The sequence below is a fragment of the Fischerella muscicola PCC 7414 genome (assembly GCF_000317205.1).
Lineage (GTDB): Bacteria > Cyanobacteriota > Cyanobacteriia > Cyanobacteriales > Nostocaceae > Fischerella > Fischerella muscicola.
This window is the reverse complement of record NZ_AJLK01000118.1, coordinates 1-57671: the sequence shown is the minus strand read 5'-3', so window position 1 is coordinate 57671 and position 57671 is coordinate 1. Positions and strand designations below refer to the sequence as shown.

Sequence of the window (57671 nt, the reverse complement as noted above, 5' to 3'; positions counted from 1 at the left end):
CCTTACACCCCTATACCCCCTTGTGTTTCTTGAGAGTTAATGAAGGTGGCGATCGCTTCTAAGTTTCTAGTTCTTTTTTGTGTCAGACATTCTCAAAAAGAGAAGTTGCTATCACTATATTATAAAATTTAAAATTTATTTTTTGTTTGTCAACTACTTAAGGATAGGTTAAATACAGAAGAATTTTCAAAGTTTTTAAATATATAAATTTTCTATTGCATAAATTAATATAATGTTTTTTTAGCAAGTTGCGTAAAATAGCAATCTAGCCTAAGATGATAGATGTAAATCAAGCTTAATCTATCTGCAATTTCAGCAAAATTTGAGAAATTGCAACTGTTAAGAACTAGCTAAATAGGGTGTAAAGAATGTCAAAGTCAATCAAATGGGGTTTGGCTTTCGTGGACAATCGGACAATTTGGCAATTATTCAAGCTGCTCTTGCTTATAATACAGGTCAAACACTCAGCCCTGATTTAAAGTCAAAAGTAAAGCAAATTCTTGCCAATGAAATTAAGGCCAGAAAAATAGAGTATGCCACACTTGTTGGTAAAAATTTGCGGATTATTGTCAATGCAAATGCTGACCGTCAAGGGGAAATATTTAATCCTGATAACTTGGTGAGTGAGGTTTTTGAGAATCCTCGACAAATAAAAGCTAACAGAATTGTCAGTTGGTCAGAATTAAGTAAAGAATCTCCTCCTTTACCAAGTGGTTTTAATCAAGAAGATGCTCTGATTCGTTATACGGTAACACCTGTTAAAGACCCAAACACAAAAGTAGTTATCGGTGCATTAGTTTCTGGTGATATTGTCAATGGTAAAGATGCGATTGTTAGGGGAACATTAGAAGCTACTGAGGGAGGCTACAGTGCTGTTTATCTACGCAAACAGACGGGAGAATTTACTATAGCAACAGCCCTGGAACAAGATAAATCTCAGAATAATAATCAAGGCATACCTAATGTAGCATTACCCGCAGAAGGTAAATCTTTACTCGAAGCAGCAACCCTAGCACCAGGAAAACCAGTAACCGGGCGGCTTAAAGTCGGTAATCAAACTTATACAATGGCAGCCAAAGCTGTACCTAATAAAATCATAGAAACAGATAATGGTGCAGTACCTGTATATGGCGAACAGCCAATCGCTATTCTAGTGCGGGGAACTCCAGAAACTGCTCTCAACCAATTGGTACAACAGAGTCTTTGGATAGAAATTGTTGTTGTAATTGTTGCGTTAGCAATTTCCTTGATTTGGACACTGATTATTAGAAAAACAATTATTACACCTATCGAGAAGCTAGAGCAAACAGCTCAAAAACTAGCTACGGGCGATCGCTCTGCCCGTGCGGAGATTTTTGCTCATGATGAAATAGGTAAATTGGCTGTTAGTTTTAACACAATGGCAGACAAGTTTACAGAGCAAATTCTCGACAAAGAAGATGAAGCTAAGCTAGCAGAGACAATCAATAACATTACTTCTAGGGTTCGTGGTTCACTCAATACCGCAGAAATCTTAAATGCAGCAGTAACAAGCTTGCGAGAAGTCATCAAAGCAGACAGAGTCATAGTCTATCGCTTTGATGAAAACTGGGTGGGTAAAATAGTTGCTGAGTGCGTTGATGAAGAATGGCCTAGTGCTTTGGATGCAGAAATTGCAGATCCCTGTTTTGCTCGCGACTATGTTGATAAGTATAAAAAAGGCCGTGTCCAAGCGCTGGCAAATATTTACGAAGCAGGTTTGACACGATGCCATATTGCTCAACTAGAAGCATTTGCAGTCAAGGCGAATTTAGTAGCGCCGATTTTGCTCAACAACAACCTATATGGCTTACTGATCGCTCATCAGTGTTCTAACCCCCGCCAATGGCAAGCATCAGAGATCGATTTGTTTAAGCAAATAGCAATTCCCATTGGCTATGCCCTAGAACAAGCATTTATGCTCAGCCAGGTAGAAAAAGCTCGTTCTCAAGCAGAAATGATGGCAATGGAGCATAATCAACAAAAAGAAGCATTACAACAGCAAATCATTAGACTACTGCGAGATGTCGAAGGTGCATCAAAAGGTGATTTGACGGTACATGCGAAAGTTAAAGAGGGGGAAATTGGTACTGTCGCTAACTTTTTCAACTCTATAGTTGAAAATCTCAGAGAAATTGTGACAAAAGTGAAAATATCTGCAACAGCTGTCAATGCAGCCCTGAGTGAAAACGAACGTGAAATTAGCCAACTTAGCGACGAAGCGATCAAACAAGCTATTGAAATTAATCTCATCCTCAAAAGTATTGAGCGCATGACACTCTCAATCGCAGATGTGGCACAGAACGCTCAAAAGGCTGCCGAAATTGCTCACACGGCTTCTTGTACAGCCATTGAAGGTGAAACAGCAATGGATATAACGGTAGAAAAAATCTTTAACTTACGCTCAACTATCGATGATACAGCCAAGAAAGTCAGACGCTTGGGGGAATCTTCGCAACAAATTTCTCGGATAATTTCCTTGATCAACGAAATTGCCGTGCAAACCAACTTGTTAGCAGTCAACGCCGGACTAGAAGCCGCAAAGGTTGGTGAAAGCAGCCGAGGTTTTGTAGTTGTTGCCAACGAAGTTGGTGAACTAGCAGCACGTTGTTCTGACGCTACTCAAGAAATCAAGCTGATTGTCGAAAACATTCAACGAGAAACCAACGAAGTTGTCAAAGCAATGGAACAAGGAACTACCCAAGTAGTCGAAGGTTCTCGCATTGTGGAAAATGCTAAAACTTCTCTTAACCAAATTCTGAGTGTCACTTATCAAATAGATGAGTTAGTACAATCAATTTCTCAGGCGACAGTATCTCAAGTGGAAACATCACAAGCAGTAACTAAATTAGTTACAGAAATTTCATACGTGTCAGATACTACTAGTAACTCTTCACGCAAAATTTCTCAGTCGCTGCAAGAAACTGTAGCAATTTCCCAAGAATTGCAAGCAGCAGTGGCGAAATTTAAAGTTAGTTAGTGTCAATTGTCATTTGTCATTAGTAGACTTCTTGCAAAAATAGAAAGAACCCCAACCCTCAGCGAAACCAGGGTGGTTTCATACAAAGAAAGAAAAATTCATTGACAACGTTGCAACTGTGCTAACGACACAACTATTTCATCCATTGCTTTACGTACAATGCTGGCAGGTTGTTCGGTTTGATTGACGATAATACTAAAAACCAAAGGGGCGTATTTTGGTGGATTTATGTAGCCCGAAAGGGAGATAGCACCAGTTAGAGTTCCAGTTTTTGCCTGGACAATTCCTGCTGCTGGTGTATTTTGAAAGCGGTTTTTTAAAGTGCCACTCACACCTGCTACAGGTAAGGAAGCACGAAAAACAGCTGCTTGCGGTGACTGCGCCATCGCTTGCAAAGTTTGTACTAATGCTTCTGGACTAATTAAGTTTTTACGAGACAAGCCAGAACCATCTACCAAAGCATAACTAGAAGAATTAACTTCCATCTGAGTTAAAGTTGTTTTCAAAACTTCCAACGCTGCATCTGCTGTAGCTTGATTGGGAAGTGGGGTTTTTTTGATCGCTAATGCCCTCAACAATGCTTCAGCATAAAGATTATTGCTATTCTGATTTATTTCTACTAACAATTGAGATAAAGGTGGGGAAAGTACTGCTGCTACTTCCTGTTGATTATTAGCATAAATTCCTACTGATGTCCGTCCCAAAGTGATTTTTTCGGCTGCTAAAGCACTGCGAAAGCGCCGCAAAAAGTAATAATTGGGGTCAACTACTGGCAAAGTCACTAAATAAGGTTGAGAATTTGCGGCGAGTTGTCCTTGAATTCGCAACACATTTCCCGATAATTCCCGGGTGACGTTGATGGAAATTGGTTGATTTTGTGCAGTTGTCACTGATTGATTAATTACCCGCCACTGTTTGGCTTCATTAGCATCTGTCCACGAGATGAGTGCAGGTTTACCCAAGGTTTGTGGTAGCAGGTTGAAGCTAAAAGTGTTTTGATTGAGAATGACACTGCCAACTGGTGCGCCGTAATCTGAGTATATGTCTTCCCATTGCCAGCTGGAGGGAACAAGTTCTCCGCGAATGTAGCGATCGTCTACTACCAACTGCTGAATTTGGTTAATACCTTTTTGTTTTAATTGCTTTGCTAATACTCTTAATTGGGCGTCAGTGAGACTAGGATCTCCTCTACCCACAACATAAAAAAAATTATTGCTACCTCTATATATAGATGTGCGAAAGCGATAATTTTCACCCAGTTGTAGCAATGCTGCTGCGGTGGTCAGGAGCTTGGTGTTGGAAGCAGGAGTAAAATATTTCTGGGCATCTTGACTGTAGAGTGTTTGGTTGGAGCCAAGATTTTGAATTAAAATTCCCCAGCGTACTCGACTGAAGAGAGGACGATTGGTGACAGCATCGATAGTGGTTTTTAGCTGGGCTGGGCAAATTGGTGCTGTTGGTGTGGGTGTTTGTGCTTTTACTGGTTGTTGGTTGATACCGATGTGGATACTGATGTGGATACTAAAAAATAATAGTAGAAAAATACAGGAGGATTTTTGAGGCATTATTCTGAATTTAGGCAATTTTGATTTCTCAGAAAAACTATAGCGGTTTGCAGTTGGGTGTGGGAATAAAAGCGAACACTCATGGAACACAGATGAACACCGATAGAAGCTGTATTTCCTGTTCCCTGTTCCCTGACTTCACGAGTAAGTTCACCAAATCAAATCGGATTACTATACTTGTTGATGCAAATGTCTGTTAGCAATGCCACAACTACAACGAATCACGATCGCATCTTCTCAATTCCACAATCAAGACATTACTCTGACTGCTGAACAACAACATTATCTTTGTCGGGTGTTGCGTCTTCAGTCGGGCGATCGCTTTATCGCTATGGATGGTATGGGTAAATGGTGGTTGGCACAGCTAGCAGGTACGGAAGCACAAGTTTTACAATTGATTTCCGTAGAAACCGAGTTAACCATAGCCATAACCTTGATTGTAGCCTTGCCGAAAGGAAGTGGATTTGATGAAATTGTCCGGAATTGCACGGAGTTAGGTGTAACTTGTTTTGCTCCAGTGGTAAGCGATCGCACTTTGCTAAATCCCAGCCCCCAAAAATTAGAACGCTGGCGGCGGATTGCGAAGGAAGCTGCGGAACAATCAGAACGAACTACAGTACCGACAATTCTCGAGCCAGTACCTTTTAGTAGTAGTTTGTCAATGGTGGCTAACGAGAAATATATTTGCGAGGCGCGTGGTGATTATCCGCATTTGCTCAGTTGCTTAGAAAAGAAAGAAGATGGGGAGAGTAATTTTAATAACGAGAAAACAATTGTAATTGCGACTGGCCCGGAGGGAGGATGGACGGAAACAGAAATTGAGGATGCAATTAAGGCTGGATTCCAACCTGTTTCTTTGGGAAGGCGCATTCTCAGGGCTGTGACAGCGCCAATTGTTGCTTTATCCTTGGTTGCAGCTGCTCATGAGATATAAAGGATGTATAAAATTATAAATTTAAAATTTATATATGATTGAGCAGGTTGCTATTGCTTTTCAAGAAAAAGACTATAAAAAAGCCGCAAAGTTACTTAAAGAATTATCAAAAAAATCACCGAAAGACCCTTGGGTGCAATTTTATATCGGACGCCTATATGAAGTATCTGGAAAACGGCAAAAGGCGGAAAAAGTCTATCGACGACTGCTGCAAGATACAACTAATGCTAAAATTATTACCCAAGCTAGACAAGGATTGCAGCGACTGTCGGAAATAGAGCAGGAAGAAAGAATCCGCGCGATCGCTCATGCAACGGTTCATCCTGATGATGCTGAACTAGGTGTATTAATTTTAGAACCCATCAGTAATGAACTGAAAACCCAAGCGGCACCAAAATTTGCTCAGATAATGCAACTAGACTCCTATAGCGCCCGCTTACTCCTGCCTAGTCGCGGTTGGCGTTTATATCGTAGTGGTGCAGTCGGAGAACTCAAATATTATGGTGAACAGTTAAAGAATGCAGGTATTTCTTGTTTTTGGGCAAAATTAAATGATATAGCCAAAATTCAAGTTTTTCATGTCGAATATTTTACAGAATCAACGTCCACAGCTACTGTTATTTGTCGCAATCAAGCTCATCAACTTGGTTCTCTCAGCTTTGATTGGCAAGAAGTCAAAGGACGGGTACAGGGAATCTTACCAATTTTTGAAGAAGTCGTAGATGTTAATGCCCGTCGCCAATTAGAACGGAAAACTCAAACCCAAGATTATTTTCAATTTTGCGATTTACATCTACCAAAAAGACGTTGTATTCTGCGACTTTATGATCATGGTTACAAATTTCAGCAAGGGATAAGAATTACTTCTCAGTCTAGTCAAAATACTATTAGAATCAACTGGAATAATCTACTGAGCTTTCTTAATCAAGAATTATCTCAAGTTAAAATTTGGTCAGACTTCACACCATTTGCAGAAACAGCATTAGATCAAACAGAACTGCTGAATAAGATTCAATCTCACATACATCTATTTCGCCAAGAAAAAACTAATTGGGACTCAGCCTTTCATTTATATAGTGGATTAGCTTTTCTTTATGCAGAAGCATAAATAGAAAAAAATAGTAGGTGTTTTTCACCTACTATTCTTAAAATCTAATTTTGCTTTTGTTAATTAGGTAAGTGGAAACAAGCGTAATGCGAGTTACGAGAAGTAAATAAGCCTGTAAGGGCAAAGCATTTGTATGTGTATCTTGATATCAAAACTGAATTTACTAGTACAAATGCTTTGCCCCTACCCAATAACCAATGACAAATGACAAATGACGACCTACTTATTTTGATTTGCTCGCAGGGGTCTTCACCTGACGCGCCATCTCTAGGAAAGAATTCATATTCGCTCCGGGACGACGACGACCATTTGTACTAGTAGGCATCAAGTACTTGGGTGCGAAGGTTGTTTCTGTTGGCTGCGCCTTAGCTGCAACTGCGGGTGCTTTGTCTTCTTTGACCTCTACTGTCACACCTTCAGCTGTCTGTACTAACTCAACCTGAGTGGGATCAGGCTTAGCTTCTGCTTTAGCTTTTTTCGCTGATTTAATTGAGGTTTTACGAGAAGGTTTCTTAACATCTTTTGCTCCGTTAGATGTTTCTGGAGCAGCTGCAACTGGTGCTGGTGATTGTTTCGCACCATTAGTTTCAGCAACGGCTTTATCAGCTTCACTCTCAGTTAGCTCAGTGACTTTATCGGCTGCACTCTTTGCAACAGCAGCAACTTTTTCAGCAGCAGCTTTAGCCGCAGCAACTGGTGGTGTAGTTTCAGCTTCTTCTTTCAGTTCCAGATAATAACCATTGCCTTTTTTCTTGCCAGGGAGAAGCCCAGTGATGAATTTCATAATTCCAGTAATTAAATTTTTGATAAAACCGAACATTACAATTTCTCCTGTCTTTTATACCTGAAATTTGAGTACTTTCATTAAAAATTAGAGAAAATTATTACATTTCTTAGAGTTATTGCTAGGTTGACCTCAAACTTTTGCAATCAATTATTTTTTTAGGCTCTTCGTTATGCGTAAAAGCTAATTCCAGCACCGTTTATCATTTGTTTTTACAAATGCCCAAAAATAAGTAACGGCGGTCTGGAAAATGCTATAAGCTTTTTATCTCAAGGGTTTGAAATTGTTGATACTTAAAATTAATTATTAAATTTTTCGGGATATGAGAGCAACATTCTGAAAGCCAGCTTAACAAAATTTAACATTTACTCTCATTATACGTAACATAAGGGAACAGGCGAGAGGCAGAAGTCAGAGGCGAATCAACTAAACCCTTGTGACTTCTACCCAGTAATGAAACTGATAACTGGTAACTGTTAAATGCTACTTGGTCTTAAACCAGTGAGAGGAGTGTCATAGCTAGTATGAGGATAGTGGTAATGCTCAGTTAGATTTTTTCTAGATTCTATATGATCCTGATTTTAGAGATGGATAAATTAACTTACAGACGTAATCCCGTTGTATTGGTGCATGGCATTTTCGACACAGGTCGAGTTTTTGACAAAATGATTCCTTACTTGACACAAAGGGGTTGGAGTGTATATGACCTGGATTTGGTTCCTAATACTGGTCATGCCAGTTTAGATAGTTTGGCACAGCAAGTTGCTGATTTTGTTGATACTACCTTTGCACCACAACAACCAATAGATTTAGTTGGCTTCAGTATGGGTGGCATTGTCAGCCGTTATTATGTCCAACGACTAGGAGGGATAAATAAAGTACAGAGGTTTGTTACCATTTCTTCACCTCACAATGGTACTTGGGTTGCCTACTGTAATCCAGGTGTTGGCTGTTTGCAGATGCGTCCTGACAGTGCTTTTTTACAAGATTTGAATCAGGACGTTGAGATGCTCTCGCAGATCAATTTTACCTCTATTTGGACGCCCTATGATTTGATGATTCTCCCAGCGAATAGTTCACAAGTACCTGTGGGTCGAGAGGTGATTGTGCCAGTCATGACTCATGCGTGGATGTTGACCGATGTGCGAAGTTTGTCAGCAGTGACAGAAGCATTAACACAACCAGTTGGGGCGATCGCTACACAGCAATTTCCATCAAGTTGGTTACATACCCAGATCGCTAGCAAATCGGGAAAATAAAAAACTTTACTTATAGTGAGTCAATATTTTAATTGTTTAAGTCTAAACTTATAGATAAATCTTGCTATCTCTCAAAGAGATATAAATAGCTAAACAAAGTTTTTGCCTGATTTGAGTCCAAAAAAGTATTTACAGAACTTGATTAATAAATATATATATCCTTGTACTTGTTTGCTAAATGTATCAATTAGTATTTTTTTATATTTTAGATTTTTTTATTGAAAAAATAAGAAAATCTCTCTATGGGGAGATGAAAACGGGAACGCCATTTTTCAGTTGCACGTCTTTTTTCTCTGTTTAGATTTTAGAATAGTCTAGACTTTGGGGAAAAGTGAACAACTGACTAGACAGTGCGAATTTTGGATTGAGGTCAATTTAAAGTCCGTCTTGAAACGCTTTGAGCCTCGCCATCGCGATACGCTAACGCCGGAAGCCCTAGCACCCTAGCGGGAAGCCACTCCGTGTCTACAAACTTTTCGCAAAATCCAAAATAGTTTGACCCCTAATTATTGTCACCATTTTATTTTCTCATCAACGGAAAACTCTAAATATAGGCTTTATTTGTCATGCTAGACTTGACCATCGAAAATTCCCAACTAAATCAGCGACTAATTGAATCTGGCGATTGGAATATTATTGAAACGGAGTTTGACTCCACTCAGCTACATCATCAAGAAACAGTCTTCACACTCAGTAATGGGTATTTAGGAACCAGGGGTACGTTTGAAGAAGGGTATCCCCAGGATTGTCCGGCAACCTTGATTCATGGGGTGTATGATGACGTAGCGATCGCCACAACAGAGCTGGTAAACTGCCCCAATTGGCTACCCTTAACCATCAAAGTAGCTGGAGAAAGATTCCGCATGGACTGTGGTGAAATTCTCAGCTACGAACGTCGTCTTGATTTACGTTTGGGTATAGTAAGTCGAGATGTGCGATGGCGTAGTCCGGCTGGACATACCCTAGAATTTCATTTTGAAAGGTTTGCAAGTCTAGCAAATCAAAATTTTTTAGCAACCAGATGTCAGATTACATCGGTAGACTTCGAGGGTGAAGTTGAGGTAGAAGTTGGATTTCACCCCGAACCCCACACCCAAGGAGTCAAACATTGGCAAACTTTGAAACAAGGCGGTTTAGATAATACTATCTGGTTGCACAGTAAAACTCTACATTCTGCTATTGAACTAGGGATGGCAGCTAAACTGGTAGTAGAAGCTGAAGAAGCTGCAACCGTACATGTACATCAGCTTGACCAGCATAGCCCTACACTTGTAACAAAATTAGCAGTTATACCAGACAAAACCGTCACCCTCGAAAAAATTATCACCGTCTACACCTCACGGGAAATCTCGACTCCGGCGGAAGCTGCAATCATTCGCTTAGTTGCTGCACCTAGCTATTCAACTCTGCTAGCAGCCCACATAGCCGCTTGGGATCAAGTTTGGCAAGAAAGTGATATTGTCATTGAAGGCGATCGCTTGGCTCAGTTGAGTATCCGTTACAATCTCTTTCAGATACTAGCTGTAGCACCGCGTCATGATGACAGAGTTAGTATTCCTCCCAAAACCCTTTCTGGGTTTGCTTATAGCGGACATATATTTTGGGATACAGAAATCTTTATCCTCCCCTTACTGATTCATACTCAACCAGCATTGGCGCGGAACTTACTCAACTACCGCTACCATACCTTACCTGGGGCGCGGCGCAAAGCCCAGGAAATGGGATACAGGGGGGCTTTTTATGCTTGGGAAAGTGCCAGCACAGGGGATGAAGTCACCCCTCGCTGGGTTCCAACTCCGAATGGTGAACAAGTCCGGATTTGGTGCGGTGATATTGAAGTCCATATCAATACTGATGTTGCTTACGGTGCTTGGCAATACTGGCAAACGACAGGTGATGATCAATGGATGCGCGACTATGGCGCAGAGATGATTTTAGATACAGCGGTTTTCTGGGAAAGCCGGGTAGAGTGGAATCAAGAACGTCACAGTTACGATATTCGTGATGTTATAGGTCCTGATGAAAATCACGATCGCATTGATAATAATGCCTTCACTAACTTATTTGTACAGTGGCACTTGCAAACTGCCCTGACATTATGGGATTGGCTAGTGAAGTCTTATCCCGACACAGCAGCACAACTGGCAGAAAAACTTGACTTGCAGCCAGAACAAAGACAACTGTGGGCAAAGATAGCCAAGCACATCTACATTAACCAGGATTTAGAAACTGGTTTGATTGAACAATTTGAAGGCTTTTACAACTTAGAGTATGTCAACCTGGCTGACTACGAACCCCGTAGCAAATCCATGCAAGGATTGTTGGGAGTAGAAGCGACTAGCCAAAAGCAAATTCTCAAGCAGCCAGATGTATTAATGTTAATGTACCTGTTGCGCGATCGCTTTGATCGACAAACTTTACAAACCAACTGGGACTACTACAACCCCCGCACCGATCATACCTATGGTTCCTCTCTCGGCCCAGCAATTCATGCTATCTTAGCTTGCGACCTCAACCAAAGTGCAGAAGCTTACACTCACTTTACACGAGCAGCGATCGTAGACTTAGCAGATGTGCGGCGTAACGCCCATGAAGGTATTCACGCAGCTAGTGCAGGAGGAGTATGGCAAGCAGTCATCTTTGGGTTTGGTGGCGTGCGCATGACTCCCTTCGGTCCCATTGCTTGTCCTAATCTCCCAGCCAACTGGACACGCTTGCAGTTCAAGTTGAAGTGGCGTAACCAAACCTATGAGTTTGATCTGGTGGGATAAATTAGGCCTTTTGCATAATTCTAAAAATTCCTCTATCTCGCTATGAACGAGGGGAAAATCCAGTTCCCATAGAATCTAATTTATCGTAAGGGTACACGGCTGTGTACCCTTGCACATTAATATGAAGTGGGGATGTTTTTGCAGCTAGTACAAATATCTTTATTATTATCGAACACAGATGCACACAGATGCACGCAGATAAATTATCGGTGTAAATCAATATTTTTTGTATAAATATTAAATTGATCAAGCTGTTTAGACCTTATTCAAAAGAACTTTCACCTAAAGAAGTTTAAGAATTGGAAAAACTGAAAGCTTTAACTGAACGGGTGATCGCAGATGGTAGGCTCACCCGATATTATTCAAGAGAAAATGGAAATAAGAGAACTTTCAAGTGATTGGTGGTAATACCATTGAACAGCGAACCAGTACCCCAAAATTTTTCTGATTCTGAGCGATCGCCGTCTCAATTTTGGCTGGCTTTATTGAGTGTAGTATTGGGCTTGATAATGTTTACACTGGATAGTTCCACAGTCAATATTGCCCTACCTACGATCACAAAAACTTTTGATACTCACCTGGCTGTCGCTCAATGGGTGATTATCAGTTATCTTATTGTCTTGACTACTCTGATTTTCAGCGTCGCTTGTTTGGGTAATATGCTTGGCAGGCGGAAGTTATTCCAAGCTGGGTTGATGCTGTTTACTATCAGTTCATTACTCTGTGGATTAGCACCAGGAATTGTTTGGCTGATTGGCTTTCGAGTTTTGCAAGGATGCGGTGCTGTACTAATTGTGGGATTGGGGATGGCAATGATCACTGAGTTGTTCGCTCATAGCCCACAATATGGGTTAGCCCTTAGTCTTGCTGTAATGACGCTTTCTGTTACCTATGTTTTGGGCCCAGCAATTGGTGGTTTACTGGTTACGCTTAGTGATTGGCGGGCAATTTTCCTAATTAATCTTCCCATAGGGATAATAGCCATTTTGTTATTCGCTTGGTGTGTTCCACCTTCCCATAATACCCGTAGCGAACAAGATAAATTTGATACATTAGGAACAATTATGCTGGCGCTGGTGATGGTGAACTTTGCCTTAGCGATGAGTGAAGGGCAAAAACAAGGCTTTAATAGTGCGATCGCCCTCATTTTACTTACTACAACCATCATCGGTTTAATAGTGTTTGTTTTGGTTGAATCTCAGATCAGACAACCGATGATTGACTTGTCTTTGTTTCGTAATCGCATCCTTAGTATCAATCTGTTGACAATGGTTGTGGTTTACATAGTCATGGCATTTCGGTTACTGATCTACCCATTTTTCTTAGAACTAGTTTTACAGTATCCAACTGATCAGGTGGGAATGTTAATGATCACCTTGCCGATCACTAACGCTATCATTGCACCCATATCAAGGCGTTTAGTTGATAAATTTGGTAGTCATCGTCTGATTCCGATTGGTCTAATGTTGTTAGCATTTGGCTGTATGCTAGCTAGCACCTTTAGTACCCAATTAACACCCTTAGGTTACGTACTCACAGATATAGCAATGGGTGCAGGTCTAGCGATGTGGCGATCGCCCAACAATGTAGCAACCATGCGTATTACTCCTCACAACAAAATCGGTGTTGTTTCGGGTTTGTTAAACGAATCATCTCTGATTGGTCAAACTTTAGGAATTCCCTTAGGATCAGCTATATTTATCACATTAGCTCTCAGTAGTATTAACTTACCTCATACCACACCACTTGCATCTATGCCACTTCCAGCCTTGGAATTTGCCATGCACAGGACTTTTCTGACTTTAGCAGTTTTCCTGGGAATTTTCCTCGTTGTCAATCTCTTATTTCAAAAAACACCAATTTTACCTAGTAATAATCCTGAAGCATTGATTTCTTAGAAAAACTCTGCGTCCCTGGTGCGCTCACTCTGCGATCCTCTGCGTTTAAAAACCCTACAAATTTGTGCCAAGCAACACCTTCTCAGAAACAAATTTAGCTAACTGGCTTAACTGGTTATCTTAACTAGCCTATCTGCCATTGCAACTAGCTACAAAAACTGAAAAATTAGACTTTAGGTAGTGTAGTACTGTATCTACAAACTATATCATTTGTAGTTAACCAATCTTTCCAGAGAACATTACCGTCCGTTAACATTCAGGATATAACCTTAATTATGTGCATAGACTTGGGCTAGTTCTCTTAGTGTGTGGTGCTGCTTTTTAAAACTTTCATAGATTATAGATTTGAAAGTATATTTTTACGCCACACTCAAACAGCTTCCTGCTTGACTGGAGTCGATTGTCGTAGTTCCCAAAAGCATTCACTAATACCGTTTCACCATAATTCTGATACATTTGGCGATAAGGGAGACAAGGAGGACAAAGAAGACAAGGAGGAGGACTTGTATCAAGAATTTTGTGAAATGGTATAACCTCTAACTATTAACTAAATATTAATGATCGCTTATGACTACAATCGATCCCAGTACAGTAGCAACTTTACAAATAGAAGATGATCGCACAGGTCTAGGCATTGAAACCCTGCGGCGGGCGATGGCAGATAATCTCTTTTATATTCAGGGTAAGTATCCTGAGATTGCCACAAAAAATGATTTTTACATGGCGCTGGCTTATACAGTACGCGATCGCTTACTCAAACGCTGGATTAGCACAACCAGGTCATATGTGAAAAATGATGTCAAGGTTGTTTGCTACCTATCAGCAGAGTTTCTCATGGGGCCACAGTTGGGAAATAACCTGATCAATCTGGATATTTACGAGCAAGTACATAAAGCAGTTACAGAATCAGGATTGAATATCGAAGAATTAATTGAACAGGAAGAAGAACCTGGTTTGGGTAATGGTGGTTTAGGCCGGCTTGCTGCTTGCTATATGGATTCTCTCGCCTCTTTGGAAATTCCAGCAATTGGTTATGGCATTCGTTACGAATTTGGCATTTTTGACCAAGAAATCCGTGATGGTTGGCAAGTAGAAATTACAGACAAATGGCTACAGTGGGGCAATCCTTGGGAAATCCACCGTCCCGAGTTAGCCTATGAAGTTAAGCTGGGTGGTCACACAGAACCTTACACTGATCAATATGGTAATTACCGAGTACGCTGGATTCCTGATCAGGTAGTCAAAGGTATCGCCTACGACACACCTATATTGGGCTATAAAGTCAACACTACTAATATCCTCCGACTGTGGAAAGCAGAAGCACCTGAATCTTTTGACTTTCAATCATTCAATATCGGTGATTACTACGGTGCAGTTAATAAAAAGGTCGTCTCCGAAAACATTTCCAAAGTTCTCTATCCCAACGATGAACAAGTTCAAGGCAAACAACTGCGTTTAGAACAGCAATATTTCTTTGTTTCCTGTTCTCTCCAGAATATGATTCGCATTCATTTAGATCGTCCTGGCAAGAGTTTGGCAACCTTCCACGAAAATTTTGCTGTCCAACTCAATGATACTCATCCTGCCATTGGTGTAGCGGAACTGATGCGGTTATTGTTGGATGAACATCAATTTGCTTGGGAGCAAGCCTGGGATATTACCCAAAAAACCTTTGGTTATACCAATCACACTTTGCTACCAGAAGCTTTGGAAAAGTGGTCTATTAACCTGTTTGGTAAATTGTTACCTCGTCATTTGGAGATTATCTACGAAATCAATCGTCGTTTTCTTGATCAGGTGCGGTTACAAGACCCTTACGATCAGGGTAAAATCGCCAGATTATCGCTGATTGATGAAACAGGTGATAGATATGTGCGGATGGCTAATCTGGCATGTGTGGGTACTCATGCAATCAATGGTGTAGCAGCGTTACACACTGAATTGCTGAAGCAGACAGTGCTGCGAGACTTTTATCAATTGTGGCCAGAGAAATTTAGTAATAAAACCAACGGAGTTACACCACGGCGTTGGATAGTTTTAAGCAATCCTGGCTTGACTAGTTTAATTTCCAGTAAAATCGGTGACAACTGGATCAAGCACCTCGAAGACCTCAGACAGTTAGAAAGCTTTGTTGAAGATAGTAATTTCCGTCAACAATGGCGGCAAATTAAGTTAGAAAACAAGGGCAATTTAGCAAAATATATTCAAAAGAAAACTGGTATTGTTGTTAATCCAGAATCGCTCTTTGATATTCAAGTCAAGCGCATCCACGAGTATAAGCGTCAACATTTGAATGTACTGCATATCATTACGCTATATAACCGCATTAAGCACAATCCTGAGCTTGAGATTACACCGCGTACATTCATTTTTGGTGGCAAAGCTGCACCAGGCTACTACATGGCCAAGTTGATCATTAAATTGATCAACTCTGTAGCCGAAGTTGTGAATGCTGATCCTTGTGTGCGCGATCGCATGAAAGTTGTTTTTTTACCAGACTACAATGTGACTTTGGGTCAAAGAGTATACCCGGCGGCTGATTTATCAGAGCAAATTTCTACTGCTGGTTTAGAAGCTTCCGGTACTGGTAACATGAAGTTTTCTATGAATGGGGCCTTAACTATTGGTACTCTCGATGGCGCTAACATCGAAATTCGCCAAGAAGTAGGAGAAGAAAATTTCTTCTTATTTGGACTACGAACTGAAGAAGTTTACGCGCTCAAAACCCAAGGCTACAATCCTTGGAGTTATTATAATTCCAATCCCCAACTCAAAGAAGTAATAGACTTAATAGCCTCAGGAATTTTCTCACATGGCGATACAGGTCTATTTCGTCCCCTGCTCGACTCTTTACTCCACCACGATCCATTTATGCTACTTGCTGACTACCAATCTTACATCGATTGTCAGGAGCAGGTCAGTCAAGCTTATCGCAACCAGGACAATTGGACTCGGATGTCAATTTTAAATGTAGCACGGATCGGCAAATTTTCCTCAGATCGTTCTATTCAAGAGTATTGCCAGGACATTTGGCAAGCAAAATCATTGACCATCGAATTAGAAGAGTATGTTCAGTCTAAAGCTGGTTTAAAGGTTTGATGAAGAAAGGCAGAGGGCAGAAGGTTTAATAAAAATTTATACACAATCAAACAAAAGTGCTTTCTCACACTTTATGCCAGCAAGGACAACAAAAATACCATCTACTGTAGTACCTTGAAATGTGATGTAGTTAAAATCCATTGTCATGCTTGAACCAGCAAAAACTGTAAAAATATTTCAAAAACAACCAACAATCAAAAAATTTGCCAGTGGTCAAACTATCTTTACAGATGGTGAAGTTGGGGATTCCATGTATGGCATTTTGACTGGAGAAGTAGAGTTATATGTCGATGGCAAAGTGGTTGAAACTATTCACGCGGGAGATGTATTTGGTATGGGAGCATTGGTTGTGCCAGAACAAACTAGAGCATCGACAGCAATTGCGAAAACCGACAGTGAATTAGCTATCTTAGACCGAAAGGGTTTCCTGTTCGCCGTGCAAGAAACACCCATGTTTGCACTACTTGTAATGCGAAGTTACTCAGAGCGTTTACGTACTCTCAAGCGTTCTATTTAATACGTGTTTTCGAGCCATTCAGTTATCATCAAAAACCTGATAACTGGTAACTGAAACCTATGCAACCACTGACTCACCATACAAAAGTCGTTGCTACCATTGGCCCAGCCAGCAATTCACGGGAAGTACTGACAAAAATGATTCAAGCTGGAATGAATGTGGCTCGCTTGAATTTTTCTCACGGCAGCTACGATGACCACGCTAAAATAATAAAATTATTGCGATCGCTCGAAAAAGAACTAGATATTCCAGTAACTCTGCTGCAAGACTTGCAAGGCCCAAAAATTCGAGTTGGTCAATTACCTGATGGTGCGATCGCTTTAATAGAAGGAGAATTAATCACTCTAGTACCAGTATCTAAATTCTCTAATCAACCCGATACAATTCCTATTGACTATCCTCTGCTTGCAGAAGATGCCCAACCAGGCAATCAAGTTCTTTTGGATGATGGTCTATTAGAGCTTAAGGTAGAAGAGATCAAGGCAGATGCTGTGCTGTGTCGAACCATCCGGGGCGGTGTCCTCAAAAGTCGTAAAGGAGTGAATTTTCCCCATCTCAATTTACAGTTGCCTTCTTTATATCCTCTTTAGTCCCCCACTCCCCCCATCTCCCCACCTCCCTATCTCCCCACCTCCCCACCTCCCCACCAACAGGAATACAAAACCATGAATCAGAATCAGCACAGTTTATTGATACTTGTCGACGTTGGCTGTCGCGATGGACCAATCCCATTCGCGCAGTTCAGCGCTTCTTAGACACAATGCCTAGTTAGTAGTTGAATTTCATTAAATTCAGGAGATTACTAATGGCACATCTTACTGTATTGGAATTCCCCACAGCCGATGGTGCAGAGAGACTGGAAAGTAAACTGTCTGAACTACAGCAACAGCATTTGCTAGATATCCAGGACGCAGCTGTAGTTTCTTGGCCAAAAGGTGCAAAAAAGCCCAAAACTCGCCAACTACATAACTTGTCTGGATTAGGTGCGCTAGATGGTGCTTTCTGGGGGCTGCTGTTTGGTATCCTTTTCTTTATTCCGATTCTTGGAATGGCGATTGGTGCGGCAATTGGTGCGTTGACAGCCTCTTTTGCAGATGTGGGCATTGACGATAACTTCATTAAGAGAGTCCGTGATGAAGTTACGGAAGGAACTTCGGCGCTATTCTTACTGACTTCCAACGAGGTAGTTGAGCGAATTGCAGAAGCTCTAAAAAACGAGGATTTCAAGATTCTTGCTACTAACTTGCCCAAAGAGCAAGAAGACAGACTTAAAGAAGCCTTTGCTCATTCGTAATCACCGAAAGTCTGCGGGTCTGGACTCACCGATCGCCGACTTTGGCAATAGGTAATAATCGGTAATGGCGCTCTTAGCAATTACCACGAAATCCCCCAACTTGAAGTTGGGGGATTAGCTTACCAGTTCAGTGTCATACCATTTCACAAAATTATTGATACAAATTTTTCTCCCTTTTCTTCCTTGTCCTCCTTGTCTTCGTTTTCGCCAAAGGTATCAAATATAGTGAAACAGTATTATGCAGGGTAAATCCGCAGACGCCGATTTGGTTCTTCTCCAAAGCTATGGGACTTTAAGCGGTAGTGTTCTACCAACTCATGCTGCATTTTCCGCACTTGGGGAGAACGGGGCAATAATTCCACTGGTTGTCCTTTGGGAATGACGATATTTTCGACTGCTAATCTAGCTTCTTCTAGAGCGTCAATTTCGTCATCACTGGCGCTGTGGAGAAATAATTGCAGTTCGCGATCATCAGTCACCTCTGGATCGTCAATGTTGAGTAATCGCCGCAAGCCACGGGTAATTTGCGGTATAGTACTAGATTTAATCATGTGGATTGGGACTTGCCGGGCTTTGGCCATTTGCCGCAATTTGGCGTGGTTTTTGACGTGCGATCGCAATGCCAAAATCGCATCGGCACTATCGATGTCTTTTGTCAAGACCACTGGTAAACTCAACACCTCTACAACTTGTTCTAACTGACCACGGCTCACACCATAGGGATAAATGTGTAGTGGCAAGTCTTCACCATTAGGCCCTGCTAGTTTGCTATCAGCCTCATCAAAGTCACCAAAGTAATTAAAAGATTCATCCAGTAACCGATCAAACTCATTGTGTCTAGTCAGCTTTGGTAGTTCTGTGTTAACTGGTGGTAATGGTTGCATTTGCCCAGATGATCGCCAGCCGTTTGACTGTCGTGCTGGTACAAATGACTCTTCTTTGGCGAGAGTTTGGGAACGACCGTTCAAAGGTGTTAACTGGCGTGTAATCTTGACTTTGCCACTTTCATCTACAGTTCTCACCTGTGGACTAGGTTGATGCCCTCTGAGCAGACTATCTACTGTATCAGCCACACTTTCATGGACTACCCAACGTTGCCGTTCCAGCATTTCTACGGCAATCTCGAAAGTGGGAGGCGCTTTGCGTTCCAAAACAGTTTTTTGACTGCCTCTACGTCTGGCTTCATCATCTCCTAATGTCACAGCTTGGATACCACCAACCAAATCCGAAAGGGTGGGGTTTTTGATTAAGTTTTCAATTTGGTTTCCGTGGGCAGTACCTACTAACTGTACACCCCGCTCGGCAATGGTGCGAGCGGCTAAGGCTTCCAGTGCAGTGCCAATTTCATCAATGACAATGACTTCAGGCATATGGTTTTCCACAGCCTCAATCATCACTTGATGTTGTAATTCCGGATGAGCAACTTGCATCCGCCTGGCTTTACCAATTGCTGGATGGGGAACATCGCCATCACCAGCGATTTCATTAGAGGTATCAATAATCACCACGCGTTTGTTCAACTCATCCGCCAAAACACGAGCAATTTCCCGTAAGGCAGTGGTTTTACCCACACCCGGGCGTCCCAGCATCAGAATCGATTTACCTGTTTCCACTAAATCGCGAATCATGCCGATGGTTCCAAACACTGCTCGACCGACACGGCAAGTTAAGCCAATAATCTTACCGTTGCGATTACGGATGGCACTGATTCTGTGCAAAGTTTGCTCTATTCCTGCTCGATTATCTCCGCCAAAGTTCCCCACTCGCTGGATGCAATCATCAATGACGTTCTGAGTGACGGGTATTTCACTCAGATACTCGGCTTGATGAGGGAAGCGGGCCTCTGGGCGACGGCCCAGATCTAAAACCACTTCCACTAAACTATCTCGTTGGGGATGCTTCTCTAATATTTGCCGCAGGTCTTGGGGCAAAATATCTAACAATTTTTGGAGATCGTCTGTAATCGTCATGCTTATTATGGTGACGTTTTTAGAGATAGCGAATGTGCTTGTATGGACACGAGAGTTTACCCCGTACCCTTACTGCTGTGACTTGAGCTGGGAAACAAGAGAATGGGCAAGTCCAACAGCTTGCCAGAGCAATTCTGGTTCATCTTCTAGGCGGACAGTTGTTTTGACACTGGTGTCATTCACCTCCCTGACTTCTAACTCTTCTAGAATTGGTGACAGCAATACACGGGCGTAGCTGCCGTAGGCGACTCCGGAAATATGTGATGGGGTGATGGGGTGGTGGGGTGGTGGGGTGAAATCCTCTCCCCATTTACCCCTAATCCCCACTCCCTGGGGTCGTGGGGGCCCCGAGTTCCCCATCGCCCCATCTCCCCATCCTCGTAGGAGTCCCATCGCCTTTAACTTGGCAACGGTATAACTATTAGTGCCGCCTGCTAACTGCACGTATCCCGGTAGATTTGCTGCCAAGACTTTTTGCCCTAATTTGACTGCGGCTGTGGTGGTGCCATCACCAATATCACCACTCATCGGCCGTCCATCGGTTTGCCAAATCAAGGTAAATTTATGGGTCGCGATCGCATCATACAGGGTATGTAGGTAATCAATCATACCCTCTCCATCTGGACAACTAATCGCTACTAACTGCAATTGCTCAACCCAGGGTGAAATTGCTTGCCATAATCGCTGAAATTCTGTCAAACGTCCTATTTGTGTATGAATTTCTATAGCATCCACCCCAGTTGATAAAATCAATGGTGCGATCGCTTCCGGTTTGATCACGTAAGAACTTGTATAAATTTTTTCATATGGACATATAGGAATGCAACGGCCACAACCGTAGCACTTTTCAGATATAACTCCTGAAAAAAGCTCTGGTTTATTGCTAAACTTTATTGCCTGTGCTGGACAAATTTTTTCACATGGTCTGTGGCAATTTGGAGGACACTCTGTAGAATTAAATTTTGCTTTGCGAAAATGCGGATCTTCCCCATCATTAAGGCTAACCATCAAAAACGGCAACTTACCTTTTTTGCCAAAGCCTCGCGCTTGTGCATCCTGGGCAAGTTCAGCTGCAACTTGTAGGGCCTCTCGAACTGCGGCAATTACAGCTGGATCGGCAGCCACATCTATACAGTCAGCGCCGGCCAGTGTGTAGGCCAATGTTAAACTTCTGACCGCAGGCAGGTGTTGAAAGCTGGCTCCGCAAATGAGCTTGAACCAGTGACCTTCTTTGAGGGATTGTAAAGGGTTGAGGTGATCAGTCACATTATCTATTATGCTATGTGACAGAAAAATGTTGTAGGCATTTGCCTAATTTAATTCGGTTTGTTTGAGAGGAATTTCGATGATAAATTCCGCTCCTTTTCCTGGCGTTGAAGCACAAGTGAGTTTTCCTTGATGTTTTTGCACGATAATCTGGTAACTAATTGCCAATCCTAGTCCACTGCCTTTGCCTGGTGGCTTTGTAGTAAAAAATGGGTCAAATATTCGCGTAAGCACGGATTCACACACACCAGGGCCATTGTCAGCAATACAAATCTTTACAGTATCTGAGCTTGTTATCGCTGTACGAATGTGAATGCTAGGTAATTGGTAATTGGTAATTGGTAATTGGTAATTGGTATTTTCTGGCTCATAACTCTCTTCTAAAACATAGATCGCATTATTCAACAGATGCATAAAAACTTGGTTGAGTTCACTGACGTAACAAGTCACTAGGGGTAAATTACCATACTCTTTTACTACTTCAATTGCAGGGCGATCTGTTGTTTCTTTGAGTCGGTGTTGCAACATCACCAAAGTACTATCTATACCTTCATGAACATCGACTCGCTTCATTTGCGCTTCATCAAGTCGAGAAAAGTTTTGTAGAGCTTCAACTATAGAACGGATACGTTCTGCTCCTCTAAACATTGCACCCATGAGATTTTGTTGATCATTGATCAAAAAATTTAAATCTATTTGCTTGACTATTTCTTGAATTCTTGGTGTGGGATTTGGATATTCCTGCTGATAGACTTCAATAAGATTTACCAAATCTAATACATATTGACCTGCATATTCGAGATTACCATAGATAAAACTGATAGGGTTGTTAACTTCATGAGCAATCCCTGCTACCAACTGTCCTAATGCTGCCATTTTTTCTTGTTGAATCATTTGAACTTGAGAAGCTTTCAAATCATCAAGAGCTTTTTGCAGCAAGGTATTTTTTTCTTGCAATTTATTTTGTAATAAGCATAAGTTGAGTTGATTTTCGATTCGTAATACAACTTCTACTCCATGAAAAGGTTTAGTGATATAATCTACACCACCAACATCAAAAGCTTGAACTTTGTCTAAAACATCATCGAGAGCGCTAATAAAAATAACTGGAATTGGGCGAGTTTTCTCATTAGCTTTTAACTGCCTACAAACTTCATAGCCATCCATTTCTGGCATGTTAATATCTAACAAAATCACATCTGGTAAAACCATTTGACAAGCAGTAAGTGCCATTTTGCCACTCAAGGCTTTACGTACTTCATAGCCTTGTGAAGTCAGCATTGCTGACAAAAGACGCAAGTTATCAGGAGTATCATCAACTACCAAGATATTTGCTTTATAATCTCTTTCTGGAATCAAATGCATTGTGGGAATTTCAATAATTAAATAGGCAAAAATTAAGGCTCAGTGTAAGTTCTAAGAAGATGTTTTCTAGATTTTGGTATAGGCAGTTTCTGAGAAATACTTATAAATTTAGTTGAAAAAAATATATTTTGAAGGTAAAAATAATTATTTATATCAATTACCAATTACCAATTACCAATTACCCAATTCGGTGCAGAAAATTTTTGACTCATCAAAATTTTCTGCCAAGAAATAGCTACGATAAAAAGAAATATAAGCACAGTAATTATCACGTCCCTGTTGTTTAGCCTGATAAAGTGCTTGATCAGTAGTAGCAATTAGGTTACTAGGTGAATATTGATTATTTGGTATACAAACAGTTATACCAATACTTAATGTTAGATATTCACTCACAACAGACATAGCATGGACTATTTTCAATTCTTGTAATTGCAATTGAATATTTTCAGCTACCTGTACAGTTCCATAAAAATTTGTGTTAGGCAAAACTACGGCAAATTCTTCTCCGCCATATCTCGCCACTAAATCTGCTGGACGCCTAGCAGCAGTTTTAATTGCTTTAGCAACTCGTTTCAAGGTAGCATCACCAGCTATATGTCCGTAGGTATCATTGTATGCTTTAAAATAGTCGATATCGCATAACATAAATGCTAGAGGAGTTTTTTCTCGTGCTGAGCGCTGCCATTCTCTTTGTAAGTAATCATCCAGGTAACGACGGTTAGCAACTTCTGTTAAACTATCAAGCAAAGCTAACTCTTGTAATTTTTCATTCACTTCTTGTAAAGCGATTTCTGCCTGGCGACGTTTTTCAATTTCTAATCGCAGTAGTGAATTTTGCTTTAAAAGTTTTTGGTTTATTTCTTGAAGTTGCATTTGTAAGCGCTGGATTGTTAGTTGATTTTGTACGCGCACTACTACTTCTTCAAGCTGAAATGGCTTAGTAATGTAGTCTGCACCACCCATTTTAATACCTTTAACTTTATCGGTAACATCATCTAAGACACTGAGAAAAATTATAGGAATATTACAGGTTTGCGAGTTAGCTTTTAGACGTTGACAAACCTCGTAACCGTTGATATCCGGCATGTTAATATCCAGTAAAATTAAATCAGGTGCTAATGTTTGACAGGCAACTAAAGCCATTTGCCCATTGAGAGCTTTACGAACCTGATAACCCTCTTCCATAAGAATAGTAGATAACACGCGCAGATTATCTAGCTGATCGTCAACGATAAGAATGTTGCCTTTAGTGGCAGGTACTGACTCTTGACTCATGATTATTTACTCAAGGAAGTTTAGTATTTACCATTGAGGTGCAGCAGCAACTAAATTCAGAACTGATTCTAAATCTATAGCAGTAGAAAATAAATGCCCTTGAGCAAAATCACATTTTAAATTTTTCAGTTGCTCTAACTGATATTGGGTTTCAATGCCTTCAGCGATCACTGTCATTGCCATTGAATGAGCAATGCCAATTATGGCTGGCACTAATCCCAAATTTTGTTGATTTTTCTGCATAAGTTGAACAAAAGATTTATCAATTTTGAGAGCATTTACAGGAAAATTATGCAGATAACTCAAAGAAGAATAGCCTGTACCAAAGTCATCCATAACTAATTTGATTTGACGGTCTTTTAATTCATCAAGAGTTGTTTTAATCTCATCACTTTTATCCATAAGCAAATTTTCTGTAATTTCTAGTACGAGATTGGCAGGATTAATTTTGGTTTTATCAATAATTTGATCTACATGAGCAAGGAAATTTGTCAAGGAAAATAAACGTGGTGAAAGGTTGACACTAATATTAAGATTATTTTTGATATGAGGATGATTTTGCAAGATTCGCAAAGTCTGACAAGCTGATTCCAGTACCCAAAGATTAATAAAATTAATTAAGCCTATTTCTTCTGCTACTGGGATAAATGCTGTAGGATAAACTAATCCTTTTGTAGGATGTTGCCAGCGAATCAAAGCTTCAAATCCGGCAATTTTGCCTGTATTCAGACAAATAATTGGTTGATAATGAACGACAAATTCTTGGCGTTCTACAGCCCTTCTCAGGTCATTTTCTAATTCTAGAACTTTGATGACTTCCTGATGCATAGCAGGATAAAAAACATGGTATCTGCCTTTTCCTAGAGCTTTCGCACGATACATTGCTGTGTCGGCATCTCGTAACAAATATTCTGGTTTTTCATAGCTATTATTTCCCCAGTTAATACCAATACTTGCGTTAATAAAGACTTCGTACCTGGACAATGGAAATGCTAATGATAATTTTTCGAGTATACTTTCAGCTACTTCAATTGCTATATTGATATCGGTAATATTCTCCAGAAGAATAGCAAATTCATCGCCGCCAAATCTGGCTAATGTGTCAAATGGACTGAGAGTTTCTTGTAAACGACGAGTGATTGCAATTAGTAATTCATCTCCTACTAAATGACCAAGAGAATCATTAACAATTTTGAAGCGATCGCAATCTAAAAACAAGACAGCAAAATGGTAATTAGATTCTCGCTTGGCACGATTGAGAGCTTGTTCCAACCGCTTGAGAAATAAAACTCGGTTTGGTAGTCCAGTCAGAGAATCGTGTAGTACTATTTCCAACAATTTATTCTGTAACTGCTGGCGTTGATTCATTTCTTGTTGGAGTTTATGCAGAGTCTTTTTGAGTTCCCAAGTGCGTTCTTGTACCCTGTTTTCTAATTCGGCGTTGAGTTTTAATATTTCTAACCGCGCTGTTCTCAACGCCAGTTGGTTTTCTACACGCACTAAAACTTCTTCAAATTCAAAGGGTTTTGTGATATAGTCAACCCCACCTATCTGAAAAGCTTTTACCTTATCAAAAACATCATCTAAGGCACTGATAAAAATTACAGGAATATCAGCTGTTTGCTGACAAGCTTTCAAACGTCGACAGATTTCATAACCATCAACTTCTGGCATCATGATGTCCAGTAAAATCAAATCCGGTGATAAAGTTTGGCAAGCAGTAAGTGCCATTTGCCAGTTTAAAGCCTTACGAACACTGCATCCTTCTTTAGTGAGAAGCCAGGATAAAATCCGCAAGTTATCTGGCGTGTCATCTATGATAAGAATATCTTTTTTACCAGGTTGTAACCGTTCGTAATTCATCCTGCACTTGCTCTGCGATCGCAAACTTTATTTTGTGATTTAACTACACTGTAAATGCATAGGCATCCCTAGCATATCTTTTCATAATGAGTGAGTTAGTGCTGGAAATCACTTGAATGCACTGAATTATTGTTGATTTTTATCTTATATCCCAATAAAGCTTATTTATAACACTTCAGTTTACTTAGATTAGAAGTATTAGTTTTTGAACATACTTTACAGAAAAAAGGTAAAATCATTCACTTTTTTTAATATTCATATTTAAAAAAACATATCTTGCATTATTCTCAATTAGCCCAATGTTCCGCCTGAGAATAAATTCTCTGGCTAATAGCATAAGTCCGTTTCAACGGACTCAAATATTGTTTTAGTCAGATTTATCTGACTTTAGTTATGAGCCTTTGAAATTTATTTCTTGGCGGGCTGAAAAGTTGGTGCAAGATATAAGTAAACGAACAGCGATACACACCGATGCACACAGATAGATTTTGGTAATTGGCAATTACTGATTGCTGTTTTTTACCAATTACCAATTACCAATTACCAATTACCCTATTTTTATTTCTCCAATATTTCTACTTCATCACCAATTTTGAAATTCTTTTCTACTGAAGAAGGTGATAATCGCGTGTTTACACTTAACCTGAAAAAGTGATTAAAACGGGATGAAGCCACCCAACTGGGTAATGTTTGTTGCCGTTTTGTGACAAATACTTTCTGAAAATTTTTATAAACTTCTCCAGTCAAAGAATCGCGTGTTGGTACTACACAACGCTGACAGGGATTTATCCCTAACAGGTGTACATTTCCAACTCGAAAGGAAATATCACCTTGTTCCCCAAATAATCTATCTTCCCAAAATGCTGGTACACCATCAATCTCAATGTTGGCACGTATACGACGACGCATTTCATCTACACTAATACCAGCAAACCAGGAAGCCACTTCTGTTAAGGTTGCTGTGCTAATGATGGTTGGTCCCGGTGAGACAGTATCATCAGGAAAACCCATCACAGGATTTTGCTGTAGTTTAACGGCAAAACCAAAAAATTTACTTAACCAATCTTCCAGTGCTTGCCGTTCATAATCAAGATGAAAAACTTGTTGACAATTAGTTTCTGAGACTTTTAATAAGAAAGTTCTATCTTCTAAGTTGTATTGCGATCGCAACAAATGAACTTTGGCATGACGCTTACCATTAACAAACTTGTTAAGTTCGTCAACAATCGCAAACTCACGGTCATACTGTATAGCACCACTAGATAGAACTTTTGTCGTTTTCACTTCTACGCCATCTAGTGATTTAATCGGGTAGATTAAAATCTTGGCAACATATGGCATGATTTGTTGGTGGTTGGTTGGTGGTTGGTGGTTGGTGGTTAATGGTTGGTGGTTAGTGGTGAATCAGCGCGCCCCAAGGGGGGTCTCCCCCATGAGCGACTGACGAACCCGTAGACACGTAGTGGCTTCCCGTAAGGGTAGGGTTAGTAGTTAGTGTTTAGTTAATGATCTCCCACTCCCCACACTCCCCATTACCCCCCAACCCCACAAAGTGGGGACCCCGAGTTCCCCATCTCCTCATCTACGGATACAATGGCGACTTATCGATACCACCAATATTATTTAGGGGCCAAAAACGAATGACGGCACGACCAATAATATTTTCTCTAGGAACAACGCCCCAGCAGCGGCTATCATAACTGCTGTCACGGTTGTCACCTAATACTAAATAGGAATCGGGAGGTATAGTTACTGGTTTAGCAAGAAAAGGCGGCTGTGGGCCAGAAGTACAAACGTTGACTACTGTCTCCTGCGAAGGAGAAAGATACGTGTTTTCTGGTAGGGGTTCGTTGTTAATATATACTTTACCGTTTTTGAGTGCTACTTTTTCTCCTGGCAAACCAATAATACGCTTAATAAAAGCATCTTGGTATTGTTCTTGTTGTAGCTCTTTTGTGGGTGAAAATACTACAATATCTCCCCTTTGGGGATTAGAAAATTTATAACTTAACTTATCAACAATAATTTTATCTGCTTTCCATTGATTAGGCGAACCATGTAGGGTTGGTTCCATTGATCCCGATGGAATCCACCGGGCTTCGGCCACAAAGGTACGAATACCCAAAGCCAATACGATACTTAATACAATTGTTCTACCTAGTTCTGCTATCCAGGAACTGTCAGGTTTTTGAGTCGAGTTGTTGTTATCAGACACTTGATTTTGCATGAAATTAATTGACTAATGGCCCAAAATACAATTTCTATTTTGTCCGTTTAAAGGATGTTATATCTGTTAATCTTAACCGTGCTAAGTAAGTCTTTTGAGTTACGTAGTCCTGTTGACAAGCTTGAAATAGAAGGTGGAGATAGAAACTTAGGAGTTTACGGGTTCATAACTGAATTATTTATTTCATGAGAAAAAAATCAACTTGTTTGTGAACAGTGACAAAAATTAATGGCTAACAATCTTATTCAGTTTAACCTAAAGGATTATGGTTCCTCATTAAGGGTATAAGGGTATAAGGGTATAAGGGTATAAGCGTGTAAGGGTATCAGGGTATAGGTGAATTCCACATAATGTTGTTATTCATAAATTTGATTTTTTTCCTTACACTCTTACTCACATACACCCCTACACCCTACTCCCAAAGGGAATTTAGTTAAAAATCGCTCTTGCTTTAACAGTTGAACATCCATGTCATCTTCCACTAGTTTACTAATTCGGCGCGCTCGGATAATCTTACCCGATGGAGAATTCATGATTGGGGATGTGCTGACGCGCGATCGCTTCATTGTCGAAGTCGCACCAGAAATATCCACCGACCAAACAGCGATCAGAGAAATTGACGCAGAAGGGTTAATTTTGTTGCCAGGAGTCATTGATCCACAGGTACACTTCCGTGAACCAGGATTGGAACACAAAGAGGATTTGTTTACTGCGACTTGTGCGTGTGCCAAAGGCGGAGTCACCTCTTTTTTGGAAATGCCAAATACGCGTCCTCTCACAACTACCCAGCAAGCACTTGATGATAAATTGCAACGCGCCCAGAATAAATGCCTAGTTAACTATGGCTTTTTTATAGGTGCAACAGCAGAAATTTTGCCGGACTTGCTGTTGGCAAATCCCACTCCAGGGATCAAAATTTTTATGGGATCGATGCATGGCCAGTTGCTTGTCGATCAGCAAGAGGTTTTGGAGGCGATATTTGCCAAAGGAAAACGCTTAATTGCCGTCCACGCTGAAGATCAAGCGAGAATTAACCAAAGACGCCAAGAATTTGCTGGTATTCATGACGTCGCTGTTCATTCTCAAATCCAAGATAATCAGGCAGCACTCTTAGCAACGCAGCAGGTATTAAAACTGTCAGAAAAATATCAGCGTCGTCTGCATATTTTACATATGTCTACGGCTGAGGAAGCAGAGTTACTGCGTCAACACAAACCTAGTTGGGTGACAGCGGAAGTAACACCACAACATTTATTTTTGAATACTAGTGCCTATGAAAAGATTGGCACATTGGCCCAGATGAATCCACCTTTGCGATCGCCCCACGATAACGAAGTACTCTGGCAAGCTTTGCATGATGGCGTGATTGATTTTATTGCTACCGATCACGCACCCCACACCTTAGAAGAAAAAGCGCAACCTTACCCCAATAGTCCCTCTGGAATGCCAGGGGTAGAAACTTCTTTACCTTTAATGTTAACAGCCACAGCCCAGGGGCGATGTAGTGTTGCCCAAGTTGTCAATTGGATGTCTACTGCTGTCGCCAAAGCCTATGGTATTCCTAACAAAGGAGCGATCGCACCTGGTTATGATGCCGATTTGGTGCTTGTCGATTTACAAACTTACCGTCCAGTTTTACGTGAAGAAATCTTAAGTAAATGTGGTTGGAGTCCTTTTGAAGGTTGGAATCTCACTGGATGGCCTGCTTACACTATTGTCGGTGGTGAGATTGTTTATGAAAAAGGCAAACTGCATACACAAGTACGCGGACAAGCCTTAACATTTACATGAGTTACGCAACTGGCGTTCCATTGTCAATAATGGCCAATAGTCTATAGGTCTTTTTACTACCTTATTTATGCACACCCCCACGCTCTTACAATTTTGCAAAGATTAACATTGCTTGCCGTCAAACTACCATATACTTAGTTTGCCAATCTATGATCTAAAAATTCAAATGTTAACAATTTGGTCAGTTGGCATTATGAGTAGCGATCGCCAAATGTGGGGGTAAGACATTGGCCAATGGATCAGCCTTGCTCATCGGAGCAAAATTTAACAAGAAGCAAAGTCTAAGTCAAACAATCTCTACTGACTTCGCAAATACTACCCCAGCAATTTCCTTGGTATCTTTAGACTTACCAACTGGTAGGCAGGCTATGACTAGCCGAATTACACCTAAAACCTTTAAAGAGATTCCCCCCACAAAAGTAGATAAAACTGATATAAAAACTGAGACAACCAGCTTGGCTTTATACACTGAACCGACTGAGCGAATAACTGGTTTAACTGCCCTATCAAATGGTACATTTGTTATTGTAAGTACAGCATTAACTAGAGAGGGAAATTATAATAAACTGCTGTTTTTTGATAATCAATCTTCTAAATCAAAAAAAATATCAGAATTAAAAAAATCTAATTGTACAATTGAAAATCTGCTGGCTACGAAAGACGACAAACTAATTGGTATAGTCAGTCTAAATGGAGGTATTCCTCCTTTTGAGATGATAATAATTAATCCAAAAAATGGCAAAGTCTCTTCTGGTTCTGATTTATCTCTGCCGGAATTATTACCAGATAGACGATTTAGTAATCTTGCCCTAAGTCCGGATGGAAGAATCTATGCTACCACTCTCCGTAGAGAAGGTATTACAAGATTGGTACAGCTAGACCTGGATAACAGGTCTATGATTACTGGTAAGGGAAACATTGTCACCTTATCGCTATTGATGTTTGATGAACAGCCTTTGCAAAATGATTTACTAAGCCTTACCTTTTCTCCATCAGGAGAAGTTTATGCGCTTGCTGATCCTAAAAACGAAGGAACTAATTTCCTTTTTTCAGTGGATATAGAAACTGGAGAGATGAAACCTATGTCAATGGTTGCAGTGGATAAAATTACCTTTTCTCGAAAGTCAATATCTATGTGATTGGCTCATAAAATATAGGTTGGGTTGAGAAACTCAACCCACCTAGTTTCCTACTAACTAATCAACTTCTCGTAGCTTGCGGGTATTATCCACCAAACTCTGAGCAAACTGATCAAATCTTTGGGCAAGCTTTTCATCCAACAACTTCCCTTCAGGACTGAAAGCTTTCCACGCTTGTCCAATAGCAATTTGTTCGGGAATCACCCAGCCGTGTACCCAGCGCATAATGATTCTTAAATCATTCAAGGCGTTGCTATTAGGTTGTCCTCCCAACACACTAATTAATCCTGTTACCTTACCAGACAGCTGCTCAAAACTCATCAAATCTAAGGCATTTTTTAAAACACCACTGATACTGCCGTGATATTCTGGTGTCGCCAAAATTAACCCATCAGCACGACTCACAGCATATTGCAACTTTTGCACATCTGGATAATCTGGATACTCCTGTTCTCCGTTACAAAACGGCAATTGCATTTCCCGTAAATCCAGTATTTCCACTTCTGCACCTAAAGCTTCTACCCGTTGGGCTGCCAAACGTAAGGCTATTTGACTGTAGGAGTCTGCTCTTAAACTGCCACCAATGCCAACTATTTTTACCATAATCAATCATCCAGCTACTAATTAACTTCAATAAGTAGTGATCATGAACTGCACACACCAGAATTAGTTGTTAGTTGTTGGTTGTTAGTTGTTAGTTGTTAGTTGTTGGTTGTTGTACCAGACGTGCCATGGCACGTCTGTACAGTGGTTAGTGTGTAGAGACGCGAGGAACATCGCGTCTGTACATTAGTAGTTAGTAGTTAATTGTTGGTTGTTGATTGCTTACTACTCCTCACACTCCTCACACTCCTAGACGCTTCAAATAGCGCGTCTCTACATTACTCCCCATACCCTTACACTCCTACACCCCTTCTGAAGTTAGCTAAACTACCTGAAGATATATTTTGCAAAACGGAATCATTACGACTATGAATATATCTTAACTATATATAACCTGGCTTGTCAAATTCCGGTTGAAAGGAATATTTTTTGATAAAAGAATTAGTAATCTCCGATGAGCTGATTTTTGGTCAAAAAAATTACTTTTCTGTCTGATTCCAATTGGAAAAAGCTTTAAATAGTAAGTTAATTACTCTTGAGCGAAATAAAATCAAGATTCTGCAAAAATTATGGGCGATGCTTACCCTGGAACTAGTAGTTGGTATTTCACGTTTACAAGTATGAGTAGAAAAACTTGGGAATGGGTTTTTGTCAGAGCTACACTAGAGTGAGAAAAGGTTATTTCTACTCTTTCTAAAAATAAAGCCATACAAAACCAGCGCTCAGATCGTGGCAGCGGATAAAGGGTAATTCTTATGAGAAGTTTTGAGAAAAAGGTGTCAAAAAAACAGCGACCGACAAAACGTACAGCTTTGGCAGGGGCGTTGGTAGCTGGTTTAATGATTTTGCCAGGATTTGTGGAAGGTACTCCTCCTGCCTTGGCACAAAAAGCAGAGCAGCAGCAACAGCAGCAGCAGGACAACAACACTCTTACCTATGGTCAACTGCTCCAAAAAATTGAAGCTGGAGAAGTCGCCAGGGTAGATTTAGATGAAACCGAAAAGGTAGCAGATGTATATCTGAAGGGGACAGAAAATGCCCAACCTCTGCGTGTAAAGCTTTTGGATCAAAACCCAGAGTTGATTGCCCAACTTAAAGCAAAAAAAGTTGAGTTTGACGAGGTTTCCTCTGCTAACAGTAGAGCTGCTGTTGGTCTTTTGCTCAACCTCATGTGGATTTTGCCACTGGTTGCTTTAATGTTACTGTTCCTACGCCGCTCTACGAATGCTTCTAGCCAAGCCATGAACTTTGGTAAATCCAGAGCTCGCTTTCAAATGGAGGCTAAAACTGGTATCAAATTCGATGATGTCGCTGGTATTGAAGAAGCGAAAGAAGAACTTCAAGAAGTTGTTACCTTCCTCAAACAGCCAGAAAAATTTACTGCTGTTGGGGCGCGTATTCCCAAAGGAGTCCTGTTAGTAGGGCCTCCAGGTACTGGTAAAACCTTATTAGCAAAAGCGATCGCTGGGGAAGCAGCCGTTCCCTTCTTTAGCATTTCCGGTTCTGAATTTGTGGAAATGTTTGTCGGTGTGGGTGCGTCTCGTGTCCGTGACTTATTCAAAAAAGCCAAAGATAATGCCCCTTGTTTAATATTTATTGATGAAATTGATGCCGTTGGTAGACAACGGGGTACGGGTATTGGTGGTGGTAATGATGAACGGGAACAAACCCTCAACCAACTACTGACAGAGATGGATGGTTTTGAAGGCAACACTGGCATTATTATTATTGCTGCCACTAACCGCCCAGATGTTTTGGATGCAGCATTACTCAGACCCGGAAGATTTGACCGCCAGGTAATTGTTGATGTACCGGATATTAAAGGGCGTTTGGAAATTTTAAAAGTTCATGCTCGGAATAAGAAAATTGACTCAAGTGTTTCCTTAGAAGCGATCGCTCGTCGTACGACTGGTTTTACTGGCGCAGACTTAGCTAACCTGCTCAACGAAGCTGCCATTCTCACCGCCAGAAGGCATAAAGATGCTATCACCATGACAGAAATTGATGATGCCGTAGTTCGGGTAGTGGCAGGGATGGAAGGAACCCCCTTGATAGACAGCAAGATCAAGCGATTGGTTGCTTACCATGAAGTAGGACATGCTTTAGTGGGAACTCTCCTTAAAGACCATGATCCAGTAGAAAAAGTCATGTTGATTCGACGAGGACAAGAATTGGGAATGACCTGGTTTATTTCCAATGAAGAGCATTTTTTATTGTCTCGCAGCCAGCTATTGGCCAAAATTACAGCAGTATTAGGAGGTAGAGCCGCAGAGGAAGTGATTTTTGGTTCTGCCGAAACTGCGGGTGGTAGAAAGGCTGAAAGGGAACTAGGATATGTGACATCAATAGCTCGGCAGATGGTGACGCTGTATGGCATGTCTGAGTTAGGACAGTTTTCTTTGGAAAGCCAAAATAGTGAGGTGTTTTTAGGACGCGATTGGATGACAAAATCAGAATATTCTGAGGAAATTGCTGGCAAAATTGATGCGAAAGTCCGTGAGATGATTATCGATTGCTACCAAAAAGCGAAACAGTTGATCCAAGAAAATCAGCAGGTTATTCATCAACTGGTGGATTTGTTAGTAGAACAAGAGACAATAGAAGGAGAGCAATTCCGGAAAATTGTGGCTGAGTATACTCAGTTACCTGAAAAACAACAATTGGTGGTTAGTGGTTAGTTGTTGGTTGGTTGTTGGTTGTTGTACCAGACGTGCCATGGCACGTCTGTACAGTGGTTAGTGGTTAGTTGTTTGTGGGTGGGGTAACAAGTCAAAATTCAAAAGTCAAAAATTTTGACTCTTGAGTTGCTTTCCCCCCTTATCTGCTGAAAGCACATCAAGTTATCGATCTGGATATATTCAGCTTTACCCAATGCCGATGACATAATTGGGAAAGTCTTGGAAATGCTTTTTTGGCAGCGTGACTCAGGTAGTTTGGCATTTGCCGCCAAGAGTGCTGCGATCGCAGCTTCAATATTCTCCCCTGGTGCAAAGGGTTTTCCGGCTTTGCTGCTATCTGAAATATTGTCCGTCTTCTTGCCATAAACCTAGTTGAAATTAAGTAGCTAGATATAAATTAAATGTAAAAATTTGAGGAAGTTGTGAGGGTATACCCAGGGATACCCTTTGGCATGAATCAACAATAATTTTAAATTTTTTACATTCTTAAAAGTAAATAAACGTAGATTATTTAACATTTAAAATGTCTATAAAGCTTATTTTAAGAGATAAACATGGAATAAGCTTTATGAGCAAAAAATATATAAAAGTATGATATATAACTTAAAAATATTTATTTGCGCTGAAATTATTTTTAACTAATTGTGAATAAAAGACACACTGCCATTGGGGCCAGCGTTTATCAAATTGTGTCGCTCAAACAGATATTCTGGCTCATTTAAATGGAGATGAGTTTGCGATCGCTCGAACTAACATTCCTTCTTTTGAGAGTGTCATTCAGCTATCTCAGTTACTACAAAGCACATTGGCAAAACCCTTCCTAATTGCAGGTAACACAATTCGGATCACAACTAGCATCGGTATCACAATTAATGATTTGAGCGATCGCAATGGTGTAGATCAACTTTTACAACAGGCTCATATAGCCTTGTATCAAGCAAAGCAACAGGGACGTAGCCAATACAAGTTTTATTCCTCAGAGATCAATGCTCAGTTGCAGGAACTGCACAGCCAACAAATCATGGCCACAGAACTACAACAGCGTGGGTGTCATGAAGGTCAGGGATTCTACTTTAGTCGTCCTGTTCCTGGTGATGCGATCGCCCAAATGCTGAAGAAAAATTCTTCACAAATTATGAATGCTGAAAATCTCATAATTCACGCCTGATGTGAATTAATATGGAGACGCAAGGAATATTGCGTCTGGTAAAAAATCGTTTTTTTAGAAATCGACCACTCTCTTGGAAAGCTTTGAAGTTCCCTCCAGGACGCTGCTTTGTAGACGCCCGTAGGGCGGCTTCAAGGTAGAGTACGCCCCAAGCCCTAGCTCAAACTTTCCGCCGATACACACCGATAAACAACGGACACGTGCTACAACTGTTGGAACCCCCAAGGGCGCAGTGTCCTCCAGATGACACAGATGGATCTTTCGTGGGTGGTTGGTTGTTCATTGGTATGTTGGGTGTTTCCCATGATCTATTAGCGACTTTGTTAATTCACAGTCTTACGTAATTCATCAATTTCTATTTGCTGAGATTAGTTACCTGCTCAATCAGTGCCAGTACATCACTACGACTAAGTTTCTCTCTACCATCAGCAAGGGCATTGAGAGTACCATAAGCTAAACTGAGGGGAATTTGGCAAAAGTCTAAAGTCGGGCCAGCACTCAGGGCTTTGGTATAAGCTTCTGCTAATGCTAGATTACGACGAGCATACACTTGCATATTGTCTGCACTCCAACCATCTGGAAAAAAATTGACGTTACGGGTTAAATCTTCTTTATGGTTACGGAGAATGTTAACTGCCTGTAGACCTCTACCAAATCCAACTGCATAAGTACGGTTAGTCTGCGTTCCATCATACCAAGTCCACAAATCAGAAAGTAACAGCCCTACCGCACCCGCAACCCCAAAAGTATAGCGATCTAAATCAGACTCTGTATGAATTTTCCAATTTCTTTCTGCCCAGTATGCCATCCTGTCTGCCATTGCTCCAGTTGCATCCCAAATTCGGGGAGCGATAGTCTCAGGTGCTAGTAGCGCCCATTCCCTGATTCTGATAGTTACCTCTGCTAATAATTTTTCGTGAGAGCTAAATTCCCTAGAGAAAGCATCGATAGTGAAACCATCAACTGCTGCCTGTAATGTTAAGCTAATTGATCGCAAAATATTAGCTTTGGTCTGGTTATCTAGTGTGGGATGGTCTTCAATTTCATCAATGGCCCGCATACATAGATATGCTGATGCCACCGCTTCTTGTAATCCTCGCGGCAAACGACTAATTGGAATATAAAAAGTCCGACTAGTTTCTTTTAAAATTTCTAAAGCATCTGTCATTAAATCCATTTCTACATACCTGTGTTCGTGTTTTACCATACCGAAGTTTGTAAATCTTTTATGATTTGACTGATGGTTTTCACTAAAACTTAATAATTTTATTTGCAACTGTTTATTTTGAAAAATTGGTTAAACTTGTGTAATTTTTTGTTCATAATTTGCTGACAAAAAAAGTGCTTCTCGGATTTAGAGTAGGGACGTACGCTACAGGAGTTCCCGTAGCGTAGCATTTGGAAAACAATTTTTTCATCAAATCGAACAATTGTCACCCAAATTTTTGCTCTCTAACAGATCAAGCAAATAATTTTTGATATTGACCTAGAGCTATTAAAGGAAAATATTGTTGATAGAGGTGATACTTCAGATAAAAATGGCTAGGAAAACCAGTACCTGTAAAATCAGCTTCATCCCAAGTACCATTTGGCAGTTGAGTTACTAGTAAGTAATCAATTCCCCGCTCAATTGCTGCTTTGGCAAAGTTGCCAGTTGCTCTACCGGCTGCCATTAGTCCGATTAAAGCCCAAGCTGTCTGCGAGGCAGTACTACGTCCTTTCCCCTTCAGACTCGGGTCATCATAACTACGACAAGTCTCACCCCAACCGCCATCTGAGTTTTGACAACTAATTAACCAAGCAGCACCCTGTTCTATGTTGTAGCGATGAGTTTGAGGGGCAACTAAAGATAGGGCAGCCAATACGCCACTTGTCCCGTAGATGTAATTGACTCCCCAACGACCAAACCAACAACCTTCAGGTTCTTGCTCATTTAATAGATATGTAATCGCTCGCTGTTGCTTATATCTATCAATTGATAGATGACAACTACCCAACATTTCTAACACTCTGGCTGTAACATCAGCTGTGTTAGGGTCAATCATGGCTTTGAGATCACCATAGGGGATGAGATTCAGCCAATCCTGATCATTGTCTAAATCAAAAGCAGCCCAACCACCTGCTTTACACTGCATAGAAGCAATCCAGTCAACAGCACGGCGCATGGCTTGGTGTTTCAACTTTTCATTGGGAAGCTTGACTTGATTTAGTGCCATCACCACGACAGCAGTATCATCGACATCGGGATAAAAGCGATTGTCAAATTCAAATGCCCATGCACCCGGTTTACCTTGCCGATTTTTGACTACCCAATCGCCATAATCGAGAATTTGCTTATTTAACAACCATTCAGCTGAGCGTACTACAGCAGGATGATCAGGTGCGAAACCAGAATCAACAAGCGCTCTCATTACCCAAGCTGTATCCCAAACTGGGGAAACACAGGGTTGGACTCGGTAGGTGTCTGCTGTTTCAATGGCAAAGTTATCAATCGCTTGCAGTCCTCGTTCGACTATTGGATCGGCGGCGTCGTAATCCAAACAGCGCAAAGCCAGTAGCGAATTGAGCATGGCAGGAATAATACCGCCCCAGTCACCTGTTGCTTCTTGCCGTTCTAATATCCATTTCTCGGCGGCTTTGATACCTTCGGCACGAAAAGGCACTAAATTTAGGTTTTCAGCCAGTTTGAAACCAAAGTCGAGGGTAAGAAATATATCTGTCCAGTTACCACTACGGGGTAATTCATATTTGGCTTGTTCTATGCCTTCTGCATACAGTTCGTGCAAGTTGATTGCTGGATCGATGGGAAAAACTGGTTTGCGATCGCATACTATCAACAAGGGCACGGTACTTGACCTAGCCCAGCTGGACATTTCGTAGATGTTAAAGAAAAAGTTCTCTGGCAGCAACATTACCCAAGGTGGTAACGACGGAATACCCTGCCAGCTATAACAACCGATGAGCGCTAGGTGTAATTTTGTAAAAATGCGAGTCCGACTGATACCGCCTCGCTCTAGAATAAATTTTCTGGCCTTGAGCATGGCGGGGTCGGTTGGGGGTACACCCAAGAGCCTCAACGCCATGTACGCTTCTACTGAAGTACTAAGTTCTCCGCCATCATCGTAAAACAGTTCCCAGCCTCCGTGTTCTCTTTGTTGAGAACGCAGATATGCCTCTACTTTCTGTAGGGGTCTAGATTTGTCCGTTCCCCATATTTTATGCAGCAGCACAACTTCCGCAGTGATGGTGACGTTGGATTCTAACTCAGCCCACCAATAACCTTGGGGATTTTGAATTGAAAGCAAGTAGTTCTGGCTAGCAGCGATCGCATCTGGGAGTTTTGATGCGGTCACTCTGTCTTGAGTTTGCATGAAACACTTCTCACACTACACTAAAAATTCACACTACACTAAAAATGTTTCGAGCTTTACTGAATATATAGTAATAATTCTTGCTAAGTAAAAGATTTTTGTCTATGTACTAACTGTGGTTGAATGTATACTGAAAATTGTTTGGATTTTAATCATATCTACCAAAATCCACAAATTATTTATTTTTACTCAGTTTTTTTAGTTGAATTTTCCTCAACTCAGTAGGTTTATGTTATATAAATTACCACTTTAATCTTTGCATAATTTTTGTTTGCAAATACTAAATTTATAAAGTAAAAAATCTATCATTAAAATTTTCCATAAACATATTACGTTCTTATAGCTTATTTGTAAATCATTCTCTACTCATTTCAAAATGAAATGAAGCATGACGGCTCTAATCATGGATTTACTCATGAAATTGTGGTAATTTTCCAGGTTTGGATGTACGCACATACATGTGTAGCAAGTTTCTATTGGAGTAGTAATAATTACAAAGGGCGGACGCAGGCTAAGTATTGGTTTGCATTAATTCCTAGTGTTTTTAAACGCAAAGGATCGCAAAGGGGCGCAGAGTTTGTTTAATTTCTAATCGTTGAGGTAAGTAGGAATTAAAACTTCAAGAGACATTATTTGAGAAAATTGAGATTTTGGTACTAGACAAGATCCCCGACAACTCTTGCAAAGTCGGGGATCTAGGCTCTGCGATGCTTACAAATTAGCTAGGATTTCTATATCTAATGATAGATGTATAAATAAATAAATTTTTAATGTAAATAATTGTGTAGATAACGAAGAAATTTTTTGTTCTCAAAAGTGCGATCGCTGCATAAATTTATCTGGATTTGCCCCATGATCTTTTGAATAAAAAAATACATGATTATTTATGCATCAGTCTTAAGGAATAAATGTATAATCACAGTCACTAAGTTAATAAACTCGGCTTTTTAGTTCAGATTCCCCGATATTTGGGTTAGTTTTTGACAAATTATTGCTTAATATTCGATATTAATAATGCGACGCCGTCATTTTTTACAATTTGCTGGTTCAACGTTAACTACACTCGGTTTGAGCTATTTAGATATTGTTCAACAAGGAAACCGTTATGCCCAGGTTTTAGCACAAGGCACTCCGCGGAAACTAGCTTTGTTGGTGGGAATTAATCAGTATCCGGCTAGTCAAAGATTTACCGACTTAGAAGGATGCGTTACTGATGTAGAGTTACAGCAGGAACTACTAATTCACCGTTTCGGTTTTAACAAAAGTGATATTCTCAGGTTGACAAGTGACCCCTCTGATAAGCAACCAACCCGCAACAATATATTAACAGCGTTTGAAGAACATTTAATTAAGCAAGCTAAACCGACAGATGTGGTAGTTTTTCATTTTTCCGGTCATGGTTCCCAGTTGCTTGACCCCAATCCTGTGCAGTTATGTCCAAATCAGCAATTCAATAGTGATTTGAACAGTAGTATCGTTACTGCTGAGGATGGACAAAATAAGTTAGTACCAGACATCATGGGACGGACTCTGTTTTTGCTGATGTCTGCATTACAAACAGATAATGTTTCTTTTGTGATGGATAGTTGTCACTCTGGCGGTGGTACTCGTGGTAATTTTAGAATTCGTTCTGTACCAGGTAATAATTTAAAGCCTAGTTCCGAGGAAATAGCCTATCAACAGCGTTGGTTAGATAAGTTACAAATTTCTCCCGAAGAATTTGCTAAAAGGCGCTGTGCAGGAGCGCGTAAAGGAGTAGTTTTGGCTGGCGCTCAACGTGATCAAGATGCAGCCGATGCTACATTTGATGAGTTTTTTGCTGGTGCATTTACTTACTTATTGACTCAATATCTTTGGCAACAAACAAGTAACGTAGGTAGTGCGATCGCTCAATTAACTTCTGGGTTGAGGGTATTAAAAACTCCGCAACAACCCCTAGCAGACGGTGATCAAAGCCAGCCTGTGTATTTTATCAACAAAAAATTACCCCCTGCTGATGCCGTAATTACCAAGGTAGAAGGCAAACAAGCTACCATCTGGCTAGGTGGAGTAGACTCAGAAAGCCTGGAAAGCTTTGGCAAAGGGGCAACTTTCACAATAGTTGATCAAAAAGGGCAAGCATCTGCACAAGTTAAATTAGAATCTCGCCAGGGTTTAATTGCCACAGCCAGACTGCAACCAGGGGGAATTGCATCTATGCAACCAGGAATGCTGCTGCAAGAATCAAGTCGTGTGGTTCCGGCTACTTTAAAGTTAACTATTGGCATAGATCCCTCCCTCGCAGCAGAAACGAATGCAGCCAAACAAGCACTTTCCCAAATCAACCGCGTTGAAGCCGTAGCCGCCAAATCAGGAAACGTACCCTATCCTCCACAGGTGCAGTATATATTGAGCCGATTAACAGATGATTATCGGCAACAATTGCAACGCCAAAATATTCCTAATCTACCCACAGTTGGCAGTATTGGTTTATTTACTAAAGGGCTAGAATTTGTACCACAATCTTTTGGCAAACTTGGAGAAACAGTCCCAGCAGCTGTTTCTCGTTTAGAACCAATCATCAAATCATTTTTGGCAGTTGAAATCATCAAAAAAACTTTAAATGCTACATCTTCTCAACTAGATGTAGAAGTGTCAATGAATTTAGTAGATCAACCAAATCAAACTCTGTTTAAAACATCCACAGTTAGAGGTAAAAATAATCGCGGTGAATTCCAACAAAGATATTCTCAAAAATTACCCCTTGCGAAACTATTTCAGTTTAAAGTTACTAACCACGAATCTACTCCTGTTTACTTAACAAGTTTACTGGTAGATTCTACAGGTGGGTTAGTAGTGGTCTTTCCCTATCAATGGCCTGCCACCGAAGAATCTACATTAATCGCACCAAAAGAAACTCGCACAATCGGCGATCCGCAACACCTGAAACTCAAAGCAATAGATAAAGGTACAGGAGAAGTACTAGTGATAGTCAGTCGTTCTCCACTCAAAAAAGCTGTGAAAACATTAGTGGCTTTAGCAGCAGAATTAAATCGTAGTTCTGGCCCAGTAGAGTTAGGAGAACCAGTCGAGGTAATTGGTGATTTACTAGATGATTTGAGTAGCGATCGCTCAAGTACTAGTGCCACTACAGACAAGGAAGTTAAAGTTTCAGAAATTGCCACTTTAGCGATTCCTTTTGAAGTCGTTTAAATCAGTGAACAGTGAAAAATTGATAACTGAATATTTGAAAAATATAGAATCCACAATAATAATGTCAGATAAATTGAGAAATTCAAAAATTGTCAAAACTTGGTTGAGAAGATTAACTGTAAACATAATTGACAGTAGTAATCATGCGATCGCTAAACATAAACACAAACGCATTCCATACTTACACGATGATTTTATTTTCTCTGTGAACAATATAACTAAATTCTTGGCGTTCTTGGCGTCATGGCGGTTCATTCTTTATCCCTACTTTATTATCTGTGCCTTCTGCCTGCTAACCTCAAGTGCGATCGCCCAAACATCCCCCGTCCCCACCGACACCAAACCTAATCCGAATATAGACCGGTTTCCCCAACCTTTACCCACACCCCAACCTCTACCACCCAGCGAAGAACAACAACCAACTGTTCCAACGCCACCGCCAACACCAACACCAGAACAGCCAAATATAACCATACCCGTCAGTAAAATCGAAGTTGTAGGTAGCACCATCCTTACTCAAGATCAAATTGCCGCAATTACCAAACCTTTCGCGGGACGATCAGTAACTCTCAAAGAACTCCAAGGCGTTGCAGATAACATTACTCAGCTTTACTTAAATCAAGGTTATCTTACCTCTAGGGCAATTCTTGGCGAACAAACAATTACTGATGGTGTAGTCAAAATCTTAGTTATAGAAGGTTCTCTAGAAAAAATCGAAATCGAGGGGACTCGACGGCTGAATCCTAGTTATGTGCGTAACCGGGTAAAATTAGCAACAGGTAAACCACTCAGAGTCGATAAAATCGAAGATCAACTACGACTCCTGAAAGAAGATCCCCTATTTACTAACGTTGAAGCCACTCTCAAAGGGGGAACTAACATCGGGCAAAGTATTCTCACAGTCCGAGTTAAAGAAGCTAATCCTATCAGTGGTGTTGTGGGAGTTGATAACTACTCACCGCCGGCTGTGGGTTCCGAACGCTTTGGTGGTGCAATTAGTTACCGCAACGTTACTGGTTTAGGTGATGAACTGATCGCCTCCTATTATCGTTCTATCACAGGCGGTTCCAACTCCTTTGACTTCATCTACCGAGTGCCAGTGAATGCCATGAATGGCACGTTGCAGTTACGCTATTCTCCCACTGATAGCGAAATCACCCAACCGCCATTTTCGGCATTAGATATTACAGGTGATAGCCAGCTTTATGAACTCAGCTATCGTCAACCTTTTATTAGAACTCCCCGCGAAGAATTTGCCCTATCTTTAGGATTTGCATTGCACAATAGCCGGAATATCTTTGTCGTTCAAGGTATACCCAGACCTTTAAGTATCGGCCCTGATAACGACGGTACTAGTAAAACACGGGTGTTGAAGTTCGGGCAAGATTACATCAAGCGTGATCTACAGGGTGCGTGGGCGGTGCGATCGCAATTTAATTTCGGTTTAGATGTCTTCGATGCTACAAGCAACTCTAGTTCTGCACCTGATGGCAGTTTCTTTAGCTGGCTAGGACAAATTCAAAGGGTGCAACGCCTGGGTAGAGACAATCTACTAATTGCCCAAGCTGATGTCCAACTTACACCAGATGCATTACTACCTTCACAACAATTTTTAATTGGTGGCGGCCAGTCTTTGCGTGGTTATCGCCAAAATGCCCGTGCAGGCGACAATGGTTTTCGTTTCTCAGTCGAAGATCGGATAGCTATTTTACGCGATCAAGGTGGGCTGCCAAATCTGCAACTAGCGCCCTTTGTTGACATGGGTGCAGTGTGGAACGTCTCAGAAAATCCCAACCGATTACCCGATCAAACATTTTTAGCATCTGCTGGTTTAGGGTTAATTTGGGAACCCGTACCCCGGTTACTGATGCGATTTGACTATGCAGTTCCTTTTGTAGATTTAAGCGATCGCGGTAACAACGCCCAAGACAGGGGTTTTAACTTTAGTGTCAATTACAACTTTTAACGAGGAGTTTGATGTTGAATTAAATTCAAGTCATCGGGTGGGTTAATGACAGCGTTACCCACCATCCCATTACTCACTTACTAGTGTTTTTACTTAAAATTTAGTAGCTTATAAAACTAATTTTTATTGGATGTGGTTGAAAACTATGCCAAAAACTATATTTTATAAATCAAACACCCTCTTGAAAAGCTTTGAACGCCGGAAGCCGGCGATCAAACTTTTCGCTGATGCACACAGATACACACAGATGTTCCTCAGTGTTCTCTGCGCCCTCTGCGGTTCGTTTTTCCTAGATGGACTGCAAACAAAAGCAACAGCCCAAATTACACCAGCCCCCAACGATACAGGTACAGTTGTTAACCAAACTGATAACACTATTAATATCGAAGGTGGCAAACAAGTAGATGCAAACTTATTTCACAGCTTCGAGAAATTTGGACTAAATGAAGGTCAAACTGCTAACTTTATTTCTAACCCGTCTATTCAGAATATTCTCGGTCGAGTCACTGGTGGTGAAGCTTCGGTAATTAACGGCTTAATTAAAGTGACAGGTGGTAACTCAAATCTGTTTTTAATGAATCCCGCCGGCATTATTTTCGGTCCTAGTGCAAGCTTGAATGTGCCAGCAGCGTTTACGGCTACCACAGCAAATGGTATCGGGTTTAATAATAAATGGTTTAATGCTGTTGGTACAAATGATTACGCTAGTTTAGTTGGCAAACCTGATGCTTTTGCTTTTACTCAATCAGGAGGAGGAGCAATTATTAATGGTGGTAGTCTTAAAGTTGGTTCAGGGCAAAACCTGACATTGCTGGGAGGAACAGTAATTAGTACAGGGACAGTAGATGCACCAGGAGGCAAAATTAACATTACTGCTGTACAAGGAGAGAAGTTAGTTCGCATTACCTCGGAAGGAAGTTTGTTGAGTTTAGCTTTACCTGTAGAGACAAAAGCAGCAATTAACCCTTTGCCTTTTACACCAAAAGCGTTACCTGAATTGTTGACAGGGGGTAATGTCAGTATCGCAACTGGTGTAAATGTAGAAAATGGTGTGGTGAAGCTGACAAGTTCCGGTGTGAAAATTTCAAATACACCAGGTACTACGGTTGTGACTAATCAAATAAATGTATCTGGTGAAACAGGTGGAAATATCAATATACTAGGGGATATAGTCGGTCTTGTTGATGCCGACATCAACGCCTCTGGTATAAATGGTGGTGGAACTGTTTTGATTGGCGGTGATTACCAGGGTAAAGGAACAGTGCCAAATGCTTCCCAAACATTTATCAATCGAAACTCCACAATTAATGCCGATGCACTAGAAAATGGTAACGGTGGGCGTGTGATTGCGTGGGCAGATGGAACAACCCGTTTCTACGGAAATATGAGCGCCCGTGGTGGAAATAGTAGTGGTGATGGTGGATTTGTCGAGATATCGGGTAAAGAGAATTTAACTTTTGATGGTTTTGTGAATGTTGGTGCGACAAATGGCAAAGTAGGACAGTTACTATTAGATCCTACAAGTGTTGTTATCGGCGGTTTTGTAGACACAAATAACAATGAACTTGATGATGGAGAAATTCTCGACACAGATGCTGGTGGCACATTCTTTATTACTAGTGGAAAGATTGTAGAAGCTCTAAAAGATGGAGATGTGACTATTGAAGCAACAAATGATATCAAAATTGAGATCTCCATAGCAGCATCTCAAGATTCCAATAGTCTGACTCTAAATGCACCTCAGATTAATATAGATGGTTCTCAAAGCATTTCTGTTATAGGCGACTTGAATTTAATCGGCAACAACTTGACATTTGAAAATGACACACTGGAGTCTACACAAGGAAATCTGAACATAACAGCGCAGACTCTGACAACTGAAAACTCTAAGCTATTTGCCCAAGGAAACCTGAATTTGAATACTCAGGGAGACTTGACTTTAAAAGGAACCAATCTTTCATCTCTAGGAAATATACTGCTACAGTCAAATAATCTTGTAAATTTATCTGAAACCGATCAGCCATCTATTATCCAAACCAGAGGTAACATTACGATTCAAGGTAATGGGGGTATCGAGATACAAGCTTTGAGTCGTCCAGAATCTTTGCTTCGTAGTGGAGGCGACTTTAAGCTGATTAGTGATGGTAATATCATTGGTAATGCTCGTATTGCCAGTGGTGGTAATTTCTCAGTCGCAGGAACTGGAACATACAGCCAACCCGATCCTACTCTCAATTTCAATGGCATTATAAGTTCTAATGGTAATGTCAGCTTTGGTGACTACACTGGCAGTTCTTTGAAAGTAGAGGCAGGCGGAAGCATTAAAGGTGGTAACATCAACATCACGAAAGCTGGTACTTTCCCTACAGGTAGCGATCCAGACTTAGCAATTTTGAACACAGGCCCAGCAGTGATTTTACGGGCTGGAGTGACGAATTTACAATATTCCCCAGATAGCCCTCCTGGACTAACTTTTGAAGGAACGAATTTCATATTCCCCAATGGACAATCTCCAGAAATAGTAACCCTACCCGGAAGTATTGAAGTAGGAGATATCACCACGGCTGAAACTCCTGTCGGGCTTCCTAGTACGGACGAGTTTGGTTCTGGTTCTGGTTCTAACCTTTTCCCTGCTGACTCTGTAGTATTATCTGCCGCAGGAGAAATTAAGACAGGGAATATCACAACAAAGAGAGGATCAGTCAACCTAACAACCACGAATGGCAATATTGTTGTAGATACCATCAATACCTTGGGATTGAACCCGATCACTGGTGAAGGTCAAAGAACCACCGATAGTGGTGCTAGTGTTACGATTGATGCAGGTGGTATTTTTAGGGCCGAAAAAACATTCCCATTTAGTTTTACTACTGGTGGCCCTACAAATGTGCCAACCAGTATCTTAACTTCTAGATTTAATGGCAGTTCCGAACCGGGAACAAATGCCATAATCAATATTAAGCATAGGGGTGTAGACTTCGTTGCCGGATATGCCCCTGGTAACATAGCAGATAATGTCAGTGGTACAGCTGGGGAAATCTTCATTTCAGAGGGAAGTAATCAAGCGCTTGGTGGCTCATACAATGACCCAAGCCTACCTTTAAGTAGTTCCATTAATGTTTCCGAAGTTCCCCGACCAGACCCAGACCCAGACCCAAACCCAGATCAGGATTTAGACCCAGATCCTGATCTAAATCCAGACCCAGATCCTGATCTAAATCCAGACCCAGATCCTGATCTAGATCCAGACCCAGATCCTGATGATAAAGATGCACAACAAACATCTCAAAACGATAATTGTCAGCCTACAAATAGAAGGCTTACCCTAGCACAAAGACTCAAACAAGCACGTGGAATTCCTATAGATATTCCGGAATCAAGTACCGCAAATGCTTGTGAGGAAACAATTCCAGGTATCTCCATTTTGCGGATTATTCGAGATCATCGAACTCAACCTCTTCCGATTAACTTAAATTTTGTACCGCCATCAGAAATTAATCGGAATTAATGATTGCCCAGAAATTTATGGTACTGTCGGTCAATTCGTGAAGCATTTAGCCCTTCGGCATAAAAGTTTTGATTTTGCGGCACTAATCTCGCCCTGCAATTCTTAGCCGCCTGACAGACCATAAAAATTCTTACCCTTTCTGCCTTATCAACAACAAGCGATGCCCAAAAATTTTTTTAACCTGTAGTTATACAGGGTCAAATATAATATTATGTTCAATTAACAGCATCATATTCGTTCCAGAAGCAGTGGATTTCAAAGCGGGTGAATATAGAGCCTCTGGAAGAACAGCCAAAATAATTTTTGTAAGGGCAAAGCAGTGGATCAGCTTGCTTGACCGTGAATTTTCTGAGTTTGGCTAAGACTCAGTGTAAGTTTTTGCACACCAAACTTTGTGGTAGTAAGTTACTTGCTACCACTTTCTTGTTATCCAATTGCAACGCGCGGAATTTGAGATATGAGCAATAGAAAAGAAGGTGAAAGTAACGGAAAAGCCAATGAAAGGAATATTGGTGAGAAATTTACTCCTTTAGGAGGCGGAGAATATATGGAAGAAAGTTCAGGTAATCCGGTAGAGAGGGAAGAAATCGTGAAAGAAGATAAAGACGAAAAGGGTAATGGCTCTGGTCAAAGTAAGTCCAAGTCCTAACTAATTCAATATTTATCCCCACGCCTAGTTTTAGCCCTTGTGGGGGTAATAGCTTAAGAGGCAAGTATGGAAGAAGAATTCACTCAAAGGTATCAAATCATCAATTCATCTGAGGAATTGAAAAAAATACCTACTAGAAAATCCTATACTAGGCCACTTCATATAGTGACATACTGGAGAAAAGATAATGATTTTTTAATTGAAAAAACTACATTAACTTTAGGAAAATCTCTGAAGCAATCAGAAATTGAAGCAGCGAAATTGATACATGGTTCCGTTGAAGAACATTTTGGATTAACAAGAAAAGAGGTTTTTAGCATACTATTGGAGCTTTATGGCGGGCAACAAGGCTACTATGTTGTTGATTTAAAAAATCGCCAGTACTTCTACTATAAAAACTACGAAGATATGATAGTAAAGCTGGAAGAATTAGGTTGTAAACCTGTGGATTACTAGCATAATGTGAATTTGCTCTCTACATTGGCAATGTTTTGGTAATGAGTAATGAGAAATAAGCAAACTACCACAAGTTGTCATGAATTAACTTGAATCACCACTTTTCCAAAGTGAGCCGCACTTTGTAAGTAAGCGTAGGCTTCTTGTGCTTCATTAAACCCAAATACTCTATCTATGATAGGTTTAATTTGATGCTGAGCAATGGCTTGATTCATATCCTCAAAAATTTCTCTGCTACCTACATAAATTCCTTGGGCTGTTAGACTTTTAAAAAGTATTGGTAAAGGATCTACCTGTTCTCCTCTACCCGATAGCACTCCAATTAGGCTAATGCGTCCACCAATTCGGACTGCTTGTAAAGATTTTGGTAAAGTGCCAGCGCCACCGACTTCTACCACATGATCTACACCAGTGCGATCGCTCAATTCATAAACTTGCTTTTCCCAATCGGGAGTTATCTTATAGTTAACCGTCTCGTCAGCACCTAATTCTCTGGCGCGTGCTAATTTCTCATCACTGCTAGAAGTAATAATTACTCTCGCTCCGTGTATTTTGGCAAACTGGAGAGCAAATATAGATACTCCACCTGTACCAAGTAATAATACAGTTTCGCCTGCACTGACGTTACCTTTAGTTACTACTGCGTGCCATGCTGTCACAGCCGCACAGGGTAAAGTTGCACCCTCTTCGTAGGAGAGATGAGCGGGTAAGATAACTAATCCATCTTGGTGTAAAACGATATACTCAGCCAACATCCCATCAATGCCACTCCCCAAATCAGATTTCATTTTCTGGCGGGTGAGTTGACCGTAAATCCAGTCTTGAAAGAAAATGCCAGCGACGCGATCGCCCACTTTAACCCGTGTCACACCTTCTCCCACCGCCACGACTTCACCCGCACCATCAGACATGGGAATGAGAGGATATTTCTGTGTAGGGTTATAGGTTCCTTCTGCGACAATTAAATCACGGTAATTTAAAGACGTAGCTCGAACACGAATAAGCACTTGTCCCGCTTGGGGTTTTGGTTCGGGTTTTTCAACTAGTTTTAAAGCATCAATACCAGCATTGCTTTGCAGTTCGTAAACTTTCATGGGTAAACTCCTTTAGCTGGATAAATGAGAATTGCGAACACAGATGAACACAGATGAACACAGATGAAATATCTGTGTTCAATTTTTACTAACTAAAAATTTGCACAAATTGAATAACTGTTTGGTAATGGGTAATGAGAGGGGAAAACAATTCAAAATTCAAAATTAAGTAGTAAAAAATTTACTACTAACCCTACCCTTACCTTAAGCCACTACCCTGCCTTAAGCCGCTACCTGCGGAAGCCGCTTCGCGTCTACGCGTCTACGTGTCTACGGGTTCGTCAGTCGCTCATGGGGGACTCACCGGTCCCCACGACCGACAGGGAGGAGCCAGTGCGGTGGACGGGTTTCCCGGCATAAAGCACCTGGCGTTGGGGATTGGGGGCTAGGGGCCCCCTTTGGGGTTGGGGGAGGGACCCCCCTTGGGGCGCGCTGACTCACCACTAACCACTAACTACTAACTCTTCAACTTAAACGCTGACGTAACCACAAAGCCAATAAGGGCAGTGCCATTTGATACCGTTGTTCAGCACCATAAATCAAGCCTTTGTGTTGAAGCCCAGTGAGTGCGCCCTGAAGACTACCACCACGGGACAGTCCATGTTTTTGAATATACTCTCTGCTTTGGGGTTTTTCGGTGGGATCTGTGGCTAGACATTCCAAAAGATGGACTTGATTGCCTGGAAGTAACATTAGTAAGGACTCAAAGGTAATAGATAAATCTTTAAGTAGTTCTTCAATCGCTTGTTGTACTTCTTGTTCAGTAATTAACCCATCAGGACGACGTAAAGCTTGCAGACGACGAATAATTGCCACTGCATCACCGATGTGTCCTTGGACAGCATCTAAAAATAGTTGCATGGCTTTGGAACGGGAATCAAATGTTAGTCCTACTGTCTGTAAAATTTCCCTTGCCCATACTGCTACAACATCTCTAGCTAACGGTGCTAACTGTACAGTCTCCAGTGGGTAGTTAGTCTCTTCGGAGTGGTGAGTTGTCTCGGCAATAGTTGCTATAAGTACATAATTGACATGAGTTTGCTGATTAATTTCTCGTCTGAATGTAGCTTCCCATAAACTGTGACGATCCCATGAGCGGATATGAGGGAAACTCTGCAATATGATCACCACGCGCTGATTCTCAGATGCAGCCAAAATTTGGGGTAATCCCAGCAAAAGCTCAAATGCTTGCCACAGCTGTTTTGGATTGAGGGAACGCATTGGTGTTAGTTTACCAGTGGGGATTGAGGAGTTCTCTTGCATCTGGAAGCGAAAAAATTCTTTGCCACTGCTAGCAACCCAATCTTGAATTTTGACTGCATCAAAGTTTTGAGCGATCGCCTCCGCCATTAACTGCACAAATCTCTCTCCATCTGTGGCGCGGATGCAGTCTATCTCTAAGATAATTGCCCCCACTGCTAAAGCAGCCCTCCGTACCAAAGTACGCCGTCCACTTCCTGGTACTCCTGCAATTAACAAGTCACCATCTTCTGCCAGAACTTCCACTATTCGCTGAAATTCTGCTGAACGTCCCATTAATTCTAGAGGGGTAGACAGTTCCAAGTTCACGCGTTTTTTGCCTTCAGAATTTAACATTTATTTCAGTTATCCAGATACCAGCCAACTTATTTACTCAATAACTGATCCCTGATCACTGATTGCAGCCTTACCTCTATGGAAAGCATACCTATTGCTTATCCAAGACATCAAGTATTGAGAAAAATATTAGTGTTTATAAATATTTAGCACTAATAATAGGTTTTAAAACCAGCAAGACTGGCAATCACACGTATAGCTTCTGTGAAAGTTGGTGGCTGTTAGAATTGACATAGTGTGTCTTGGTTTGGAATGTGTCTGAGTCTGTGTCTGTTCGCGATCGCTACCTCGCTTTAGTCGATGAAATTGTTGAAACTACCCTCAAGGGCAAGATTAGTTCTGTTGAGCAAGTGTATCAAATGTTGCTCAATGGTGTTACGGCTGGAACGGGAGAAATTTTTGAATTGGCATTGAGCGATCGCCTCAATAGCATTCACCAGCAAGTAGACAAGGAAAAAGACGAACTCAAAAAAGCCAAAGCTACCCGTAGTCTAAGGGCCATAAAAACAATTCAAAGTCAATGGCAACGGGTGCAAGACCAAAATAAAGCCACAGAAGCCACAGCTACAGCAGTTAAAGAAATTACTACAGCCTCAACCGAGGAACGACTGGCTACCTTTTTACGCGTCACAGATCCAAATAGCAAGTATCGCCTCAACCTACAACAACTTCAGCAATTGTCAAAAGCTTTACAACAGTTTGCTCAAGCAGATTCTGATTTACAGCAAATTTCCGAAGGTATTGCCCGTGGCGTTGCATCTTGGCAGCGACTACAAGACCATTTAGTTAGCTGGATGTATGAGCAAAACCGTGAAGCTTTGGGGTTTGGTGGTATACCAGAAGAAAGTGGCCCTTGGGCAACGTGGGCAAAACAAGTACAAAGCGAGTTACCCCATGCACTATTTCGCGCCTTGGCAACAGAACAATCTGCGATTGAATTTGCTAGACAGCAGCGCCAAATCAGCCTGAGAGACTGGGTGGAAATTACACTCATCTTACAATACCTGCAACGGGGATTAGTCCACTGGTTTGACCAACAACCTTACAATGTTAAAGCTGGTTCCAAGCTTTCTATTTCCACATATTTGACCTTTGCAGTTATCTGGAGTCAACTGGCAAATGGTTTTAGTCAAGATATCATCTACAGTAATGCAGCTTCACAGGTGATGTTACAAATTTTACGATTATTTAGCAAAGCTCAGTATTTTCCTTTATATGGTGGGATCTTCGCTTCCTTTTCTGGCAGTTACTTGCGCGATACCTTGAATTACCTGGATGAACCATTGCGAAAAGTCGAAGGAACCCAAGAAAAAGCCCGGATATTAACAATTTTAGGGTATTCGCAACGGGCTTTGGGACAATACGAAAGTTCCATCAACTTTCATCAACAGGCTTTAGAGATTGCTCGTCATGCAGGCGATCGCCCCTGTGAAATAGCTAATCTCAACCATCTTAGCCGTACTTGTGTAGCCCAGCAAAGGTATGCAGAGGCAATAGATTACAGTCAAAGGGCATTAATCATGAGTCGGCAAACAGGGGATAGGACAGGAGAAGCCTATGCCTTGGTAAACTTGGGTTACAGCGAAGTCATACAGGCTCAACAACAAGAGCAAATAGAACCAGAAACCTATGAAATGCCAATTCACTATTTGCAACAAGGTTTAAAACTATCAGAACAATTAGGCGATGTGCAAAGTAAAGCTTTGTGTTTAAGTAGTTTGGGCATTGCTTACTTGGTAATTGGAGATTCCCAAAACGCCATTAAAAATTTAGAAGAAGGCTTTAAAACAGCACAAATATCAGGTGATTTATATCTCCAAGGATTGAATTTAGCTAATTTAGGTGAAGCGAATTATAACTCTGCAAATTTTGCTAGAGCAATTTACACAGGTTGTTTGGGAATGTATTTGTTAAACCAGATAGCTTCCCAGGAATGGCGAAAAGTGGCGAGGTTACTAACAATATTACAGGGTCAACTTGGGGTAGAAGCTTTCCAAAATGCATTGCAGCAAAATCGCCCCAAAATTATTTCTGTAATTGGTGTGGATGGGTATGATTATATTCCGCAATTGTTAGAAGAATATAGGCGTGAGATGTAACGCGATCACCTGTATTTACCTCAATCAAAAATGGCGATCGCCTTTTTGTGTCATTAACTTTCTTGTCGAGGATCTTCAGGAGGAGGATGAAAACCACCTTTGACCCAAAGTTGTCGAGATTTCTGAATAAATTCTTATCTAGGAGTTCTTGCATCCGCGCACCTAGTTCTTTCGTAAATTTAAAAAGATTAAGATTATTGACTTTTTCAACTCGGATACCAGTTGTCAGCCAAGATGATGGTTTAACTACTACGTTCGTCATAGAATTAGGATGATTGAATATACTGCTATTGTAGTTAGAAATTTTATTTTTACTTTATAAATAACCTCTTAGTTCATTGTTTGCTAGTGCGAAATCAAAGAATGTGATTGCACTCCCGTAACCTAAAACAATGCAGGCGATCGCTGTTTTGTGGAAGTGAATGTGTAGACATGCAATCGCGAGTCAACAGACATCATCTCTACTCCACGTAGTCAAAGTTTACGCCACTTTTAACGGATTTTGTGGCAAAGCGATCGCTTCTGGTAAAGGCTTCCCCTGCCCTTGATACCATTCAATTAAAGACTCAATCACTTCGTGTCCGTGTTTTGCAGCTTCTTCCCATCTCCCCCTACGGGAAGTGATACAGGAAAAAGAAACACAGACATTGTCGGGCAAGTTTGGTTATGAAACCGTCAGACTAAACTCGGAGTAGTATTTGACTCCTCTACAGGATTTCACTTACCAAACGGGGCCGATCGCTCTTTTGATGCTGCTTCGATAAAATTGGAACGCTGGGAAAAACTCACAAAAGAAGAACAAGAAACTTTTGCACCTATATGTCCAGATTTTGTCGTGAAATTGCGATCGCCCTGCGACAGTATAGAAACTTTGCGGGACAAAATGAAAGAATATATAGAAAACGGAACCAAATTAGGGTGGTTGATGACCGAAAAAATCGCCAAGTTGAAATATGCAGACAAGCACAAGATGTAGAAGTATTAGATCATCCCAGTAATGTATCAGGTGAAGATGTACTACCGGGATTTATCTTAGATTTAACAGAAGTTTGGTAAGTAAACCGCTTCATCAATTCCTAGCGAATTCCCTCTATAAAAACTCTGCGTCCCCACCGAAGCTTTGATCGCCCCAAACCCTAGCTCAAACTTCTCTGTGCGTTGACTTTGCGTCCCTCTGTGTTTCAACTAGCGCCAATCACAAATGGAAACTCTGCTTTCACCTGCCACTGCTTACCGTCGTGTCGCAGTAACGTCAAATTATCGGCTGTAAATTCAAAATATAACTCACGCTTTTCAAACTCAGGCCAAGCAGCTTTAAAATTCTGCCGTGTTAAATCTTTAAAAGCCACTGTCATATGAGGCGCGAAAGGTCGAGTTTGAGATACCTGATCAACAATTCCCAGTTGATTGGCTAAGTGTGTCATTAAATTCGCTTGCAAAGCCAATAGCTCTGGACTTCTCACCACATTAATATAGATGACACGGGGAACAAAAGCACCATATCCACTCAAGGTAATTGGTATCGGATTTTGGCTGCTGGCAAATTCCTGCAAACATGCTTCTAATACTGGTAGGTTTTGATCAGACCATTCAAAAGGTGGTTGTAGGGTAATGTGAGGCGGAGATTTTTGGGCGTGACGACTAGCGTAGTGGAGGGCAAAGTGCTGCTTAATTTGGTTGGCATAATCTTGAATTTCTTGGGGTGGCAGCAGGGCAATGAAAAAAAGAGTTTGTGATTTCTGCAAGGGAGTTTAATCAGTTATCAGTTAATAATTTAGTCTTTTTATATCTCAGTTTAGTTTATGGTGGAGAACTACATAGCAAGTGTTCACTGTGGAGAAGCTTACAGTTTGGCGATCGCATAGACTTTAATCTTGAAAATATTACAGCATAAGATTTTGCGAGGATGCAAGTACATGCCGATTTTCGTAAAGATTGAGGAAGGTAAAGTTGATAAATCGGTCTTTGACCAATATATACCTGCTCACAAAGCTTATGTAAAAGATTTGATCGCTAAAGGACACAATGCTAAAACTGGCTACTGGGCAAAGATGGGAGGCGGCATGATGGTGTTTGAAGCTGCATCAATGGCAGAAGCACAGGCAATTGTAGCTAATGATCCTTTGGTAATTAACAACTGTGTTAACTATAAGCTATATGAATGGAAAATTGTCGTTGAATAACACACACATGCAATATTTAATGCTATGCTAATTTGTAGACCTGGATCTATGCGACTGTAACGCCCAAACCTTGTCAGGACCGGAAGGTAGCAGCAACACGGGATGCTTATGGTAGGCGTAGTCTCCGGGTCGCCCTATTTCTAGGAGCGTAAAAGCTGTAATGGCTGGTTTTGGAGATATTGTTAAAAAAGCTTTTTACCTTGGTGTTGGGTTAGCTTCTTACGCGGGCGAGAAAGCAGGCGGAACACTATCTGACGTGCGATCGCAAATCCAAAAGCTAGCAGACGAAATGGTGGCGCGGGGCGAAATGACCACAGAAGAAGCGCGTCGCTTCGTTGAAGATATGATGAAGCAAGCCCAGCAGCAATCAGCAGCTGCTACAACAGAAGAAACGACTACTCCGTCTGAACCGCGCCGCATCGAAATTATCGAAGAAGACGATCAGCCAACGGCGAAAGATACCCAAACCGAGAATAACGATAATGTAGATCAACTACGCCAGCAAGTTCTGGAATTAGAAAACGAATTAAAGCGTCTACAACGTGATAAGTAATAATAAATTTATGCTGGGTTGATATTAGCTTTGTCTTGCTGATATCAACCCATTGCTATATGGCGTAGAATTTAGTTAAAACCTGTTCTTCAGGGTGTTGTTCGTTGCTGCCACTGGGGTAGTATTTAACGTCGATGAATATTTAGTTTCTTTAAGATACTACTCTTCAGGAAATTGCCTTAAGCATGTCTAAATTAGACTAGTACTCGACCACATTGATTTTGATCGGCTGTAGATCCCCGACTTTTTAAAAAAGTCGGGGATCTGGTCCCTCGCAACCCCTCAGAACTTATATTTTTGAATATAGCCAGTAAGGCGTTAATCTTATGGAAAATTGGCAAAAGGATTTTTGGGAAATGGTACAAACAGTAAGCGATGAAGTAGAACGCTTCTTCCTGGGGATGAGTGATATGGTAGACGCATTTTTTGAAGTTACGGAAGAAGTTACTGAGCAGTTGCACAATACAATTGCTGTAGAAATGGATCAGTATTTTCAGGAATTGACTGAACCATTTTTAGAGATGTACTGGGAATTAGAAGATATAGTAGGTGATGATTTAGATCCTGCTTTTCCCTACCCAGTTGAACCCTCAGCAGAAAAAAATCCTGCTTGCATTGGTTGTTGCCACTATCACGGCCAAGCTTATGGTGGTAATTTGTTAGTCTGTGGTATGCATCCCTACGGATGGGATGGTGAGAATTGCCCTGACTGGGAATCAGAAGAATTATAAGTTAAAAGTCAAAAGTCCACTGACAATTGACTATTGACCAATTACTAATTTGAAATTTTTATTATGAGTAATTCTTTATCGGAAAGTGTATCACAGCCAAGCCCAGAAATTAAGTATGGCGAACGTGAAATCGCAGAAGGAAAACTCATTACCTTTCCAAATCCGCGTGTAGGACGACGCTATAACATAGATATCACACTACCGGAATTTACATGTAAATGTCCCTTTTCCGGCTATCCAGACTTTGCCACCATTCATATTACCTACATACCTGATCAACAAGTAGTAGAATTAAAGGCACTCAAGCTTTATATTAATAGTTACCGCGATCGCTACATTTCTCACGAAGAATCTGCTAACCAAATTTTGGATGATTTTGTCGCCGCTTGTGATCCTTTAGAAATCACTGTCAAAGCTGATTTCGCCCCACGCGGTAACGTGCATACAGTGATTGAAGTTCATCACAAAAAACAGTAGCACTGTTGTTTAATCATCCTGATCATCTTGATCTCTACCACCGTCATCATCAGCATCGTCATCATTTTTAATCTTTGATGATGGTGCTGTAGGTTTATTTACAGGCGTTGATAAGGACTCTTGTTTAAGAGGAGGTGGCGTAGGAGGTGTAACTTGTTGGTTTAGTGGTGTGCTGGGGACTGCGGGAACTGTAGAGTAAGGTGATGTACGAGGTACAGCTTGAT

At 41.0% G+C, this 57671-nt stretch carries 41 protein-coding genes, 1 other RNA gene and 3 pseudogenes; 27 read left to right on the top strand and 18 right to left on the bottom strand.

The features are described from left to right. The first annotated feature begins 385 nt into the window (after positions 1-385). On the top strand, positions 386-2998 hold the full coding sequence (locus UYI_RS32895; RefSeq protein ID WP_016868225.1) for a methyl-accepting chemotaxis protein: 2613 nt from the start codon (positions 386-388) through the stop codon (positions 2996-2998). Between the two features lie 98 nt (positions 2999-3096). On the opposite strand, the gene dacB is transcribed toward UYI_RS32895, so the two are convergent. Next, positions 3097-4563, bottom strand: coding sequence for a D-alanyl-D-alanine carboxypeptidase/D-alanyl-D-alanine endopeptidase (gene dacB, locus UYI_RS0118865; RefSeq protein ID WP_016868224.1), 1467 nt, complete (start codon positions 4561-4563; stop codon positions 3097-3099). Between the two features lie 202 nt (positions 4564-4765). On the opposite strand from dacB, the gene UYI_RS0118860 reads away from it, so the two are divergent. Next, entirely contained in the window at positions 4766-5497 is a 732-nt protein-coding gene (locus tag UYI_RS0118860; protein WP_016868223.1) for a 16S rRNA (uracil(1498)-N(3))-methyltransferase, read from the top strand. 34 nt (positions 5498-5531) lie between these two features. After that, positions 5532-6605, top strand: coding sequence for a tetratricopeptide repeat protein (locus UYI_RS0118855; protein WP_016868222.1), 1074 nt, complete (start codon positions 5532-5534; stop codon positions 6603-6605). 223 nt (positions 6606-6828) lie between these two features. Here the strand turns inward: UYI_RS0118855 and UYI_RS0118850 are convergent, their stop codons facing one another. Further along, positions 6829-7425, bottom strand: a complete 597-nt coding sequence (locus tag UYI_RS0118850; RefSeq protein WP_016868221.1) for a hypothetical protein — start codon at positions 7423-7425, stop codon at positions 6829-6831. 551 nt (positions 7426-7976) lie between these two features. Here UYI_RS0118850 and UYI_RS0118845 point away from each other — a divergent pair. The 7 genes from UYI_RS0118845 to UYI_RS0118810 all read left to right on the top strand — a co-directional run bounded on the left by UYI_RS0118845 (position 7977) and on the right by UYI_RS0118810 (position 18227). Continuing rightward, on the top strand, positions 7977-8648 hold the full coding sequence (locus UYI_RS0118845) for an esterase/lipase family protein (protein WP_026086042.1): 672 nt from the start codon (positions 7977-7979) through the stop codon (positions 8646-8648). A gap of 566 nt (positions 8649-9214) precedes the next feature. Then, positions 9215-11419, top strand: coding sequence for a glycoside hydrolase family 65 protein (locus UYI_RS0118840; protein WP_016868219.1), 2205 nt, complete (start codon positions 9215-9217; stop codon positions 11417-11419). Between the two features lie 413 nt (positions 11420-11832). After that, the gene (locus UYI_RS0118835) at positions 11833-13317 is read left to right on the top strand and encodes a DHA2 family efflux MFS transporter permease subunit (protein ID WP_235147971.1); all 1485 of its coding nucleotides are present in this window, start codon (positions 11833-11835) and stop codon (positions 13315-13317) included. Between the two features lie 567 nt (positions 13318-13884). After that, positions 13885-16416 carry a glycogen/starch/alpha-glucan phosphorylase gene (locus tag UYI_RS0118830; RefSeq protein ID WP_016868216.1) on the top strand — a complete coding sequence of 844 codons (2532 nt, stop codon included), beginning with the start codon at positions 13885-13887 and terminating at the stop codon, positions 16414-16416. Between the two features lie 145 nt (positions 16417-16561). Continuing rightward, entirely contained in the window at positions 16562-16933 is a 372-nt protein-coding gene (locus UYI_RS0118820; RefSeq protein ID WP_016868213.1) for a cyclic nucleotide-binding domain-containing protein, read from the top strand. A 59-nt stretch (positions 16934-16992) separates the two neighbouring features. Then, entirely contained in the window at positions 16993-17523 is a 531-nt protein-coding gene (locus tag UYI_RS32890; RefSeq protein WP_016868212.1) for a pyruvate kinase, read from the top strand. A 215-nt stretch (positions 17524-17738) separates the two neighbouring features. Beyond that, complete coding sequence (locus UYI_RS0118810; protein ID WP_016868210.1) at positions 17739-18227, top strand: DUF1269 domain-containing protein; 489 nt, start codon at positions 17739-17741, stop codon at positions 18225-18227. 236 nt (positions 18228-18463) lie between these two features. On the opposite strand, the gene UYI_RS0118805 is transcribed toward UYI_RS0118810, so the two are convergent. The 7 genes from UYI_RS0118805 to lepB all read right to left on the bottom strand — a co-directional run bounded on the left by UYI_RS0118805 (position 18464) and on the right by lepB (position 28193). Further along, positions 18464-20197: a R3H domain-containing nucleic acid-binding protein gene (locus UYI_RS0118805; protein ID WP_016868208.1), complete on the bottom strand. Its 1734-nt coding sequence runs from the start codon at positions 20195-20197 to the stop codon at positions 18464-18466. A gap of 69 nt (positions 20198-20266) precedes the next feature. Continuing rightward, complete coding sequence (gene ldpA / locus UYI_RS0118800; RefSeq protein WP_016868207.1) at positions 20267-21463, bottom strand: circadian clock protein LdpA; 1197 nt, start codon at positions 21461-21463, stop codon at positions 20267-20269. Positions 21464-21508: 45 nt separating this feature from the next. Beyond that, positions 21509-22828 carry a hybrid sensor histidine kinase/response regulator gene (locus UYI_RS0118795; protein ID WP_016868206.1) on the bottom strand — a complete coding sequence of 440 codons (1320 nt, stop codon included), beginning with the start codon at positions 22826-22828 and terminating at the stop codon, positions 21509-21511. 171 nt (positions 22829-22999) lie between these two features. Further along, positions 23000-24103 (bottom strand): GGDEF domain-containing response regulator, encoded by a 1104-nt coding sequence (locus UYI_RS0118790; RefSeq protein ID WP_016868205.1) that lies wholly within the window; start codon positions 24101-24103, stop codon positions 23000-23002. Positions 24104-24130: 27 nt separating this feature from the next. Next, positions 24131-25966 (bottom strand): two-component system response regulator, encoded by a 1836-nt coding sequence (locus tag UYI_RS0118785; protein WP_016868204.1) that lies wholly within the window; start codon positions 25964-25966, stop codon positions 24131-24133. Positions 25967-26524: 558 nt separating this feature from the next. Continuing rightward, positions 26525-27307 carry an MOSC domain-containing protein gene (locus UYI_RS0118780; protein ID WP_016868203.1) on the bottom strand — a complete coding sequence of 261 codons (783 nt, stop codon included), beginning with the start codon at positions 27305-27307 and terminating at the stop codon, positions 26525-26527. Positions 27308-27548: 241 nt separating this feature from the next. After that, positions 27549-28193 (bottom strand): signal peptidase I, encoded by a 645-nt coding sequence (gene lepB / locus UYI_RS0118770; RefSeq protein ID WP_016868201.1) that lies wholly within the window; start codon positions 28191-28193, stop codon positions 27549-27551. Between the two features lie 468 nt (positions 28194-28661). Here lepB and UYI_RS0118765 point away from each other — a divergent pair, with 468 nt between their 5' ends. Together UYI_RS0118765 and UYI_RS0118760 are read left to right on the top strand one after the other, a co-directional pair. After that, positions 28662-29984 (top strand): dihydroorotase, encoded by a 1323-nt coding sequence (locus tag UYI_RS0118765; RefSeq protein WP_016868200.1) that lies wholly within the window; start codon positions 28662-28664, stop codon positions 29982-29984. A gap of 368 nt (positions 29985-30352) precedes the next feature. Further along, on the top strand, positions 30353-31123 hold the full coding sequence (locus UYI_RS0118760; protein WP_235147970.1) for a hypothetical protein: 771 nt from the start codon (positions 30353-30355) through the stop codon (positions 31121-31123). A gap of 57 nt (positions 31124-31180) precedes the next feature. On the opposite strand, the gene UYI_RS0118755 is transcribed toward UYI_RS0118760, so the two are convergent. After that, positions 31181-31726 (bottom strand): NADPH-dependent FMN reductase, encoded by a 546-nt coding sequence (locus tag UYI_RS0118755; protein ID WP_016868198.1) that lies wholly within the window; start codon positions 31724-31726, stop codon positions 31181-31183. Between the two features lie 755 nt (positions 31727-32481). Here UYI_RS0118755 and ftsH point away from each other — a divergent pair. The 3 genes and pseudogenes from ftsH to UYI_RS39055 all read left to right on the top strand — a co-directional run. Then, positions 32482-34404: an ATP-dependent zinc metalloprotease FtsH gene (gene ftsH, locus UYI_RS0118750; RefSeq protein WP_016868197.1), complete on the top strand. Its 1923-nt coding sequence runs from the start codon at positions 32482-32484 to the stop codon at positions 34402-34404. Positions 34405-34629: 225 nt separating this feature from the next. After that, positions 34630-34770 (top strand): hypothetical protein, encoded by a 141-nt coding sequence (locus UYI_RS36955; protein WP_157226367.1) that lies wholly within the window; start codon positions 34630-34632, stop codon positions 34768-34770. 307 nt (positions 34771-35077) lie between these two features. Next, positions 35078-35407, top strand: a pseudogene (locus UYI_RS39055) (diguanylate cyclase domain-containing protein); the annotation flags it as partial. A 520-nt stretch (positions 35408-35927) separates the two neighbouring features. On the opposite strand, the gene UYI_RS0118740 reads toward UYI_RS39055, so the two are convergent. Beyond that, complete coding sequence (locus UYI_RS0118740; RefSeq protein WP_016868195.1) at positions 35928-36749, bottom strand: squalene/phytoene synthase family protein; 822 nt, start codon at positions 36747-36749, stop codon at positions 35928-35930. A gap of 283 nt (positions 36750-37032) precedes the next feature. Beyond that, on the bottom strand, positions 37033-38943 hold the full coding sequence (gene shc, locus UYI_RS0118735) for a squalene--hopene cyclase (protein ID WP_016868194.1): 1911 nt from the start codon (positions 38941-38943) through the stop codon (positions 37033-37035). Positions 38944-39957: 1014 nt separating this feature from the next. On the opposite strand from shc, the gene UYI_RS0118725 reads away from it, so the two are divergent. The 5 genes from UYI_RS0118725 to UYI_RS0118705 all read left to right on the top strand — a co-directional run bounded on the left by UYI_RS0118725 (position 39958) and on the right by UYI_RS0118705 (position 48714). Then, on the top strand, positions 39958-42135 hold the full coding sequence (locus UYI_RS0118725) for a caspase family protein (protein ID WP_016868192.1): 2178 nt from the start codon (positions 39958-39960) through the stop codon (positions 42133-42135). A gap of 61 nt (positions 42136-42196) precedes the next feature. Continuing rightward, entirely contained in the window at positions 42197-44101 is a 1905-nt protein-coding gene (locus UYI_RS0118720; protein WP_016868191.1) for a ShlB/FhaC/HecB family hemolysin secretion/activation protein, read from the top strand. Between the two features lie 145 nt (positions 44102-44246). Continuing rightward, positions 44247-47609 carry a two-partner secretion domain-containing protein gene (locus tag UYI_RS38345; protein WP_162140408.1) on the top strand — a complete coding sequence of 1121 codons (3363 nt, stop codon included), beginning with the start codon at positions 44247-44249 and terminating at the stop codon, positions 47607-47609. A gap of 457 nt (positions 47610-48066) precedes the next feature. Next, on the top strand, positions 48067-48258 hold the full coding sequence (locus tag UYI_RS0118710; RefSeq protein WP_016868189.1) for a hypothetical protein: 192 nt from the start codon (positions 48067-48069) through the stop codon (positions 48256-48258). A 66-nt stretch (positions 48259-48324) separates the two neighbouring features. Beyond that, the gene (locus UYI_RS0118705; RefSeq protein ID WP_016868188.1) at positions 48325-48714 is read left to right on the top strand and encodes a hypothetical protein; all 390 of its coding nucleotides are present in this window, start codon (positions 48325-48327) and stop codon (positions 48712-48714) included. A 77-nt stretch (positions 48715-48791) separates the two neighbouring features. Here the strand turns inward: UYI_RS0118705 and UYI_RS0118700 are convergent, their stop codons facing one another. Then, complete coding sequence (locus UYI_RS0118700; protein WP_016868187.1) at positions 48792-49808, bottom strand: zinc-dependent alcohol dehydrogenase family protein; 1017 nt, start codon at positions 49806-49808, stop codon at positions 48792-48794. A 465-nt stretch (positions 49809-50273) separates the two neighbouring features. After that, positions 50274-51404, bottom strand: coding sequence for a DNA polymerase III subunit delta (locus UYI_RS0118695; protein ID WP_016868186.1), 1131 nt, complete (start codon positions 51402-51404; stop codon positions 50274-50276). A gap of 254 nt (positions 51405-51658) precedes the next feature. Between UYI_RS0118695 and UYI_RS0118690 the strand changes: the two genes are divergently transcribed. Next, on the top strand, positions 51659-53503 hold the full coding sequence (locus tag UYI_RS0118690) for a tetratricopeptide repeat protein (protein WP_026086040.1): 1845 nt from the start codon (positions 51659-51661) through the stop codon (positions 53501-53503). Here UYI_RS0118690 and UYI_RS35015 read toward each other — a convergent pair. Then, positions 53430-53765, bottom strand: coding sequence for a hypothetical protein (locus UYI_RS35015; protein ID WP_071588856.1), 336 nt, complete (start codon positions 53763-53765; stop codon positions 53430-53432). The genes UYI_RS0118690 and UYI_RS35015 overlap by 74 nt on opposite strands. Positions 53766-53984: 219 nt before the next feature. Beyond that, positions 53985-54161: a hypothetical protein gene (locus UYI_RS36950; protein ID WP_016868184.1), complete on the bottom strand. Its 177-nt coding sequence runs from the start codon at positions 54159-54161 to the stop codon at positions 53985-53987. Between UYI_RS36950 and UYI_RS32880 the strand changes: the two are divergent. Continuing rightward, positions 54111-54559: pseudogene (locus UYI_RS32880) on the top strand (Uma2 family endonuclease); the annotation flags it as partial. The gene UYI_RS36950 and the pseudogene UYI_RS32880 sit on opposite strands and share 51 nt — an antisense overlap. Positions 54560-54684: 125 nt before the next feature. Here the strand turns inward: UYI_RS32880 and UYI_RS0118680 are convergent. Next, on the bottom strand, positions 54685-55248 hold the full coding sequence (locus UYI_RS0118680; protein WP_016868183.1) for a 2'-5' RNA ligase family protein: 564 nt from the start codon (positions 55246-55248) through the stop codon (positions 54685-54687). Between the two features lie 171 nt (positions 55249-55419). On the opposite strand from UYI_RS0118680, the gene UYI_RS0118675 reads away from it, so the two are divergent. The 5 genes from UYI_RS0118675 (at position 55420) to queF (ending at position 57447) form a co-directional block, all read left to right on the top strand. Next, positions 55420-55686, top strand: coding sequence for a YciI family protein (locus tag UYI_RS0118675; RefSeq protein ID WP_016868180.1), 267 nt, complete (start codon positions 55420-55422; stop codon positions 55684-55686). Positions 55687-55723: 37 nt separating this feature from the next. Next, positions 55724-55820, top strand: an RNA gene (gene ffs, locus UYI_RS35010) — signal recognition particle sRNA small type. Between the two features lie 26 nt (positions 55821-55846). Further along, the gene (locus tag UYI_RS0118670; protein WP_016868179.1) at positions 55847-56239 is read left to right on the top strand and encodes a phasin family protein; all 393 of its coding nucleotides are present in this window, start codon (positions 55847-55849) and stop codon (positions 56237-56239) included. Positions 56240-56565: 326 nt separating this feature from the next. Then, on the top strand, positions 56566-56970 hold the full coding sequence (locus tag UYI_RS0118665; protein ID WP_016868178.1) for a hypothetical protein: 405 nt from the start codon (positions 56566-56568) through the stop codon (positions 56968-56970). 63 nt (positions 56971-57033) lie between these two features. Further along, complete coding sequence (gene queF, locus UYI_RS0118660; protein WP_016868177.1) at positions 57034-57447, top strand: preQ(1) synthase; 414 nt, start codon at positions 57034-57036, stop codon at positions 57445-57447. Positions 57448-57456: 9 nt separating this feature from the next. Here queF and UYI_RS0118655 read toward each other — a convergent pair. Continuing rightward, positions 57457-57671, bottom strand: a pseudogene (locus tag UYI_RS0118655) (hypothetical protein); the annotation flags it as partial.

Bases quoted from the DNA above. Each gene is read 5' to 3' on its own strand.
- UYI_RS32895 (WP_016868225.1), top strand. From the start codon at position 386: ATGGGGTTTGGCTTTCGTGGACAATCGGACAATTTGGCAATTATTCAA.
- dacB (WP_016868224.1), bottom strand. From the start codon at position 4,563: ATGCCTCAAAAATCCTCCTGTATTTTTCTACTATTATTTTTTAGTATC.
- UYI_RS0118860 (WP_016868223.1), top strand. From the start codon at position 4,766: ATGCCACAACTACAACGAATCACGATCGCATCTTCTCAATTCCACAAT.
- UYI_RS0118855 (WP_016868222.1), top strand. From the start codon at position 5,532: ATGATTGAGCAGGTTGCTATTGCTTTTCAAGAAAAAGACTATAAAAAA.
- UYI_RS0118850 (WP_016868221.1), bottom strand. From the start codon at position 7,425: ATGTTCGGTTTTATCAAAAATTTAATTACTGGAATTATGAAATTCATC.
- UYI_RS0118845 (WP_026086042.1), top strand. From the start codon at position 7,977: ATGGATAAATTAACTTACAGACGTAATCCCGTTGTATTGGTGCATGGC.
- UYI_RS0118840 (WP_016868219.1), top strand. From the start codon at position 9,215: ATGCTAGACTTGACCATCGAAAATTCCCAACTAAATCAGCGACTAATT.
- UYI_RS0118830 (WP_016868216.1), top strand. From the start codon at position 13,885: ATGACTACAATCGATCCCAGTACAGTAGCAACTTTACAAATAGAAGAT.
- UYI_RS0118820 (WP_016868213.1), top strand. From the start codon at position 16,562: ATGCTTGAACCAGCAAAAACTGTAAAAATATTTCAAAAACAACCAACA.
- UYI_RS32890 (WP_016868212.1), top strand. From the start codon at position 16,993: ATGCAACCACTGACTCACCATACAAAAGTCGTTGCTACCATTGGCCCA.
- UYI_RS0118810 (WP_016868210.1), top strand. From the start codon at position 17,739: ATGGCACATCTTACTGTATTGGAATTCCCCACAGCCGATGGTGCAGAG.
- UYI_RS0118805 (WP_016868208.1), bottom strand. From the start codon at position 20,197: ATGACGATTACAGACGATCTCCAAAAATTGTTAGATATTTTGCCCCAA.
- UYI_RS0118795 (WP_016868206.1), bottom strand. From the start codon at position 22,828: ATGCATTTGATTCCAGAAAGAGATTATAAAGCAAATATCTTGGTAGTT.
- UYI_RS0118790 (WP_016868205.1), bottom strand. From the start codon at position 24,103: ATGAGTCAAGAGTCAGTACCTGCCACTAAAGGCAACATTCTTATCGTT.
- UYI_RS0118785 (WP_016868204.1), bottom strand. From the start codon at position 25,966: ATGAATTACGAACGGTTACAACCTGGTAAAAAAGATATTCTTATCATA.
- UYI_RS0118780 (WP_016868203.1), bottom strand. From the start codon at position 27,307: ATGCCATATGTTGCCAAGATTTTAATCTACCCGATTAAATCACTAGAT.
- lepB (WP_016868201.1), bottom strand. From the start codon at position 28,193: ATGCAAAATCAAGTGTCTGATAACAACAACTCGACTCAAAAACCTGAC.
- UYI_RS0118765 (WP_016868200.1), top strand. From the start codon at position 28,662: ATGTCATCTTCCACTAGTTTACTAATTCGGCGCGCTCGGATAATCTTA.
- UYI_RS0118760 (WP_235147970.1), top strand. From the start codon at position 30,353: ATGACTAGCCGAATTACACCTAAAACCTTTAAAGAGATTCCCCCCACA.
- UYI_RS0118755 (WP_016868198.1), bottom strand. From the start codon at position 31,726: ATGGTAAAAATAGTTGGCATTGGTGGCAGTTTAAGAGCAGACTCCTAC.
- ftsH (WP_016868197.1), top strand. From the start codon at position 32,482: ATGAGAAGTTTTGAGAAAAAGGTGTCAAAAAAACAGCGACCGACAAAA.
- UYI_RS36955 (WP_157226367.1), top strand. From the start codon at position 34,630: ATGCTTTTTTGGCAGCGTGACTCAGGTAGTTTGGCATTTGCCGCCAAG.
- UYI_RS0118740 (WP_016868195.1), bottom strand. From the start codon at position 36,749: ATGGATTTAATGACAGATGCTTTAGAAATTTTAAAAGAAACTAGTCGG.
- shc (WP_016868194.1), bottom strand. From the start codon at position 38,943: ATGCAAACTCAAGACAGAGTGACCGCATCAAAACTCCCAGATGCGATC.
- UYI_RS0118725 (WP_016868192.1), top strand. From the start codon at position 39,958: ATGCGACGCCGTCATTTTTTACAATTTGCTGGTTCAACGTTAACTACA.
- UYI_RS0118720 (WP_016868191.1), top strand. From the start codon at position 42,197: ATGTCAGATAAATTGAGAAATTCAAAAATTGTCAAAACTTGGTTGAGA.
- UYI_RS38345 (WP_162140408.1), top strand. From the start codon at position 44,247: ATGCCAAAAACTATATTTTATAAATCAAACACCCTCTTGAAAAGCTTT.
- UYI_RS0118710 (WP_016868189.1), top strand. From the start codon at position 48,067: ATGAGCAATAGAAAAGAAGGTGAAAGTAACGGAAAAGCCAATGAAAGG.
- UYI_RS0118705 (WP_016868188.1), top strand. From the start codon at position 48,325: ATGGAAGAAGAATTCACTCAAAGGTATCAAATCATCAATTCATCTGAG.
- UYI_RS0118700 (WP_016868187.1), bottom strand. From the start codon at position 49,808: ATGAAAGTTTACGAACTGCAAAGCAATGCTGGTATTGATGCTTTAAAA.
- UYI_RS0118695 (WP_016868186.1), bottom strand. From the start codon at position 51,404: ATGTTAAATTCTGAAGGCAAAAAACGCGTGAACTTGGAACTGTCTACC.
- UYI_RS35015 (WP_071588856.1), bottom strand. From the start codon at position 53,765: ATGACGAACGTAGTAGTTAAACCATCATCTTGGCTGACAACTGGTATC.
- UYI_RS0118675 (WP_016868180.1), top strand. From the start codon at position 55,420: ATGCCGATTTTCGTAAAGATTGAGGAAGGTAAAGTTGATAAATCGGTC.
- UYI_RS0118670 (WP_016868179.1), top strand. From the start codon at position 55,847: ATGGCTGGTTTTGGAGATATTGTTAAAAAAGCTTTTTACCTTGGTGTT.
- UYI_RS0118665 (WP_016868178.1), top strand. From the start codon at position 56,566: ATGGAAAATTGGCAAAAGGATTTTTGGGAAATGGTACAAACAGTAAGC.
- queF (WP_016868177.1), top strand. From the start codon at position 57,034: ATGAGTAATTCTTTATCGGAAAGTGTATCACAGCCAAGCCCAGAAATT.